The 55917-nt window shown below is 72.3% G+C and carries 52 protein-coding genes, 5 tRNA genes, 1 other RNA gene and 1 pseudogene (1 of these 59 only partly in view); 30 read left to right on the top strand and 29 right to left on the bottom strand.

The window, feature by feature from the left end:
- Window positions 1–177, bottom strand: the 5' portion of a protein-coding gene (locus ADL08_RS00275) for a glycerophosphodiester phosphodiesterase (RefSeq protein ID WP_053639936.1). 645 nt of this gene lie to the left of the window's left edge; 177 of the gene's 822 nt are visible here — the first part of the coding sequence; its start codon is at window positions 175–177; its stop codon lies beyond the left edge, outside the window.
- 392 nt (window positions 178–569) lie between these two features.
- Here ADL08_RS00275 and ADL08_RS00270 point away from each other — a divergent pair, with 392 nt between their 5' ends.
- The 3 genes from ADL08_RS00270 to ADL08_RS00260 all read left to right on the top strand — a co-directional run bounded on the left by ADL08_RS00270 (window position 570) and on the right by ADL08_RS00260 (window position 5142).
- A complete protein-coding gene (locus tag ADL08_RS00270) occupies window positions 570–2024 on the top strand; it encodes a S1C family serine protease (RefSeq protein WP_053639935.1) in 1455 nt (484 codons plus the stop codon).
- Window positions 2025–2365: 341 nt separating this feature from the next.
- Entirely contained in the window at window positions 2366–4885 is a 2520-nt protein-coding gene (locus ADL08_RS00265) for a toll/interleukin-1 receptor domain-containing protein (protein WP_053639934.1), read from the top strand.
- Window positions 4886–5055: 170 nt separating this feature from the next.
- Window positions 5056–5142 (top strand) — tRNA-Ser (locus ADL08_RS00260).
- Window positions 5143–5218: 76 nt separating this feature from the next.
- Here ADL08_RS00260 and ADL08_RS36285 read toward each other — a convergent pair.
- Window positions 5219–6616: a hypothetical protein gene (locus tag ADL08_RS36285; RefSeq protein ID WP_053639933.1), complete on the bottom strand. Its 1398-nt coding sequence runs from the start codon at window positions 6614–6616 to the stop codon at window positions 5219–5221.
- 425 nt (window positions 6617–7041) lie between these two features.
- Between ADL08_RS36285 and ADL08_RS00250 the strand changes: the two genes are divergently transcribed.
- The 5 genes from ADL08_RS00250 to ADL08_RS00235 all read left to right on the top strand — a co-directional run bounded on the left by ADL08_RS00250 (window position 7042) and on the right by ADL08_RS00235 (window position 11835).
- Complete coding sequence (locus ADL08_RS00250) at window positions 7042–7581, top strand: O-acetyl-ADP-ribose deacetylase (protein WP_053639932.1); 540 nt, start codon at window positions 7042–7044, stop codon at window positions 7579–7581.
- 394 nt (window positions 7582–7975) lie between these two features.
- Window positions 7976–8116, top strand: coding sequence for a hypothetical protein (locus tag ADL08_RS36985; RefSeq protein ID WP_159042960.1), 141 nt, complete (start codon window positions 7976–7978; stop codon window positions 8114–8116).
- A gap of 208 nt (window positions 8117–8324) precedes the next feature.
- A complete protein-coding gene (locus ADL08_RS00245) occupies window positions 8325–9362 on the top strand; it encodes a DUF1906 domain-containing protein (protein WP_078967897.1) in 1038 nt (345 codons plus the stop codon).
- A 124-nt stretch (window positions 9363–9486) separates the two neighbouring features.
- Window positions 9487–10032: a SigE family RNA polymerase sigma factor gene (locus ADL08_RS00240; protein ID WP_053639930.1), complete on the top strand. Its 546-nt coding sequence runs from the start codon at window positions 9487–9489 to the stop codon at window positions 10030–10032.
- A gap of 147 nt (window positions 10033–10179) precedes the next feature.
- Window positions 10180–11835, top strand: a complete 1656-nt coding sequence (locus ADL08_RS00235; RefSeq protein ID WP_053639929.1) for a long-chain fatty acid--CoA ligase — start codon at window positions 10180–10182, stop codon at window positions 11833–11835.
- A 61-nt stretch (window positions 11836–11896) separates the two neighbouring features.
- On the opposite strand, the gene ADL08_RS00230 is transcribed toward ADL08_RS00235, so the two are convergent.
- Together ADL08_RS00230 and ADL08_RS00225 are read right to left on the bottom strand one after the other, a co-directional pair.
- Window positions 11897–15709, bottom strand: coding sequence for a PAS domain-containing protein (locus ADL08_RS00230; RefSeq protein WP_053639928.1), 3813 nt, complete (start codon window positions 15707–15709; stop codon window positions 11897–11899).
- Between the two features lie 204 nt (window positions 15710–15913).
- The gene (locus ADL08_RS00225; RefSeq protein ID WP_053639927.1) at window positions 15914–16345 is read right to left on the bottom strand and encodes an SSI family serine proteinase inhibitor; all 432 of its coding nucleotides are present in this window, start codon (window positions 16343–16345) and stop codon (window positions 15914–15916) included.
- Between the two features lie 264 nt (window positions 16346–16609).
- Here ADL08_RS00225 and ADL08_RS00220 point away from each other — a divergent pair.
- The 14 genes from ADL08_RS00220 (at window position 16610) to ADL08_RS00155 (ending at window position 30075) form a co-directional block, all read left to right on the top strand.
- A tRNA-Ser gene (locus tag ADL08_RS00220) sits at window positions 16610–16700 on the top strand.
- A gap of 203 nt (window positions 16701–16903) precedes the next feature.
- Window positions 16904–16976: transfer RNA gene (locus ADL08_RS00215), tRNA-Arg, on the top strand.
- Between the two features lie 108 nt (window positions 16977–17084).
- Window positions 17085–17786 (top strand): hypothetical protein, encoded by a 702-nt coding sequence (locus tag ADL08_RS00210; protein WP_053639926.1) that lies wholly within the window; start codon window positions 17085–17087, stop codon window positions 17784–17786.
- Between the two features lie 162 nt (window positions 17787–17948).
- Window positions 17949–18314 (top strand): PH domain-containing protein, encoded by a 366-nt coding sequence (locus tag ADL08_RS00205; RefSeq protein ID WP_030204774.1) that lies wholly within the window; start codon window positions 17949–17951, stop codon window positions 18312–18314.
- A 127-nt stretch (window positions 18315–18441) separates the two neighbouring features.
- Window positions 18442–19266 carry a BRO family protein gene (locus ADL08_RS00200; protein WP_053639925.1) on the top strand — a complete coding sequence of 275 codons (825 nt, stop codon included), beginning with the start codon at window positions 18442–18444 and terminating at the stop codon, window positions 19264–19266.
- Between the two features lie 103 nt (window positions 19267–19369).
- Complete coding sequence (locus ADL08_RS00195) at window positions 19370–20239, top strand: DUF2797 domain-containing protein (protein WP_053640094.1); 870 nt, start codon at window positions 19370–19372, stop codon at window positions 20237–20239.
- 170 nt (window positions 20240–20409) lie between these two features.
- Window positions 20410–20745, top strand: coding sequence for an antibiotic biosynthesis monooxygenase family protein (locus ADL08_RS00190; protein ID WP_053639924.1), 336 nt, complete (start codon window positions 20410–20412; stop codon window positions 20743–20745).
- Complete coding sequence (locus ADL08_RS00185; protein WP_053639923.1) at window positions 20732–21643, top strand: amidohydrolase family protein; 912 nt, start codon at window positions 20732–20734, stop codon at window positions 21641–21643. The genes ADL08_RS00190 and ADL08_RS00185 overlap by 14 nt, the downstream gene beginning before the upstream one ends.
- Window positions 21644–21764: 121 nt before the next feature.
- Entirely contained in the window at window positions 21765–22520 is a 756-nt protein-coding gene (locus tag ADL08_RS00180; protein WP_053640093.1) for a response regulator transcription factor, read from the top strand.
- 108 nt (window positions 22521–22628) lie between these two features.
- Window positions 22629–24125 carry a HAMP domain-containing sensor histidine kinase gene (locus ADL08_RS00175; RefSeq protein ID WP_324610415.1) on the top strand — a complete coding sequence of 499 codons (1497 nt, stop codon included), beginning with the start codon at window positions 22629–22631 and terminating at the stop codon, window positions 24123–24125.
- 26 nt (window positions 24126–24151) lie between these two features.
- Window positions 24152–25423, top strand: coding sequence for a bifunctional glycosyltransferase family 2/GtrA family protein (locus ADL08_RS00170; RefSeq protein WP_053639922.1), 1272 nt, complete (start codon window positions 24152–24154; stop codon window positions 25421–25423).
- Window positions 25420–27639 (top strand): ArnT family glycosyltransferase, encoded by a 2220-nt coding sequence (locus tag ADL08_RS00165; RefSeq protein ID WP_053639921.1) that lies wholly within the window; start codon window positions 25420–25422, stop codon window positions 27637–27639. Before ADL08_RS00170 ends, ADL08_RS00165 begins: the two co-directional genes overlap by 4 nt.
- Window positions 27640–27745: 106 nt before the next feature.
- Window positions 27746–29275 carry an MFS transporter gene (locus ADL08_RS00160; RefSeq protein WP_053639920.1) on the top strand — a complete coding sequence of 510 codons (1530 nt, stop codon included), beginning with the start codon at window positions 27746–27748 and terminating at the stop codon, window positions 29273–29275.
- A gap of 35 nt (window positions 29276–29310) precedes the next feature.
- Window positions 29311–30075 (top strand): TetR/AcrR family transcriptional regulator, encoded by a 765-nt coding sequence (locus ADL08_RS00155; protein WP_053639919.1) that lies wholly within the window; start codon window positions 29311–29313, stop codon window positions 30073–30075.
- Window positions 30076–30165: 90 nt separating this feature from the next.
- Here the strand turns inward: ADL08_RS00155 and ADL08_RS00150 are convergent, their stop codons facing one another.
- Both ADL08_RS00150 and ADL08_RS00145 read right to left on the bottom strand, forming a co-directional pair.
- Window positions 30166–31800: an MDR family MFS transporter gene (locus tag ADL08_RS00150; RefSeq protein ID WP_053639918.1), complete on the bottom strand. Its 1635-nt coding sequence runs from the start codon at window positions 31798–31800 to the stop codon at window positions 30166–30168.
- A gap of 15 nt (window positions 31801–31815) precedes the next feature.
- Window positions 31816–32259 carry a MarR family winged helix-turn-helix transcriptional regulator gene (locus tag ADL08_RS00145; RefSeq protein WP_053640091.1) on the bottom strand — a complete coding sequence of 148 codons (444 nt, stop codon included), beginning with the start codon at window positions 32257–32259 and terminating at the stop codon, window positions 31816–31818.
- 202 nt (window positions 32260–32461) lie between these two features.
- Between ADL08_RS00145 and ADL08_RS00140 the strand changes: the two genes are divergently transcribed.
- Window positions 32462–32689, top strand: a complete 228-nt coding sequence (locus tag ADL08_RS00140) for a hypothetical protein (protein WP_053639917.1) — start codon at window positions 32462–32464, stop codon at window positions 32687–32689.
- 94 nt (window positions 32690–32783) lie between these two features.
- Here the strand turns inward: ADL08_RS00140 and ADL08_RS00135 are convergent, their stop codons facing one another.
- The gene (locus ADL08_RS00135; protein ID WP_053639916.1) at window positions 32784–33413 is read right to left on the bottom strand and encodes a TetR family transcriptional regulator; all 630 of its coding nucleotides are present in this window, start codon (window positions 33411–33413) and stop codon (window positions 32784–32786) included.
- Between the two features lie 157 nt (window positions 33414–33570).
- Between ADL08_RS00135 and ADL08_RS37810 the strand changes: the two are divergent.
- Window positions 33571–34082 (top strand): annotated as a pseudogene (locus ADL08_RS37810) (short-chain dehydrogenase); the annotation flags it as partial.
- Between the two features lie 78 nt (window positions 34083–34160).
- Here ADL08_RS37810 and ADL08_RS00130 read toward each other — a convergent pair.
- From ADL08_RS00130 to ADL08_RS00100, 8 genes are all read right to left on the bottom strand, one after another.
- Window positions 34161–35075 (bottom strand): RNA polymerase sigma factor SigF, encoded by a 915-nt coding sequence (locus tag ADL08_RS00130; RefSeq protein ID WP_199836917.1) that lies wholly within the window; start codon window positions 35073–35075, stop codon window positions 34161–34163.
- Window positions 35076–35309: 234 nt separating this feature from the next.
- A complete protein-coding gene (locus ADL08_RS00125) occupies window positions 35310–36158 on the bottom strand; it encodes an RNA polymerase sigma factor SigF (RefSeq protein ID WP_053640090.1) in 849 nt (282 codons plus the stop codon).
- Between the two features lie 292 nt (window positions 36159–36450).
- Entirely contained in the window at window positions 36451–36744 is a 294-nt protein-coding gene (locus ADL08_RS00120) for a Dabb family protein (protein ID WP_053639914.1), read from the bottom strand.
- Between the two features lie 9 nt (window positions 36745–36753).
- On the bottom strand, window positions 36754–36918 hold the full coding sequence (locus ADL08_RS37465; RefSeq protein WP_199836916.1) for a hypothetical protein: 165 nt from the start codon (window positions 36916–36918) through the stop codon (window positions 36754–36756).
- Window positions 36919–37345: 427 nt separating this feature from the next.
- Window positions 37346–37430, bottom strand: a tRNA-Ser gene (locus tag ADL08_RS00115).
- Between the two features lie 122 nt (window positions 37431–37552).
- A complete protein-coding gene (tadA, locus tag ADL08_RS00110) occupies window positions 37553–37981 on the bottom strand; it encodes a tRNA adenosine(34) deaminase TadA (protein ID WP_234351950.1) in 429 nt (142 codons plus the stop codon).
- A 113-nt stretch (window positions 37982–38094) separates the two neighbouring features.
- Entirely contained in the window at window positions 38095–38631 is a 537-nt protein-coding gene (locus ADL08_RS00105; protein WP_053639913.1) for a hypothetical protein, read from the bottom strand.
- 355 nt (window positions 38632–38986) lie between these two features.
- Window positions 38987–39196 (bottom strand): hypothetical protein, encoded by a 210-nt coding sequence (locus ADL08_RS00100; protein ID WP_053640088.1) that lies wholly within the window; start codon window positions 39194–39196, stop codon window positions 38987–38989.
- A gap of 92 nt (window positions 39197–39288) precedes the next feature.
- Between ADL08_RS00100 and upp the strand changes: the two genes are divergently transcribed.
- Window positions 39289–39924 (top strand): uracil phosphoribosyltransferase, encoded by a 636-nt coding sequence (gene upp, locus ADL08_RS00095; protein ID WP_053639912.1) that lies wholly within the window; start codon window positions 39289–39291, stop codon window positions 39922–39924.
- A gap of 90 nt (window positions 39925–40014) precedes the next feature.
- On the opposite strand, the gene ADL08_RS00090 is transcribed toward upp, so the two are convergent.
- The 6 genes from ADL08_RS00090 to ADL08_RS00065 form a co-directional block, all read right to left on the bottom strand.
- Window positions 40015–40641 (bottom strand): LytR C-terminal domain-containing protein, encoded by a 627-nt coding sequence (locus ADL08_RS00090; RefSeq protein WP_053639911.1) that lies wholly within the window; start codon window positions 40639–40641, stop codon window positions 40015–40017.
- Between the two features lie 115 nt (window positions 40642–40756).
- Window positions 40757–41053, bottom strand: a complete 297-nt coding sequence (locus ADL08_RS00085; protein WP_030209440.1) for a type II toxin-antitoxin system VapB family antitoxin — start codon at window positions 41051–41053, stop codon at window positions 40757–40759.
- A 339-nt stretch (window positions 41054–41392) separates the two neighbouring features.
- Window positions 41393–42946: a M28 family metallopeptidase gene (locus ADL08_RS00080; RefSeq protein ID WP_053639910.1), complete on the bottom strand. Its 1554-nt coding sequence runs from the start codon at window positions 42944–42946 to the stop codon at window positions 41393–41395.
- A gap of 159 nt (window positions 42947–43105) precedes the next feature.
- Window positions 43106–43711 carry an alpha/beta fold hydrolase gene (locus tag ADL08_RS00075; protein WP_053639909.1) on the bottom strand — a complete coding sequence of 202 codons (606 nt, stop codon included), beginning with the start codon at window positions 43709–43711 and terminating at the stop codon, window positions 43106–43108.
- A 10-nt stretch (window positions 43712–43721) separates the two neighbouring features.
- On the bottom strand, window positions 43722–44324 hold the full coding sequence (locus ADL08_RS00070; RefSeq protein ID WP_053639908.1) for an RBBP9/YdeN family alpha/beta hydrolase: 603 nt from the start codon (window positions 44322–44324) through the stop codon (window positions 43722–43724).
- Window positions 44325–44404: 80 nt separating this feature from the next.
- Window positions 44405–45049, bottom strand: a complete 645-nt coding sequence (locus tag ADL08_RS00065; RefSeq protein WP_053639907.1) for a TetR/AcrR family transcriptional regulator — start codon at window positions 45047–45049, stop codon at window positions 44405–44407.
- A gap of 258 nt (window positions 45050–45307) precedes the next feature.
- Between ADL08_RS00065 and wrbA the strand changes: the two genes are divergently transcribed.
- A complete protein-coding gene (wrbA, locus tag ADL08_RS00060; protein ID WP_053639906.1) occupies window positions 45308–45916 on the top strand; it encodes an NAD(P)H:quinone oxidoreductase in 609 nt (202 codons plus the stop codon).
- Window positions 45917–45925: 9 nt separating this feature from the next.
- On the opposite strand, the gene ADL08_RS00055 is transcribed toward wrbA, so the two are convergent.
- Entirely contained in the window at window positions 45926–46213 is a 288-nt protein-coding gene (locus ADL08_RS00055; RefSeq protein ID WP_053639905.1) for a metal-sensitive transcriptional regulator, read from the bottom strand.
- A gap of 224 nt (window positions 46214–46437) precedes the next feature.
- A complete protein-coding gene (locus ADL08_RS00050; RefSeq protein ID WP_053640087.1) occupies window positions 46438–46854 on the bottom strand; it encodes a YciI family protein in 417 nt (138 codons plus the stop codon).
- Between the two features lie 129 nt (window positions 46855–46983).
- On the opposite strand from ADL08_RS00050, the gene ADL08_RS00045 reads away from it, so the two are divergent.
- Window positions 46984–47643 carry a MarC family protein gene (locus tag ADL08_RS00045; RefSeq protein ID WP_053639904.1) on the top strand — a complete coding sequence of 220 codons (660 nt, stop codon included), beginning with the start codon at window positions 46984–46986 and terminating at the stop codon, window positions 47641–47643.
- Here the strand turns inward: ADL08_RS00045 and ADL08_RS00040 are convergent.
- On the bottom strand, window positions 47622–48602 hold the full coding sequence (locus ADL08_RS00040) for an ArsR/SmtB family transcription factor (RefSeq protein WP_053639903.1): 981 nt from the start codon (window positions 48600–48602) through the stop codon (window positions 47622–47624). The two genes, ADL08_RS00045 and ADL08_RS00040, sit on opposite strands and share 22 nt — an antisense overlap.
- A 181-nt stretch (window positions 48603–48783) precedes the next feature.
- Here ADL08_RS00040 and ADL08_RS00035 point away from each other — a divergent pair, with 181 nt between their 5' ends.
- The gene (locus ADL08_RS00035) at window positions 48784–49974 is read left to right on the top strand and encodes an MFS transporter (protein WP_053639902.1); all 1191 of its coding nucleotides are present in this window, start codon (window positions 48784–48786) and stop codon (window positions 49972–49974) included.
- Between the two features lie 176 nt (window positions 49975–50150).
- Here ADL08_RS00035 and ADL08_RS00030 read toward each other — a convergent pair whose 3' ends face one another.
- The 5 genes from ADL08_RS00030 to ADL08_RS00010 form a co-directional block, all read right to left on the bottom strand.
- Window positions 50151–50366, bottom strand: a complete 216-nt coding sequence (locus ADL08_RS00030; protein WP_053639901.1) for a DUF4287 domain-containing protein — start codon at window positions 50364–50366, stop codon at window positions 50151–50153.
- Between the two features lie 77 nt (window positions 50367–50443).
- Complete coding sequence (locus ADL08_RS00025; protein ID WP_107091945.1) at window positions 50444–52699, bottom strand: ABC transporter permease; 2256 nt, start codon at window positions 52697–52699, stop codon at window positions 50444–50446.
- Window positions 52696–53370, bottom strand: coding sequence for an ABC transporter ATP-binding protein (locus ADL08_RS00020; protein WP_053639900.1), 675 nt, complete (start codon window positions 53368–53370; stop codon window positions 52696–52698). Before ADL08_RS00020 ends, ADL08_RS00025 begins: the two co-directional genes overlap by 4 nt.
- A gap of 62 nt (window positions 53371–53432) precedes the next feature.
- The gene (locus ADL08_RS00015) at window positions 53433–53990 is read right to left on the bottom strand and encodes a hypothetical protein (RefSeq protein ID WP_234351945.1); all 558 of its coding nucleotides are present in this window, start codon (window positions 53988–53990) and stop codon (window positions 53433–53435) included.
- 221 nt (window positions 53991–54211) lie between these two features.
- Window positions 54212–54299, bottom strand: a tRNA-Ser gene (locus ADL08_RS00010).
- A gap of 117 nt (window positions 54300–54416) precedes the next feature.
- Between ADL08_RS00010 and ffs the strand changes: the two genes are divergently transcribed.
- Both ffs and ADL08_RS00005 read left to right on the top strand, forming a co-directional pair.
- Window positions 54417–54515: signal recognition particle sRNA small type (gene ffs / locus ADL08_RS34785), an RNA gene on the top strand.
- A gap of 110 nt (window positions 54516–54625) precedes the next feature.
- The coding region (locus ADL08_RS00005; protein ID WP_159048484.1) for a DNA polymerase III subunit gamma and tau at window positions 54626–55917 on the top strand (1292 nt) is incomplete at its 3' end.

Genomic DNA, 55917 nt, shown 5'->3' with positions numbered 1-55917 from the left:
CACACAGACCAGGTGTCCGTCGGCGGTGAGCCGGACGTCGCACTCCAGGGCGTCGGCGCCGTCCTCGATGGCCTTCACATAGGCGGCCAGGGTGTGTTCCGGTACGTCCTCGGACGCTCCGCGGTGGGCGACGACCTGGACGGGGGCGCGGTTCGGTTGCTGCCGTGCGTGAGTCACCGCGTCATGGTGCCATTGGCGGGGCGTGGCGAGCACACCGAGGCTGTCCGTTCTGTCCTTTATAAAGGATGGAGTGCGAATGCACAGCTCCGCCTTACAGCGGCCTGACGTCCGGTGGGAAAAGCTGGTCGCAGCACCCTGGAGCCGGAGCGACCACAACCTCACGCGGCCGGGAACGGTCATACGCGGGCGCGTGTCGTTCGGATGTCGGGTACCCGCGGGTACCCGCGGCCGAACGCGGGCAGGCGACCGAAGCGGTCCACGCGGTCCGAGCAGCCCGACCGGTCGAGCAGTCGAACAGTCGAGAAGTCCACGCAGTCCACGCCAGTCACGCCAGTCAACGCAGTCAACGCAGTCAACGCAGTTAACGCAGTCAACGAGGAGAGCGAGCTGTGAGCACCGAGAACGAGGGCAAGGCGGTTCCGGGGGATCCGGCTGCTCCGTCCGTCCCTCCGACGCCTCCCGTACCCCCGTCGGCCCCCCCGGCCCCGGCCCCGGTCCCGTCCCCCGAGCCGGCCGCGGCGCACCCGGCGGACACGAGCGCGCGGGAAGCCCCGGCGACCCGGGAAACCCCGACGGTCCAGGCGGCCCACGCGGCTCCCGGCCCGCACCACGCGGCTCACGCCGCCCCCGCGGACCCGGCGGGCGGCTGGCCGCCGCCCCCGCCGACCGTCCCCTCCTGGGGCGCCCCGCACGAGCCCGTGCCCCCCGCTCCCGCCGCGCCGCGCCGGCGGACCGGCGGTCTCGTGGCGGCCGTCCTGGTGGCGGCGCTCGTCGCGGGCGGCGTCGGCGGCGGCATCGGCTACTGGGCGGCCGAGCGGGGCGACGACGGCATCGGGTCGACCACCGTCTCCTCGGGCGATTCCCCGGCCTCCTTCAAGCGCGACCCGGGGACGGTCGCGGCGGTCGCGGCGAAGGCGCTGCCGAGCGTGGGCACCATCCAGGCGAAGTCGGGCGGCTCCCAGGGCGAGGGCGGCACGGGCACGGGCTTCGTGTACGACCAGGAGGGCCACATCGTCACCAACAACCACGTGGTGGCGTCGGCGGCGGACGGCGGCAAGCTCTCCGTGACCTTCTCCGACGGCAAGTCGTACGACGCGGAGGTCGTCGGCCGGGCCGAGGGCTACGACGTGGCGGTACTGAAGCTCAAGAACCCCCCGAAGGGCCTCGAACCGCTCCCGCTGGGCGACTCGGACAAGGTGGCGGTCGGGGACTCCACGATCGCGATCGGAGCCCCGTTCGGCCTGTCGAACACGGTGACGACCGGCATCATCAGCGCCAAGAACCGTCCGGTCGCCTCGGGCGACGGATCCGGCGGCAGCAGCTCGTACATGAGCGCCCTGCAGACGGACGCCTCGATCAACCCGGGCAACTCCGGCGGCCCGCTGCTCGACGCGAGCGGCGCGGTGATCGGCATCAACTCGGCCATCCAGTCCACCAGCGGCGGCTTCGGCCAGTCCCAGGCGGGCTCGATCGGCCTCGGCTTCGCGATCCCGGTCAACCAGGCGAAGAACGTCGCCCAGCAGCTGATCAAGACGGGCAAGCCGGTCTACCCGGTGATCGGCGCGACCGTGAACATGAACGACAAGGGCGAGGGCGCCGAGATCGCCGCGCGGGGCACCGGGGACACCCCCTCGGTCACCCCGAACGGCCCCGCGGCGAAGGCGGGCCTGAAGCCGGGCGACGTGATCACCGGCTTCGGCGGCCACCAGATCGACAGCGGCCCCACCCTCATCAGCGAGATCTGGACCCACAAGCCGGGCGACTCGGTGGAGGTCACCTACGAGCGCGACGGCAGGTCCGTCGAGACCACGGTCGTCCTGGGCGAGCGCACCGGCGACAGCTAGGGCGTGTCGGGCGCCGGACGCGTCCCGGGTCCCTCACGCCCCTGCCGGCCCGCCGGCACCGCGTCCGTGAGAGGGGCTGCCGAGCGGATCGGCAGCCCCTTCGGCATGGGGTGCCGCCCCAGGACGTCCACCCGCCCCCCGTGGCCCCATTCCACCGGAGAGCAAGGGTCTTACTGATCCCGCCCGTGGTCAGTACGATTTCCAGGGTTCACCGCGATGCCGTCACGTGAGGACGAAGGCCGGAGCCGCAAGGCCGAGGCCATGGGGGACGCGGCCGTGGCCGCGGATCCGATCCGTGTTTTCGAGAGCTTTCCTTTTCGGACGAGGGGTGCCGAGGCGGGATGATCAAGGCTTTCTTTTCCTACTCGACTCAGGACGCGGGCTTCGTGCGGGAGGTGGCGAGCCGCATCGGGCGTCCGTTCGTGACCATCGACCACCAGTCCTTCTCCTCCGGGGCGGACATCCTCTCCTCCATAGACGACGCGCTCAGGGAATCCGCGCTCTTCGTCCTCTTCCTCACCAAGGAGTCCCTCGCCTCCCCCTGGGTGACGCACGAGACGCAGGAGGCCCGTTTCCACGCCGCGATGGGACGCCTCAAGAACTCCCTGGTGGTCTGTCTGGACCAGCGGATCACGGCGGACGACTTACCGGAATGGCTGCGCCGCTCCAAGTACATGGCCGCCACCGCGGCCCCGCCCGTGGTCCGGAGGATCAACGGGCTGCTGGACGACCTCGTGCGGCAGAGCCAGAGCACCCTCTTCGTGGGCAGGTCGAACGAGATCGCCGAACTGCAGGACGCCTACACGACGCCCGGACCGTCCTCCTCGGCCCAGGTCGTCTGCGTGACGGGCCTGACGGGAATCGGCAAGAAGTCCGCGCTGACGAAGATGGTCCGTGAGTCACTGGGGCTCGAACGCCTGGTGGTCATCGACATCGAACCGGGAGACACCGTCCAGAACCTGGCCGTGAAGCTCTCCGCCCAGGTCGATCCGCCCGAGACGCCCGAACGGTCGCTGGCCCGTGTGCACGAGATCGCCGCGCTCCACGACCAGGAGGCCCGGAGCCTCGTCCTGGCCAAGTTCGCCGAGATCGCCCGGTACCGGGAGATGCCGGTCCTCAACGACGCCGGAGGGCTCCTGGACAACGACGGCAACATCGCGGCCTATGTGCTCGACGTCATCGAGTCGTTGAGCAAGCACCCGGACATCCTGGCCGCTCTGCTCACCAACCGGCGGCCCGCCCGGGAACCGCTCGTCATCCGCGGCGTGTCCCTGCCCGTCATCCAGCTCCACGAGCTGAGCGACTCCGAGATCAGCCGGCTGGTCGCGCTGATGGCGAAGTCCCGGGGCATGGAGATCCGGAACGACACCGTCCGGAAGGTCACCTCCGCGGTGCGGGGATATCCCCCGTCCGTCACGTACGCCCTCGAACTCGTCAAGGCGTACGGGCCCGACCTCTGGGAACGCAACCGGCTCCTGTCCGACTTCAACGCGGCCCCGTTCGTCCGCTACCTGCGGGACAACCTGGTCAGCGCGGTCGAACGCAAGATCCTGCGCATCGTGGGCGCGAACAGCCCACTGCCCCTCCCCGTCCTGCAGGAGGTGCTCAAGGCTTCGGAGGAGGAGATCGTCACGGCGCTGGTCCACCTCATCGACCTGTCCCTGATCGTCCCGACCGACGCCGGCTGGTACGAGGTGGCGGGTCCCGCGACCGGGGCGATCGGGCGCGAGTACGGCGCCTGCGACACGAGCGAGTACGCCGCGGTCGCCTCGCGGCTCGACAGGTTCCTCTCCACGTCCGAGAACGAGGCCGACTACCTGTCCCTGCAGCGCACGCTCTTCCGGGCGTTCAGCCTGGCGGGCAAGGAGTCGACGCGGCGGGCCTACGCCATAGCCGCGGACTGGGTGAAACTCGCCGAGCAGTACTACCACCAGACCCACGACTACGAGCGCGCCGCCGAGACGGCGCGCGTCGTGGTGAGCAGCCACCCCGACCTCCACCAGGCCCGCACCCTGCTGATCCAGTCCCTGGTGAAGCTGAGCGAGTACGACGAGGCGCAGGAGCACATCGCGGAGTTCAAGCGCCGGAGCCAGGTCCGCGACGCCTTCTACCTGCTCGGGTTCCTCGAGCGCCACCGCGGCGATCACCGCCAGGCGCTGGGCCACTACGACAAGGCCCTGGCCCACGGCCGGGGAGGCATGGCGATCCACCGGGACATGGCCGACTGCTACCTGCGGCTCCGTGACCTGGACAAGGCCAACGAGCACATCTCGATCGCGCAGGAGAAGCAGCCGGACAACAAGTTCCTCGTCGACCTGAAGATCCAGATCGCCTGCCTGCGCCGGGACCGGGAGACGGCCAGGCGGCTGCTGTTCCGGCTCGCCGACATCGAGAGCGACATCTACGTCTGCCATCGCACTTCGCGGGTCGAGTACGCCTTCGGCTCCTACGAGTCCGCCTACGAGTTCGCGAAGATGGCCGTCGAGAAGTCCGCCCACCCCCCGTTCGAGGTCCTGGCGAACTACGCCTGGTGCGCGATCCTCACCTCCCGCCGTGCCGAGGCCGAGGCGACGCTGGACCGGCTGGACCGCAGCTACAAGCAGCAGAAGCACGACATCAGAGCGGGACTCAGGGCACGGCTCGCCATCATGGCGCAGGACTACGAGCGGGCACTCGACTACGCCGGCACGTTCCGCAACCCCGGCCGCCCCGTACACCTGTCGATCAAGCGCGACGCGCTGCGCGGGCTGGTGGAGAGCGTCACGATGTCCGGTTCCCGGCTGGTCGAGCTGGGGGAGGAGGTGAAGCGGCTCGAGGACCGGCTCTCCGGGGAGGAGGCGGATTTCGACCTGGACTCCTAGGGGGGGCCGGAGCCGCGAGCGCCTCCGCACGGCGGCGGCGCATGCGTCGGGGCACCCGCCGCAGACCGGACGCGCCGAGACCGCCGAGGCCGACCTGTGGTCGGACTTCCCTGTCCGGGGCGCTCAGCCGGTAGGCTGTAGCCGCTCCGCAGCAGGTGAGGCGGGGCGAGGGTGGGTTGCCCGAGCGGCCTAAGGGAACGGTCTTGAAAACCGTCGTGGCAGCGATGTCACCGTGGGTTCAAATCCCACACCCACCGCCGATGGCGAAGGTCCCCGACCGGGAGGAACCGGTCGGGGACCTTCGTGCGTCCCGGGGGCCGTGGCGGGGCGGGGTCAGGAGTGGTTGCGGGCCGGGGGGTTGTTGAGGCAGAGCGCGATGTTGCGCACGGCCGCCGTGAGTTCCTCGATGACGCGGGCCGCCTGCTCCGCGTTGTGGAAGGCCGGGCGGTCGGTCAGGGTGCGGCTCAGCTCCTCCGCGGCCCGGACCGCGTGACCCGCGGGACCCGGGTCCGCGGCGGGGGCCGGGTAGGAGTCGGACACCGGATAGGGGTCGGGTGTCGGGTACGGGTCGGACACCGGATAGGGGTCGGGCGTCGGGTACGGGTCGGGCGCCGAGTAGGCGTCGAGTGCCGGGTACGGGTCGGAGTAGGGCTCCGGGTCCGGGCGGTAGCCCTCGAAGGAGGGCGAGAAGGTGCCGGAGCCCGTCGTCCCCGCCGTGAGGGCGGCGTGCGCCTCCTCCCCCGCGCGGGGGGCCGTGGACAGCAGGAGGGCGTGCGAGGCCGGCAGCGGGGCCTGGGGCTGCGGGGCCTGGGCGTGCGGGACGTGCGCGTGCGGGACGTGCGCCTGTACGGGCTGAGGGGACTGCGCGGCGTGCACAGCCTGCGCGGCGTGCACGACCTGCGCCGCTTGTACGGACTGCGGGGGCTGCGGGGCCTGGGGCTGGGCCTGCGGCCCCTGCGGGGGCTGCGGCGGGGACTGGCGGGCCCGGGGGAGCACGAAGTGGTCGAACCCCGGGAAGGCCGACGTGCCGGGGCGTACGGCCGGCGGCTCGTACTCCTGCTGCCACTGCGCGCGGTAGCACTCCACCTGGTCCTCGCAGGAGGAACGCGCGTGGAAGACCGCCGTGTCCTCGCCCAGGTCCGGGTACCAGAGGTTGGGGCCCGGGAAACGGACCGTCCGCATGCGGGGCTTGATCTGTTCGGCGCACCCCATGCAGCAGCCCTTCGGCACCAGGAACGGGATGCCGCCGCTCTGCTCCGGCCGGCGCGGCCCCTCCTCGCGCGGGTACTCCCCGTGGTGGCAGGGCGGCAGTTCGCCGCAGGCGCGGCAGACCGCGTAGTGCTCGGGGAGGACCTGCCAGTCCTGGCTGGCGGGGGCGCACCAGTGCTTCGGCGCGGACCGGGGCAGGTTGTCGTTGCGCAGCACGAGGACCACCGGGCGCTTGTAGAACTCCGCGCGCTCCGGGGCCGGTTTGACCGCCTGGTTGTTGGCCCGCCGCAGCTCGTTGGCGTGCCACCACAGCTCCACGTGGTCGCGCCAGGCCTTCTCGTACGCCTCCGGCCAGTGGTCGCCGGGGTACCCGGTGATCTCCAGGACGCGCCAGGCCTGCCGGTCGAGTACGACGATGGAGCCGGCCCGCAGTCGCAGATGAGTTCCCTCGCCGCCCTCGTCCGGCCAGTCATGGCGGCCGATGCTGGTGGGCTGGTCAGGGAGCCACCTGCGAACCTGCATGACACGCTCCTCGGCAACGAAACTTCGTAGTTTCAACTGGGGCAGTAAGTGACATTCTGAACAATTTAGGCGTCTGCTTGGGGTTAGACACGCGCACGTCGCAGATCCGTGAGAGCCGGAAACACCTTTCCCACCGGCTATTTCACCCGCCGTGACCGACCTCGCCCGGATTCGCGGCCTTCGTCGTCACGGCGGCCCCGTACCCGTTCCGGGGGCTTCCGACGCCCACCCGTACGTGTGACGCCGCCTCGGCCCGTGTCATCCCGTACGTATGCATTGCTCCGCATATCGGGCCGTTCGCCGTCTTCCGGAGGTGGTTCGGGGGTGGAGGGGTGGTAATGGCGGTGCCGTTCCACGAGGGGCGGCGTAGGGTCCGGAGGTCTTCGGGACTCCTCCGGGAGTCCTCCGGAAGACGGGAGTGTGGGATGCGGATCGTGCTCGTCCGGGGGGACATCACCGCCGAGGCGGCGGACGCGGTGGTCAACGCCGCGAACTCCTCGCTGCTCGGGGGCGGCGGGGTCGACGGGGCCGTCCACCGGAAGGGCGGGCCGGAGATCCTCGCCGCCTGCCGGGAACTGCGCCGCTCGCACTACGGCAAGGGGCTGCCGACCGGACGGGCCGTGGCGACCACGGCGGGGCGGCTGCCCGCCCGGTACGTGATCCACACGGTGGGGCCGGTCTGGTCGCGGGACGAGGACCGCTCGGAACTGCTGGCCTCCTGCTACCGCGAATCCCTGCGGGTGGCCGACGAGTTGGGGGCGCGCACGGTCGCCTTCCCGGCCGTCTCCACCGGGATCTACGGCTGGCCGACGGCGGACGGCGCCCGGATCGCCGTGGAGACGGTGCGGGCGGCCCGTACCGAGGTCGAGGAGGTGCGCTTCGTGCTCTTCGACGAGACGGCGCACCAGGCCTTCGAGGCAGCCGTGGGGGACGTGGGGGACGTGGGGGACGTGGGGGACGTGTAGGGCGTGGGTGGCGCAGGGGACGTCTCCCGGGGGGCCGGAGCCGTGTCCGGGCCGAAACGTGAATTCCTCCGCTCCCGCGAGCCGCTTCCTTTCTCGTGCCGACCGGGTTTATCCCGCTGTCCTCACGCTTGCGGGGGAACGTCCGCTCCGAGGCGGTTCGCCGGGGATTCCGTGGGCAACTCTGCATTCGCGACGTCGAGCACGACGACTGGGGCGGCGGGCCAACTGCCCCGGAAACACACACATTTCGGTCCCGCCCCACGCTTCACGTATTCGGCGGAGCTCCCAGGAGCTCCCGGTCCCCATCACCCGGTTCCCCTCTCTCAGCTCTCGACCCTCGACCCTCGGCTCTCGACCCTCGGCTCTCGGTATCCAGGTTCCCGGAGGAACAGACATGGCAAGCATCCCCACCGCCCGTGCGACCGTCGCCCTCGCCGTGCTCTCCCGGCCGAACGGCACGGTCGGTGCGCACGGCGCCGGCTTCACCCACATCGCCCAGTCCGGCCCGGTGCTCGCCTTTCCCCCGTGGCGGTGACCGGGGACAGCGCAGACCGGCCCGGCGGGGGGCTGCACGGCAGTGTGAACGACGGCCCGCACGGCGGTACTTCGATGCCGGCGTGCGGGCCGCCGAGGCACCGGGCGCGGGACCGGGGTTCCCACGTACGGGTCGTTCCCCGGTGCGTACGGCCGAGGCGGCGGCCCCAGCGGTGGCCGGGCGCGGCGGGCGGCCCTTCACTCGCGTCATGAGCACAAGCGCCCCGCCCCGGCCCACCACGACCTCCGCACCGGTACGTTCGCGGTCCGCGTCCCCCTTCACCGGGGTGCGGGCCGTGGTCGCCGTCCTGATGGCGGCGGTGGCCGGGACGGCCCTCCTCGACGCCCCGGCACCGACCGCCGTCCCGCCCCCGACCCCGACCCCGGCCGCCACGACAGCGGCGGCGGCGGAAGCCGTGAGTACCGCAGCCGCCCCCGGCGCCCCCGCCGCCTCCACCCCCGTCCACTTCACCGGCAAGGCCTTCGACACCTGCGAGGCGCCCTCCGTCGAGACGATGAGGGCCTGGCGCGGTTCGCCGTACGGGGCCGTCGGGATCTACTTCGCCGGGCGGGGCCGGGGCTGCCCCGGCCAGCGGGAGCTCGGTCCCGACTGGGTCGCCTCGGTGCAGGCCATGGGCTGGCGGCTGCTCCCCGTCTTCGTCGGCTCCCAGGCGCCGTGCGTCGAGGCCCCCGCCAAGAAGCCCTTCGCCATCGGCTCCGACCCCTGGGGCCAGGGCACCCGGGAGGCGGGCGACGCGGTGCGGGCCGCGCGGGCCCTGGGCCTGGGCACGAGCAGTCCGCTCTACCTCGACATCGAGTCCTACCGGCGCGGTGACGCGCCGTGCGCCGCGACCGCCCTCTCCTTCGTTCGCGCCTGGAACCGCGAGGTACGCCGCCTCGGCTACCTCCCCGGCTTCTACAGCAGCGCGGACACCGGCGTGCGGGACATCGAGGCGCAGCGGAAGGCCGGCACGGCGGACCTGCCGGCCGTGATGTGGTTCGCGCGCTGGCTGGGGAAGCCCGCGCTGGCCACCGAGGCCGCGCTGGCCCCGGCGGCCTGGACGCCGCACGCCCGGATCCACCAGTACGCGGGCAACGTCGCCGAGTCGTACGGCGGCCACCGCCTCGTGATCGACCGCAACGCCGTGGACGCCCCGGTCGCCCGCCTCGCCACCGCGCGCGCGGGCGCCTCCTCCTCCGTCCGCACCCCCTCCCCCGCCGCGACGGGGGCCCCGGCCCGACCCTGACCCGGGTCTCGGGGGCCTCCACCCAGAGGAGGTCCGGGTGTCCCCACCCCTACAACCTGAGGCGGACGGCGGTTCGGGACCTGGGGCCGATCCGCCGGACCCCCGCCGCTCCTAGCGTGGAGCCATGACTCCGCCACCCTCTGGCCCCGTCTGCGCCGGTGCCTCGCAGTACGCGTCGTACACGACCTTCTCCTCGTACGTACGGGCGCGTGGGCCCGTACTCCTGCGCACCGCCCGCTCCCTGACCGCCAACCCCTCGGACGCGGAGGACCTCCTCCAGACCGCGCTCGCCAAGACCTTCGTGGCCTGGGAGCGCATCGAGGACCACCGCGCCCTGGACGGTTACGTCCGCCGGGCGCTGCTGAACACCCGCACGTCGCAGTGGCGCAAGCGCAAGGTCGACGAGTTCGTGTGCGAGGAGCTGCCCGAGCCGGCCGGCCTCCCGTCGCCCGACCCGGCCGAGCGGCAGGCGCTGCACGACGCCATGTGGCGCGCGGTGCTCAAGCTGCCGGAGCGGCAGCGCCAGATGGTGGTCCTGCGGTACTACGAGGACCTCAGCGAGGCCCAGACGGCCGAGGTGCTCGGGGTGTCGGTCGGCACGGTCAAGAGCGCGGTGTCCAGGGCGCTCGGCAAGCTCCGCGAGGACCCGGAGCTGACCCCGGTGAGGTGAGGAACCGCCCCGTACGCGCCCCGCCCTCCTCCCGTCGCCAGCGATCACTGGCAATTTCCGTACTCCCGGGTAGTGACATACCGCGCGGTACGTGCGCAGAATCTGCACACCCTTACTGCCACGTAGCGCCCACCGGGAGGACGCCCCGTGTACAGCACCATGCAGGACGTACAGCTGACCGTGAGCCGCATCCTCGAACACGGGATGAGGATCCACGGAAAGTCCACCATCACCACCTGGACGGGCGAGCCCGAGCCGCAGCGCCGCACGTTCGCTGAGACCGGCGCCCGCGCGCACCAGCTGGCCGGCGCCCTGCGCGACGAACTCGGCGTCACCGGCGACCAGCGGGTCGCCACCCTGATGTGGAACAACGCGGAGCACGTCGAGGCGTACTTCGCGATCCCCTCCATGGGCGCCGTCCTCCACACCCTCAACCTCCGCCTTCCCCCCGAGCAGCTGGTGTGGATCGTCAACCACGCCGCCGACCGGGTCGTGATCGTCAACGGCTCGCTGCTCCCCCTCCTCGCCCCGCTGCTCCCGCACCTGCCGACGATCGAGCACGTCGTCGTCACGGGCCCCGGCGACCGCTCGGTCCTGGCCGGCGCGGCCCCGCGCGTGCACGACTACGAGGAGCTGATCGCCGGCCGCCCGACCACGTACGACTGGCCGGAACTGGACGAGCGCTCGGCCGCGGCCATGTGCTACACCTCCGGCACCACCGGCGACCCGAAGGGCGTCGTCTACTCCCACCGCTCGATCTACCTGCACTCGATGCAGGTGAACATGGCCGAGTCGATGGGCCTCACCGCCAAGGACACGACCCTAGTCGTGGTGCCCCAGTTCCACGTCAACGCGTGGGGCCTGCCGCACGCCACCTTCATGACCGGCATCAACATGCTCATGCCGGACCGCTTCCTCCAGCCGGCCCCGCTCGCCGACATGATCGAGCGCGAGAGGCCGACCCACGCGGCGGCCGTCCCCACCATCTGGCAGGGCCTGCTCGCCGAGGTCACCGCCAACCCGCGCGACCTCTCCTCCATGGCCCAGGTCACCATCGGCGGCGCGGCCTGTCCGCCCTCCCTCATGGAGGCGTACGACAAGCTCGGCGTCCGCCTCTGCCACGCCTGGGGCATGACCGAGACCTCCCCGCTGGGCACGATGGCCCACCCGCCGGCCGGCCTCACCGCCGACGAGGAGTGGCCCTACCGCGTCACCCAGGGACGTTTCCCCGCCGGCGTCGAGGCGCGGCTCGTCGGCCCCGGCGGCGAGCACCTGCCCTGGGACGGCGAGTCGGCCGGCGAGCTGGAGGTGCGCGGCACCTGGATCGCGGGCGCTTACTACAGCGGCACCGACGGCGAACCGCTCCGCCCCGAGGACAAGTTCAGCGAGGACGGCTGGCTCAAGACCGGCGACGTCGGCGTGATCAGCGCCGACGGCTTCCTCACCCTCACCGACCGCGCCAAGGACGTCATCAAGTCCGGCGGCGAGTGGATCTCCAGCGTCGAGCTGGAGAACGCCCTCATGGCGCACCCGGAGGTCGCCGAGGCCGCCGTCGTCGCCGTGCCCGACGACAGGTGGGGCGAGCGCCCGCTCGCTACCGTCGTCCTCAAGGAGGGCTCGACGGCGGACTACGAGACGCTGAAGGCCTTCCTCGCCACGGAGGGCGGCATCGCCAAGTGGCAGCTGCCGGAGCGCTGGGCGGTCGTGCCGGCGGTGCCGAAGACGAGCGTCGGCAAGTTCGACAAGAAGGTCATCCGCAAGCAGTACGCGCAGGGCGAGCTGGACGTGACCCGGCTGTCGTGACCGGGAACCGACGGAGGGGGAGGGCGCCCGGCGCCCTCCCCCTCCGTCGTGCCGGCTCGTACTAGTTGGTGCCGATCTTCGCGAGCAGGTCGACGATCCGGGCCTGGACCTCGGCGCTGTTCGCGCGCTCGGCGAGGAAGAGGACCGTCTCGCCGGAGGACAGCTTCGGCAGCTCCTCCTCGACGAGGTCGGCCGAGGTGTAGACGACGAGCGGGGTGCGGTTGAGCTGCCCGTTCGCCCGCAGCCAGTCGATGATCCCGGCCCGGCGGCGGCGCACCTGCATCAGGTCCATCACCACCAGGTTCGGCTGCGTCTGCGCGGCGAGCGTGACCGCCTCGGAGTCCGTGGCCGCCCGCGCCACCTGCATCCCGCGCCGCTCCAGGGTGGCCGCGAGCGCCTCCGCGATGTCCTCGTTCTCCTCGATCAGCAGGACCCGGGACGGGTGCTGCTCGCTGTCGCGCGGCGCGAGCGCCTTGAGGAGCACCGCCGGATCGGCGCCGTACGCCGCCTCGCGGGTCGCCTGCCCGAGCCCGGCCGCGAGCAGCACCGGCACCTCGGCGGCGACGGCCGCCTGGCGCAGCGACTGGAGCGCGGTGCGGGTGATGGGGCCGGTCAGCGGGTCGACGAAGAGCGCGGCCGGGAAGGCGGCGATCTGCGCGTCGACCTCCTCGCGGGAGTGCACGATCACCGGCCGGTAGCCGCGGTCGCTCAGCGCCTGCTGCGTGGAGACGTCGGGCGCGGGCCAGACGAGCAGCCGGCGCGGGTTGTCGAGGGGCTCCGGGGGCAGCTCGTCGTCGACGGGACGCGGGGCGGGCCGGTTGGCGACCTCAACCGCGCCGCCGGGACCGTCGAGCGGCTCGGGTCCTTCCGCGGAGCCCTCGGCGGGCGCTCCTATGGCGTACGCGCGGCCCTCGGACGCGGGCGGGGCGGGGGCGGCGGGGGGAGCGAGCGGGGCGAGCCCCGGCGCGGCCCCGGCCTCCGTCCGGGTCCGAGCCCGATCCTGTGCCCGCGGGTGCGGCTCGGCCCCGGTCCCGGCCGGTGCGGGGAGCGCCGCCGGGGCCGGCGGATCGACCTCGGGCGGGGTGGCGAGCCTGCGCCGCCGCCCGGAGCCGTTGGAGGGCGCGGTGCCCGCACCGGACGCGGTGGGCACACCGGGGGCGACGGACACACCGGGCGCGGCCGGGGCCGCCGGATGAGCCGGAGCGGCCGGGGCCGGTGCCGGGACGGGGGGAACGAAGGGGACGCCCTGCCCGAGGGTCCGGACGCTGAACGCCCGCCCCTGGGTCGACTCCCGCGACATCGGCAGCTCGGGCGGCAGCGGTACGGAGCCGGTGCCGGTCCCCGCGCCGACGCCGTTGCCGGACTGCGGCCGCGGCGACGGCTGCTGGGACTGCTCCGGCCGCGGAGGCGCGACGGCCCGGCGCCGCCCGGTCGGCTCGACGGCCGGGGGTACGGACGCGGATGCGGCAGCGGGCACGGCCACGTGCACGGAGGCGTCGGGCGCCTCGGCCGGCAGCGGTGCCCGGGCCGGGACGTGGGGGTGGGGCTGCGGCGGCGTGTGGTCCGCGCCCGGGACACCCCGTACGGCCTCGTGCTGTCCCTCGTCGGAGACCGGCGGCGGACCGGCCGCGGGAGCGGCGGGCAGCGGCACTTCGCGGTCGGCGTCGGCGGGCGGCAGCGCGAACGGGGTCCGGGGTCCGGCCTCGGCCGCGGCCGCCCGCTCCTGCGCGGCGGCCAGCGCGCGCCGACGGCGCCCGCTCGGCCGGTCCGGTGCCTCCTCGGAGGCGACGGCCGGCAGGGCCAGGGCGGAGACGGGGGAGGGAGCGGACCCGGGGCCGGGTCCGGGGATGCCCGAGGGGTCGACGGCGACGCCCTGCGGCGGCACGGCCGCGCCGAGCGCGGCACGCCCCTGCGCCCCTTCGGCCGCGGTCACGACGGAACCCTCGGCGGGCCGTCCCCGACGGCGCCCGGTGGGCTCGACGGGCGGGGCGGCCGGGACGGGGATCCCCGGGGAGGCGGGCGCGTTCTGCTGGGCCGGGATCAGGTCGGCCGCGTCGGACCCTCCCGTACGGGCACGGCGCCGTCCGCCGGGACCGGCGCCGACCGAGGCGTCGCCCCCGTCCGCGACCGCGCTCTCCAGGAAGGCGTCCGTCGAGCCGCGCCGGGCCCGCCGCCGCCCCCCGCCGGGAGCCTCCGCGTCCGGCCCCGCGTCCGTGGCGCCCGGGGTCTCGGCGATCGGTGCCGAGGCCTGCGCGGGCAGGGCGAGGGCCTCCCGGCCGTCCGCCCGCCCGGCGTCCCGGGGCGCGGGCGCGGGGACCGTGCCCCGGCCCGTACCGACCGGCACTTCGAGGACGTACGCGCCGCCGCTCGTGCCCGGCACCTCGTGGGTCTGCACGACTCCGCCGTGCGCCGCCACGATCCCGCGCACGACGGGCCCGTGGACCGGGTCGCCGCCCGCGTACGGGCCGCGGACCTCGATCCGCACGACGTCGCCGCGCTGGGCCGCCGCGACGACGATCGTGGAGTCCGCGAGCCCGGCGCCCGCGACGGCGGCCCGGTTCCTGCCGGTCGCGTCGACGCCCGCGACGTCCGCGACGAGGTGCGCGAGGGCGGTCGCGAGCCGGACCGGGTCCACCTCGGCCTCGATGGGCGGGGTGTGCACGGCGAACTGCGCGCGGCCGGGGCCGATGAGCTCGACGGCCCCGTCGATGCCGGCCGACACGACCCCGTCGAGGAGCGTGACGTGCTTGTCGAGCTCCTCCGCGCCCGCGTCGAGGCGCTGGTAGCCCAGGACGTTGTCCACGAGCGCCGTCATCCGGGCGTACCCGGCGGCGAGGTGGTGCAGCACCTGGTTGGCCTCGGGCCACAGCTGCCCGGCGTCGTCGGCGGCGAGGGTGCCCAGCTGGGTGCGCAGCTCCTCCAGGGGGCCGCGCAGCGACTCGGCGAGGACGGCGGTCAGCTGCTCGTGGCGGGCGGCGAGCGAGGCGTAGCGCTCCTGCTGCGCCTCCCGTTCCGCCGCCGCCCGCTCGGCGCGGTCGGCGAGCTCGGCGGCGTGCTGCTCGGCGAGCTGCTCGTACGGCCTGCGGTCGGTGAAGGTCATCACCGCGCCGACGAGCTGGTCCCCGTCCCGCACCGGAGCGGTCGTCAGGTCGACCGGGACGCGGTCGCCCTTCTTCGTCCACAGCACCTGGCCGCGGACGCGGTGCTTGCGGCCCGACTTGAGGGTGTCCGCGAGCGGCGACTCCTCGTACGGGAAGGGCTCGCCGTCGCCCCGCTTGGCGAGGATCAGCGGGTGCAGCTCCCGGCCGCCGAGCTCGCCGGCGCGGTGGCCGAGGATCTGCGCGGCGGCGGGGTTCACGAGGACGACCCGGCCGTCGGTGTCCGTGCCGACGACGCCCTCGGAGGCGGCGCGCAGGATCATCTCGGTCTGCCGCTGCGAGCGGGCGAGTTCGGCCTCGGTGTCGAGGGTGCCGGTGAGGTCCCGCACGACCAGCATGAGCAGCTCGTCGCCGGTGTAGCCGCCGTACGAGTCGTAGGCCTCGCGGCCGTCCTCCAGGCTGGCGCTGGTCACCTCGACGGGGAACTCGCCGCCGTCGGTGCGGCGGGCGACCATCCGGGTCGGCTTGGTGCGGCCGTGCTCGTCGGTGTTGTCCGGGCGGCGCATGGAGCCCGGGATGAGCCGCGAGTCGAAGTCGGGCAGCAGGTCGAGGAGGCCGCGCCCGACGAGGGCGGTGCCGGGCGTCTCGAACATGCCGAGGGCGATGGTGTTGGCGTTGACGACCGTGCCGTTGCAGTTGACGAGCACGAGGCCGTCGGGAAGGGCGTCGAGTATGGCTGCGAGGCGAGCAGCGCCTCGAGATGGCCTGCTGCTCACGACGACGCTTCCTCCCTGACGCACTGCACGCGCTTGGCCTGTCGACCGGCCGGCCCCATCTTGCCCCTCGGGTCGCGGCCTGTCACTGGAGGGAGTCTAAGGGAGCCTCCGGCCGACACTCCCGGACGTCGCCCCCGACCGCCGTCCCCACACGGCATCTCCGCACGTCATCCCCGGACACCGGTCCCGAACGTCACCCCGAGGTCACCGCCGGACAAGGGGAAGGACAGGCTCCAGATTCTCCCAGCGGTCGATCTCGCAGCCGTTCGCGCGGGAGAACCGGGCGTCGACCTCGCGGCCCCGCCAGGTGCCGGTCACCCGGGCGAGGACGGGCCCGCCGTACACCTGTGCGCACGGCCGGCCCTCGGGGACCGGCAGGAACGGGTCCTCGTCCGCCGCCGCGAGCCGCTCCAGGCGCTCGCAGGCGCGCGCGGCGGCCGGGTGGTCGCCGCCGGGCCGGTCGCCGCACGTCAGCTCGAAGGTGCCGTCGGCCTCGGGGTGGCCGCTCCGGGAGATCGCCACGGTCAGGGCGTCGGGCGCCGGCGCGGGGAACAGCGACAGCGGCGGCAGGGGGCCGAGGCCGACGGTCCCGGCGGCGGCGGTGGCGAGGGTCGCGAGGGCGATACGGCGCAGCATGCGGATCTCCAGGAGCGCGGGTGCACGACGGACACGACGGACACGGGCGCACGGCGCGCCCGACCGGTCTAACGCTCCGGACCCGGCGGCGTTGCGCGGCGGCGAGGCGGAGGGGAGTGCGCCGGGCGGGCGCGCGGGCTCGTACGCGCGCCGGCGGGCTTTGCCCTGGACCCCGGAGGGCTAGTACGGTGAGAATCGATTGGTGACAGCCGGTTCGCCTGTGTCATCATCTGCACGCACCACTCGCGCATGCGTGAGGTGCATGGAGGCGTCGCCTAGTCCGGTCTATGGCGCCGCACTGCTAATGCGGTTTGGGTCTTAAAGCCCATCGAGGGTTCAAATCCCTCCGCCTCCGCCCCACACCGAAGCCCCGGCCCCCAGGCCGGGGCTTCGGCCGTTCCCGGGAGTCGCCCCGTACCCCCCTCGTCATGGCGTTTTCGCAGGTCACAAGGGGTGGGGCAATCGGATTTCACATGACGGCGGCAGTCATGTAATGTTCTTCCTGTCGCCGCGAGCGGGTCGAAAGACCGGGGAGCGAAGACAAAAACTGAAAAACAAGCACTCGTAGCTTAACGGATAGAGCATCTGACTACGGATCAGAAGGTTGCAGGTTCGAATCCTGCCGAGTGCACACAGACAAGAGGCCCGGACGAGAGTCCGGGCCTCTTGCGTTGGGCGGAGTGTCCGCCCGTGCTGCCCGGCCGTGGGGAGGGGCGGCGTGTTCGGTCGAGGGGGGCGTGTGAAGTTCAGAGCCGGAGTGGCGGGCCTGGCGGTTGTGGTGCTGGCGGCGTCGGCGGGGTGCGGGGCTCCGAAGGACGGGGCCGCGCAGGACGCGGTGGGGTCGACACCGACGAGCACCGCGTCGGCGAGCACCGCGCCGACGAGTGCCGCATCGAAGGGTGCCGCGCCGACGAGCACCACGACGGCGGCGGAGAGCGCGTCCCTCCCCTCCGCGGAGATGCAGGGGCGGTGGTGGACGTGGGCGGCCACGGAGCCCGAGGCGACCAACCCCGTCGCCGACACGGACGGAAGCGCGTGCGCGCGCAACCAGCCGGACGACGTGTGGTTCCTGGCCGGCACTTTCGGCGGTCGGGCCAAGCGCGCGTGCGAGGTTCCCGGCGGCCGTCCGGTCGTCGTGCCCGTCGTCAACCGGGTCGGGGACGGCCGGACGTGCGCGGACTTCATGAGCACCGCGCGGGGGACCGTGGTCCTCGACGGCGAGCCGGTGGAACCGGAGCGCCACGAGGACGACTCGATCCTGGTGGAAGGCGCCCCGGGCAACCCGGTCACCGGGGAGGAAGGGCGCTTCACGGCTACCGGGTGCGGCCTCTGGGTGCGGCTGCCGTCCCTGGCTCCCGGAGCGCACACCCTGAAGGTCACCGGACGATCGGGCGACTTCTCCACCGGCGTGGACTACGCGTTGACCGTCGTCGCCCCCTAGGGGGTGCCTTGTCGATCGGGCCGGGCCGTCCCGGGGACGTCCCGTGCGTCGAGCTCGCCGGAAGGCCGCCGGAGGTCCGGAAGCGAGCGGTTGGAACCGGTTCCGACGCCGGTGGGGGTTAAGGTCGAGTGATCGTTCTTTCATCGCACAGGGGGTAGGACCATGGCGCTCTTCGGGAACGCGCACGCGATCGATCCGGCGCAGGCGCAGCAGGACTTCGCGCGGCTGCTCGGACCGGGGGAGCAGGTGCACGCCGCGTACCTGCTGATACGGGACACGATCTTCTTCACCGACCGGCGGCTCGTGCTCGTCGACAAGCAGGGCATCACCGGCAAGAAGGTCGAGTACCACTCGATCCCGTACCGGAGCATCACCCACTTCGCCGTCGAGACCGCCGGCACCTTCGACCTCGACGCCGAGCTGAAGATCTGGATCTCGGGCAGTCAGCTGCCCGTGCAGAAGACCTTCACCAAGGGGGTCGACATCTACGAGGTGCAGGCGATCCTCACGCAGTTCGTCGCCAAGTAGTCGGCGCGCAAGGGGAGGGTCCTCGGGAGAAATCCCCGAGGACCCTCCCCTTTTGGGTGAACCCGTCTTATTTGCATGTCAGTTGAATATGCCTTCGGACTAGCTTGCGAGGCGGAGGTGATGATCGATGGACGCGATCGACATCGATGACGTGGTGTACGCCGCCACCGGGGAGCGCCTGCGGAGGCTGACGGCGTCGGACGGGGCCCACTGGTTCCCGGTGGTGGACGTGGCGAAACGGCTGGGGTACGCGGGGACGAGGGAGGCCCTGCGGACGGTGGCGCTGCCGGAGGAGTGCCTGGCGTCCGCGCGGGAGATCGCCGGCGACGAGGAGTTCCTCCGCCGGTGCGGGATCCGCGCGTCGACGCGGATGGTGAGCCTCCAGGGGCTCGTCCAGCTCGTCGGGGCGTGCCGGAGGCCGGAGGCCGGGCCGTTCCGGGCGTGGGTGGCCGAGGTCGTGGCGTCGGTCCAGCGGTACGGCGGGTACGGGCTCGAACCCTCGCCGGTGCACGGCGGGTTCCTCCTGCCGCCGGAGCTCGTCGACGTCCTCGTGCGCCTGGAGGGGCGGTTCGACGAGGGGGCCCTCGCGTCGGTCGAGCGGGTCGAGTACGCGGAACTGCTCCGCGAGACCCGGCAGAGCCTCTCCAGGGTCGCCGACTCCCTCGAACGGCTCGCCGTGCCCCGCCAGCGCACCGGCTCCGCCGTCGCGCTCAGCCCGCAGGAGCTCGTCGAGTCCTGGGCCATCACCGGGGACGTGCGGACGGTCGCCAGCTTCCTGGCCCCCGGGCTCGTCCGGGGCGGGGTGCGCTACCGGCACCAGGACGTCACCCGCCGCACCGGCCTCTCCGGCGAGCGCGTCCGCGACTGCGTACGGCTCCTCCTCGAACGCGGCTGCATGCGGGAGGTCGGAGGGCCCGACCCGGACGGGACCCGGATCTACGTCCTGCCCTGAGTCCCGGGCGGGGCTCTGTTCGGTGCCCCGTTCTCGGGCGGGGCGGTGTCGGGGCCGGGCGTGGCGGAGACTGGACGTCCGAGCGGATCGGGGAGGCGTGGGCGTGGAGTGGCGGTGCCGGGGGATCACCTGGAACGGCGGAGTGCCGGGGCTGCGGTGGCAGGGCGGGAAGGTCAGCGCGCTCGCGTACGGGCAGCCGCTCGCCTTCCGCGCCGTCGGGGTACGGCGCTGCCCGGGGGCCCGGGGCAACCCCTGCCCCCTGACGGCCGCCGTCCCCGGCCGGGCCACCGGAGGGCGGTGCGCGGAGTGCGCCCGGCTCGACCGGGCCCACTCGGTCGCGGCCGACACCGTCGCGGACGACCCCCAGCCGTACCGCGTCTACCTGGCCTGGTTCGGGCCCGGCATGACCAAGGTGGGGATCACCGCCGAGGCCCGGGGCGAGGCCCGGCTCCTGGAACAGGGGGCCGTCGCGTTCAGCTGGCTCGGCCGGGGGCCGCTGATGGCCGCCCGGCGCACCGAGGAGGTCCTGCGGCAGGCGCTCGGCGTGCCCGACCGGGTGGCGTACGAGCGCAAGCGGGCCGCCCGGCACGTCCTGCCGCCCGTCGCCGACCGGGCCCGGGAGGTCGAGGAGCTGTACCGGCGGGCCCGGCGGGTCGGCGGCTGGACCGAGACCCTGGAGCCGCTGGAGTTCGCCCCGCGCGACCACGCCGGGGCCTTCCGCCTCGACGGACTGCCGCCGCTCGCCGGCACGGTCACCGAGCTGACCGACGGCGGCACCGTCACCGGGCGGCTGCTCGCTGCCGCCGGCCCCGACCTGCACCTCCTCGCCCCCGACGGGCGCTGCCTCGCCCTCGACACCCGGCTCATGGGCGGATGGGCCCTTCACAAGGCGGGCGCGGAGGAGGGCTTCACCGTGCCGGTGACGGCGGCGGCTCCCGCGAGCGACCCCGACGAGCAGGGGGAACTCTTCTGAAGCGGCCTTCCCGACGGGTTCCTCCGACCTGCTTCCCCGGCGGGCCCCTCCTGGACCCGGAGGCCCCTCCCGAAGGGCTTTCGCGGTCGCCGGACCCGCTTCGTAAAGTCTTGGATCCCTTTGGACGGGGGCCGTGGACATCCCGGCCCGGCCCCCGCGAGGGTGATCGCATGACCCCGAAACTGGTGGCGGGCATCGAACCGCCCTACTACACCGCTGTCTTCACCTCGGTCCGGCCCGACGAGCCCGAGGGCTACGCCGAGACCGCCTCCCGGATGCGGGAGACCGTCGAGGGGATTCCCGGCTACCTCGGTTACGAGTTCGCCCGGACCCCCGGCGGCATCGGCATCACCATCGCCTACTTCCGCGACCTGGAGTCCCTCGACGCCTGGCGCCTCCACACCGCGCACCAGGAGGCCAAGGCGTACGGGCGGGAGCACTGGTACGACAGTTACAGCGTCCACATCGGCAGGGTCGAGCGGAGTTACAGCTATGAGCGCGCATGACGGGACGGACGAGGCGGTCGGTGTCGCCGACGTTCCCGCGCTCCTCGCGCGGCTCGGGATCCCCGGACTCGTGGACGTGCACACGCACTTCATGCCGCAGAACGTCCTCGACAAGGTCTGGGCCTACTTCGACGCCGTCGGTCCGCTGACCGGTCTGGAGTGGCCCATCACCTACCGCGAGGAGGAGGAGCGCAGGATCGCCCTCCTGCGCGGATTCGGGGCGGTCGCCTTCACCGCGATGCTCTACCCGCACAAGCCCGGCATGGCCCCCTGGCTGAACTCCTGGGCCGCCGACTTCGCCGCCCGCACCCCGGACTGCCTGCACACCGCGACCTTCTTCCCCGAGCCGGGAGTCGACGGGTACGTCCGCGAGGCGCTCGCCGCCGGGGCCCGCGTCTTCAAGGTGCACCTCCAGGTCGGAGGATTCGACCCGAACGACGAACGGATCGACGGCGCCTGGGGGAGCCTCGCGGACAGCGGCACCCCCGTCGTCGTCCACTGCGGTTCCGGGCCCGCTCCGGGGAACTTCACCGGCCCCGGCCCCATGGGACGGCTGCTCGCCCGTCACCCCCGGCTGCGGGTGATCGTCGCGCACATGGGGATGCCCGAGTACGGGGACTTCCTCTCCCTGGCCGAGCGGTACGAGGGCGTCCACCTCGACACCACCATGGCGTTCACCGACTTCAGCGAGCGGCTCGCGCCCTTCCCCGAGCAGGAGCACAAGCGGCTGCTCGACCTCGGCGACCGGATCCTCCTCGGCTCGGACTTCCCCAACATCCCGTATCCGTACGCCCATCAGCTCCACGCCCTCGAACGCCTCGGGCTCGGGGACGACTGGCTCCGGAAGGTGCTGTACGAGAACGGCGCCGCGATGTTTCACGTGAAACCGGCTCGTTGAGCCCCAGGACGTTCCGTTTCACGTGAAACCACCCCCTGTGGTCGACGCCTGCGGTCGTTTCTCAGGGAATTCACAGGAAAGGAAAAGGGGCCTTTCAGCGGCGGCGGTCAGCGTGGGACCCATGACCGTCACCCCGCACCGCACGAGCAACCGCCCCGGCACCCGCGCCGACATGCTCCGCGCCGACGGGACCGCCGTCCGGGTCCTCGTCGTCGACGACGAGGCCTCGCTCACCGAACTGCTCTCCATGGCCCTGCGCTACGAGGGCTGGCAGGTCATGAGCGCCGGGGACGGAGCCGCCGCCCTGCGTTCCGCGCGCGAGTTCCGGCCCGACGCCGTGATCCTCGACATGATGCTGCCCGACGTCGACGGGCTGAGCCTGCTCGGCTCGATCCGGCGCGAGCTGCCCGACGTACCGGTGCTCTTCCTGACGGCGAAGGACGCCGTGGAGGACCGGATCGCCGGGCTCACGGCGGGCGGCGACGACTACGTGACCAAGCCCTTCAGTCTGGAGGAGGTGGTCGCCCGGCTGCGCGGCCTCATCCGCAGGTCCGGAGCCGCGCAGGCCCGCAGCGAATCGCTGCTCGCGGTCGGGGACCTGACCCTGGACGAGGACAGTCATGAGGTCACCCGGGGCGGCGACTCGATCCACCTCACGGCGACCGAGTTCGAGCTGCTGCGCTACCTCATGCGCAATCCGCGCCGGGTGCTCAGCAAGGCGCAGATCCTCGACCGGGTCTGGTCGTACGACTTCGGCGGCCAGGCCAATGTGGTCGAGCTCTACATCTCCTACCTGCGCCGGAAGATCGACGCGGGGCGCTCCCCGATGATCCACACCCGGCGCGGGGCCGGCTATCTGATCAAGCCGGGGGAGTAGCGACCGGTGACCCGAGACGAACGGCCGCCCCGAGACGCACGGCCGTTCCGGGGCCCGTGGCCGTTCCGGGGCGCGCGGCGGCCGTGGTCGCTGCGGACCCGGCTCGTCGTGTCGGCGGTCGCGCTGATCGCGGTCGTCGCGGCCGTCATCGGCACGGTCACGACGATCGCGTTCCGCTCGTACCTGTACGACCAGGCCGACGAGCAGGTCCGGGGGCTCTCCCAGCGGGCCGCCGGGCCGCCGGTCGTCCTGCCCGTGCCCGACCCCGGCCGGGGCAGGGAGCCGTTCGCCTTCCTCGGCGGCCCGGGCGCCCCGATAGGGACCCTCGGCGCGGTCCTGACCGACGGCGAGGTCACCTCCGCCGGGTACTCCACGGAGGTGGCCGGGAGCAGCGGCACGGACGGGCCGAGGTTTCCCGTCAAGGAGCTGGACGCGGGCCAGCGGGCCGCCCTCGCCGCCGTCCCGCGCGACGGCGAGCCGCACACCGTCGAGCTGCCCGGCGGCCTCGGCTCCTACCGGGTCGCGTACGCGGAGGGCAGCCGCGGCACCTTCCTCACCGGCATCCCGCTCACCGAGGTCGACGACGCGCTCTCCACCCTCGTCCTGGTCGAGCTGAGCGTCACCGGTGCCGGGCTCGTCGCGGCCTCGCTCGCCGGGACCGTCCTCGTCGGAGTGGCCCTGCGCCCGCTGCGCCGGGTCGCCGCCACCGCCCGCCAGGTCGCCCGGCTCCCGCTGCACAGCGGCGAGGTGGCGCTCCACCAGCGGGTCCCGGAGACGGAGGCCGATCCGCGCACGGAGGTCGGCCAGGTCGGCGCGGCCCTCAACCGGATGCTCGACCACGTCCACTCGGCCCTCGACGCGCGCCAGCGGAGCGAGACCCGGGTCCGGCGGTTCGTCGCGGACGCCAGCCACGAGCTGCGCACCCCGCTCGCCTCGATCCGGGGGTACGCGGAGCTGACCCGGCGCGGCCACGAGGAGTGCGGGCCCGACACCCGGCACGCGCTCGGCCGGATCGAGTCGGAGGCGACCCGGATGACGGGCCTGGTGGAGGACCTGCTGCTGCTCGCCCGGCTCGACGCCGGACGCCCCCTCGCGGACGAACCCGTCGACCTCGTCGCCCTCGTCCTGGACTCCGTGAGCGACGCCCGCGCCGCCGGACCCGGCCACCACTGGAGCCTCGAACTCCCCGGGGACGGGACGGAGGCGGAGGTCCGGGGGGACGGCGCCCGGCTCCGGCAGGTGCTCCTCAACCTCCTCGCCAACGCCCGTACCCACACCCCGCCCGGCACGAAGGTCACCGCCCGCGTCCGCGCGGAGGGGCCGGACGCGCTCGTGGAGGTCGAGGACGACGGGCCCGGCATCCCGGACGCCCTCCTGCCCTCCGTCTTCGAACGGTTCGCGCGCGGCGACGCCTCCCGCTCCCGCACCGCCGGCTCCACCGGCCTCGGCCTCGCGATCGTCCGCGCGGTCGTCCTCGCCCACGGCGGCGGGGTGACGGTGGCCAGCGCCCCCGGCAGGACCGTCTTCACGGTCCGCCTGCCCACGGGCGCGAACCCGCCGGACGACGACTCACAGGCAGGGCACAGGCGCGGCACACAGCCGTGACAGCCGCCCCGGCGAGTGTCTGGGGCATGCGAACCCCAACGATCGCGCGGCCCGTGCCCGGTGCCCTGCCCGCCCGGGAACACCTGCCCGTGGACGTCGCCGGACGGCCCGTCCTGGACGTGGTGATCCCCGTCTACAACGAGGAGAAGGACCTGGAGCCGTGCGTCCGCCGGCTCCACGAGCACCTCTCCCGGACCTTCCCGTACGGCTTCCGCATCACCGTCGCCGACAACGCCTCCACCGACACGACGCCCGCCGTCGCCGCGGCCCTCGCCGGCGAGGTGCCCGAGGTGCGCTCCGTACGCCTCGAACAGAAGGGGCGCGGGCGGGCGCTGCGCACGGTGTGGTCGGCGTCGGACGCGCCCGTCCTCGCCTACATGGACGTCGACCTGTCCACCGACCTGAACGCGCTGCTCCCGCTGGTCGCGCCGCTCATCTCGGGCCACTCGGACCTGGCGATCGGCTCCCGGCTCTCCCGCTCCTCGCGGGTGGTGCGCGGCCCGAAGCGGGAGTTCGTCTCCCGCGCGTACAACCTGATCCTGCGCTCCTCGCTCGCGGCCCGGTTCTCGGACGCCCAGTGCGGGTTCAAGGCCATACGGCGCGAGGTCGCCGAGCGGCTGCTCCCGATGGTCGAGGACACCGGCTGGTTCTTCGACACCGAGATGCTGGTCCTCGCCGAGCGGGCCGGGCTGCGGATCCACGAGGTGCCGGTCGACTGGATCGACGACCCCGACTCGACCGTGCACATCGTGAAGACGGCGACGGACGACCTGAGGGGCGTCTGGCGGGTGGGGCGGGCCCTCGCGACCGGTTCGCTGCCGCTCGACCGGCTCGCCCGGCCGTTCGGGGACGACCCCCGGGACCGCGAACTCAGCGGCGTGCCGGGCGGTCTCGCCCGCCAGCTGGTCGGCTTCTGCGTGGTCGGGGTCCTGTCCACGCTCTTCTACCTGGCGCTGTACTCGGCCTTCCGGCTCGGCCTGGGCCCGCAGCCCGCCAACGCCGCCGCCCTCCTCGTCTCGGCCGTCGCCAACACGGCGGCCAACCGGCGCCTCACCTTCGGGGTGCGGGGCCGCGACCGGGCCGTCCGCCACCAGGCGCAGGGGCTCGTGGTCTTCGCCATCGGCCTGGCCCTGACCAGCGGTTCGCTCGCCGCCCTCGGCGCGGCGACCGGAGACCCGTCGCACTCCACCGAGCTGGCCGTCCTGATCGTCGCCAACCTCGCCGCGACCGTCCTGCGCTTCCTCCTCTTCCGGCTCTGGGTCTTCCCCGAGCGGGCCACCGCAAGGAACGAACGATGACCGCCCTGAACCCCGCGGCACCCGCCGCCCGGGGGAGCGACCGGCTCGCCCGCCTCCGGCGCGGGCGCGCCGAGGACGCCCCCTGGGTCCGGCCCGCCCTCCTCGGCCTGCTCGTCGTGACCGGCGCGCTCTATTTGTGGAACCTGAGCGCCTCCGGCTACGCCAACTCCTTCTACTCCGCGGCCGTCCAGGCCGGTGGGGAGAGCTGGAAGGCCTTCTTCTTCGGCTCCCTCGACGCGGCCAACGCCATCACCGTCGACAAGCCGCCGGCCGCGCTCTGGCCGATGGCGCTCTCCGTCCGCCTCTTCGGCCTCGGCTCCTGGCAGATCCTCGTGCCCGAGGTGCTCATGGGCGTGGCCACCGTCGGCGTCCTGTACGCGGCCGTCCGGCGCCGGTTCGGCGCGGGCGCCGGCCTGATCGCGGGCGTGGTCCTCGCGCTGACGCCGGTCGCCGCCCTGATGTTCCGCTTCAACAACCCGGACGCGCTGCTCGCCCTGCTCATGACGGTCGCCGTGTACGGGGTGCTGCGCGCCCTGGAGGACGGGCCGGGCGCGGCGAAGTGGCTCGTGTGGGCAGGCGCGGCCTTCGGCTTCGCGTTCCTGGCGAAGACCCTCCAGGCCTTCCTGATCCTGCCGCCGCTCGCCCTCGTGTACGCGGTGTGCGGGCCGGGCGGGATCGGGCGCCGGTTCGGCCGCCTCGCCCTCGCCGGGCTCGCGATGCTGGTCTCGGCGGGCTGGTGGGTGGCCCTGGTCGAGCTGTGGCCGGCGTCCTCCCGCCCGTACGTCGGGGGCTCGCAGAACAACAGCTTCCTGGAGCTGACCTTCGGCTACAACGGCCTCGGCCGGATCAACGGCGACGAGACCGGCAGCGTGGGCGGCGGCGGTCCCGGCGGGGGCGCGGGCGGCGGCCGGTGGGGCGAGACCGGCCTCGGCCGCATGTTCAACGACTCGGTCGGCGGCCAGATCTCCTGGCTGCTCCCGGCCGCGCTGCTCCTGCTCGTCGCGGGGCTCGTCGTCACCCGGCGGGCGCCCCGGACGGACACCGCGCGCTCGGCGTTCCTGGTGTGGGGCGGCGCCCTGCTCATGACCCTCGCGGTGTTCAGCTTCATGGCCGGCATCTTCCACGAGTACTACACGGTGGCCCTGGCCCCGTACGTCGCGGCGCTCGTCGGCATGGGCGCGGCCGTGCTGTGGGAGGAGCGGACCCGGTTCGCGGCCTCGGCGGCGCTCGCGGTGACGGCGGGGGTGACGGCCTGGTGGGCCTGGACGCTGCTCGGCCGTACGCCGGACTGGCTGCCGTGGCTGCGCTGGACGGTCCTGGTGGCGGGCGGCGCGGCGGCCCTCGGGCTGCTGGTCGCGGGCCGGGTCGACCGGCGCCTCGGGCTCGCGGCGGCGGGCCTCGGCCTGGCGGCGGGCCTCGCGGGCCCCTTCGCGTACACCCTGGAGACGGTCGGCACCGGCCACCAGGGCTCCATCGTGACGGCGGGTCCGGCGGGCGGCCGGGGCCCGGGGGGCTTCGGCGGCCGCATGCCGGGCGGCTTCGGTGGCCGGACGGCCGAGGACGGAACGGCGTTCCCCGGCGGCCGGGGAGGCCAAGGGGGCCAGGGCGGTCAGACCGGTCAGACCGGCCAGACCGGTCAGATGCCCGGCGGCCCCGGTGGCCAGGGACAAGGCCAAGGCCAGGGACAAGGCCAGGGCCAGATGCCCGGTGGCACCCCGCCCCAAGGCATGCCCCAGGGAATGCCGCAGGGAATGCCCCAAGGCGCGCCCCAGGGCGGCACCGCCCGCGGTGAGCGCCCCGGCTTCGGCGGTGGCGGTGGCGGCGGCATGGGCGGGCTCCTCAACGGCGCGAACGTCGGCGCGGAGGCCAGGGCGGCGCTCCTGAAGGACGCCGGCTCCTACACCTGGGTCGCGGCCACGGTCGGCGCCCAGAACGCCGCCAGCTACCAGCTCGCCACGGAGAAGCCGGTCATGGCGATCGGCGGCTTCAACGGCAGCGACCCGTCGCCGACCCTCGCGCAGTTCAAGCGGTACGTCGCCGAGGGGAGGATCCACTACTTCATCGGAAGCGGCGGCGAGTCCGGCGGAGAGGGCACCGGCCGCACGGGCGGCGGCGGTCCCGGCGGCGACTCAGAGATCTCCGCCTGGGTCTCGGAGACCTTCGAGAAGGTCACGATCGGCGGCGCCACCTTCTACGACCTGACCGGAAAGAGGTGACCGGAGGCCGCGAACAGGCCCCCCGGACATAATCGCTATACAGCGTAAGAGAGTCCTTGTACGGTGTACGACACCTGGTCCCGTACACCGTACAAGGAGTCCTGCCATGACGGCGACGACCGCCGCGAACGAACCGCCCGCCACCACCGGCGGCCACCCGCAGCGCTGGCTGATCCTCGGCGTCATCTGCCTGGCCCAGCTCACCGTGCTGCTCGACAACACCGTGCTCGGCGTCGCCATCCCCTCGCTGACCTCGGAACTCCACGCCTCCACCGCCGACATCCAGTGGATGATCAACGCGTACTCGCTCGTCCAGTCCGGTCTGCTCCTGACCGCGGGCAACGCCGCCGACCGCTACGGCCGCAAGAAGCTCCTCGCCGCCGGACTCGCGCTCTTCGGCCTCGGCTCGCTCGCCGCCGGGCTCGCGGACTCCACCGCCCAGCTGATCGCCGCCCGCGCGGGCATGGGCGTCGGCGGCGCGCTGCTCATGACCACCACCCTCGCCGTCGTCATGCAGATCTTCGACGACTCCGAGCGGGTCAAGGCCATCGCGCTGTGGGCCACGGTCGGTTCGCTCGGCTTCGCCGCCGGACCGCTGATCGGCGGCGTCCTCCTCGACCACTTCTGGTGGGGCATGATCTTCCTGATCAACATCCCCGTCGCGCTCGTCGGCCTGGTCGCCGTGGTCAAGCTGGTCCCCGAGTCCAAGAACCCCCAGGGCGAGCGGCCCGACCTGGTCGGCGCGCTGCTCTCCACCGTCGGCATGACCGCCGCCGTCTACGCCATCATCACCGGCCCCGAGCACGGCTGGACCTCCGCCGAGGTGCTGGTCCCGGCGGCCCTCGGCGCCGTGGTCCTCACCGCCTTCGCGCTCTGGGAGCTGCGCGTCCCGCACCCGATGCTCGACATGCACTTCTTCCGCGACCAGAAGTTCGTCGGCGCCGTCGCGGGCGCGATCCTGGTCATGTTCGGCCTGGGCGGCTCGCTCTTCCTGCTCACCCAGCACCTGCAGTTCGTCCTCGGCTACGAGCCGCTGGAGGCCGGTCTGCGGATGGCGCCGCTCGCGCTGACCGTGGTCGCGCTCAACCTCACCGGCGTCGGCCCGCGGATCGTGACGAAGCTCGGCACCGCGCCCACCGTGGCCGCCGGCATGACCCTCGTCGCGGCCGGTCTCGCCTCGATCGCCCTGATCGGCGGCGGTGCGCACAGCAGCTACTGGGGGATGCTCCTGGGCCTGGTCCTGATGGGCGTCGGCCTCGCGGTCTCCAACCCGGCCATGGCCAACGCCATCATGAGCGCCATCCCGCCGGAGAAGGCCGGGGTGGGCGCGGGCGTCAACGGCACCCTCGCCGAGTTCGGCAACGGCCTGGGCGTCGCCGTCCTCGGAGCCGTGCTCAACGCGCGCTTCGCCGCCCTCGTCACCGTCACCGCGACCTCGTTGCCCGCCGCCCTCGCGGCGGCCGGGAGCGACGCCGAGCGGACGCAGATTTCCGACGCCTTCGCCTCCGGCCTCCAGACCAGCCAACTGGTCGGCGCGGTCGCCGTCTTCGCGGGCGGCCTGCTCGCCGCGGTCCTGCTGGCGCGGGCCGAACGTGCGGAGAGGGCGGCGGCCCCGAATCCGGCGGTGGCTGCCTAGCATGGTCACGGACCGCTGACAGACGGAGGAACGCGATGGTCAAGGCAGCCGACAGGGCCAAGGACCCGGCGCGTTCCAGCGTCTGGCTGGAGGACCGGGCCCCCCGCCGCGGCAGCGGTCCGGCCGGGCTCGACCGGGACCGGATCGTCACCGCCGCGATCCGGATGCTGGACGAGGAGGGCCTGTCCGGCCTCTCGATGCGCAAGCTCGCGACCGAACTCGGCGTCACCGCCATGTCCCTCTACTGGTACGTGGACACCAAGGACGACATCATCGAGTACGCCGTCGACTCCGTCTACGCGGAGGTCGACCTCGCCGCGGTCGCCGCCGCCGGCGACTGGCGCGACCGGCTCAGGACCCTCGCCCTGGAGTACCGGAGGATGCTGGTCCGCCACCCGTGGATGTCGCCGTGTGCCGGGAAGTACCTGAACATCGGGCCGAACGCGGTCGCCGTCGGCGCCGGGATCCACGAGGCGATCCGGGACACCGGACTGCCGATGCGCCGCCGGCCGAGCGCGATGTCGGCGGTCTTCCAGTTCGTGTACGGCTACGGGACGATCGAGTCGCAGTTCCAGCGGCGGGCGGCGGAGGCCCACATGTCGCAGGACGACTTCTACGGGAAGTCGATCAGGGCCTTCCGCGACGACGCGCGGTTCGAGGAGACGCTCGGACCGATGACGGAGCTCCTCGACGAGCGGGCCTCGCACGGCAGCGTCAGCGAGATCTGGGACCGGGACTTCGCGTACGCCCTCGACGTCCTGGTCGCCGGCATCGAGGTGATGGTGGCGCGGGGCGAGTAGGGACACGACGGAGCGGCGGGCCGTCCCCTGCCCGCCGCTCCGTACCCGACCCGGCCGCGCCTCCGCTCGAAGCGCGGCCGGGAGCTTTTCCTACCTGGCGTCCGCCGTGACCTTCTCGTCCGCGGCCGACTTCTCCGCCGCCTTCACCGGGCCGCTCTTGAGGGCGACCTCCTTGATGAACAGCGTCACCACGAAGGCGAGCAGCGCGAACGGCGCCGAGTAGAGGAAGACGTCCGCGACGCCGTGGCCGTACGCGTCCTCCATGACCGTGCGGATCGGGGTCGGCAGCTTGTCCATGTCGGGGATGCCGCCGCCCGTGCCGCCCTGGCCCATGGCGGCCGCGGCCTTCGGGCCGAGCTCGGCCAGGCCCTCCTTGACGTAGTCCGTGACCCGGTGGGCCATGACCGCGCCGAGCGCCGAGACGCCGATCGCACCGCCCAGGGAGCGGAAGAAGGTGACCACGGAGGAGGCCGCGCCGAGGTCGGCGGGGGCCACCTGGTTCTGGGTGCAGAGCACCAGGTTCTGCATCATCATGCCGAGGCCGAGGCCGAGCAGCGCCATGAAGAGCGCGATGTGCCAGTACTCCGTGTCGTAGCGGATCGTGCCGAGCAGGCCGAGGCCGCCGGCGGCCAGGGCGCCGCCGCTGACCAGCCACGCCTTCCACCGGCCGGTCTTGGTGATGACCAGACCGGAGACGGTCGAGGAGACGAACAGGCCCGCGATCATCGGGATGGTGAGGACGCCGGACATCGTCGGCGACTCGTTGCGCGCCAGCTGGAAGTACTGGCTGAAGAAGACCGTGCCGGCGAACATCGCGACGCCCACGAAGAGCGAGGCGAGCGAGGCGAGGGTGATCGTGCGGTTGCGGAAGAGGCGGAGCGGGATGATCGGCTCGCTCGCCCTCGACTCGACCAGGACGAAGACCGCGCCGAGGACGACGGCGCCGAGGACCATGACGGCCGTCTGCCAGGACATCCAGTCGTACTTGTCGCCCGCGAAGGTGACCCAGATGAGGAGCAGGGAGACGGCGGCGCTGATGAAGAGGGCGCCGGCCCAGTCGACCTTGACCTGCCGCTTCACGACGGGGAGCTTCAGGGTCTTCTGCAGGACGACCAGGGCGATGATCGCGAAGGGCACGCCGACGTAGAAGCACCAGCGCCAGCCGAGCCACTCGGTGTCGGTGATGACGCCGCCGAGCAGCGGGCCGCCGACGGTGGCGACGGCGAAGGTCGCGCCCAGGTAGCCGCTGTACCGGCCGCGCTCGCGCGGGGCGATCATCGCGGCCAGGATGATCTGGGAGAGGGCGGTGAGACCGCCGACGCCGATGCCCTGGACGACGCGGCAGGCGATGAGCATGCCGGTGCTCTGCGAGAGGCCGGCGACGACCGAGCCCGCGACGTAGATGAGCAGGGCTATCTGGACGAGCAGCTTCTTGGAGAAGAGGTCCGCGAGCTTGCCCCAGAGGGGGGTGGTCGCGGTCATCGACAGGAGGGCCGCGGTCACGACCCAGGTGTAGGCGGACTGTCCGCCGCCCAGGTCGGTGATGATCTGCGGCAGGGCGTTGGAGACGATCGTCGAGGACAGGATGGCGACGAACATGCCGAGCAGCAGCCCGGAGAGCGCCTCCATGATCTGCTTGTGCGTCATCGGGGCGCCGCCGGAGGCGAGGTCCCCCTCCTTGGCGCTCCCGCCGCGCACACCGGTCTCTGGTGTGGTGCTAGCCATGGACTTCCTTCGTTCTCAAGCGTGGTGGGCCCGGCAGTCCCCGAAGGAATCGCGGAGGCGGGCGAGCAGGGTGGTGAGCAGTTCGACGTCGTCGTCGGACCACTCCGCGAGGGTGCGGGCGAGCATGTCGGTCAGCCGTCGGTCGAGGACGGCGAGCATGGACTCGCCCGCCGGGGTCAGATGGAGGATGCGGGAGCGCCGGTCGGCGGGGTCGGGCAGGCGCTCGACCCATCCGCGGTCCACCGTGTGGGCCACGTGACGGCTGCTGACCGACACGTCGACGGCCATCAGCTCGGACACGCGGCCCATCCGCATGTCCCCGTGGTGGTTCAGCAGTGCGAGGACGATCGCGGATCCGCCGGGGCACTCGGCGGGCAGGGTCCGCGCGAGTCCGCGCTTCACCGCTCCGATGGCGCTCACCTGGCGGGCGAGGTTCTCGTACCGATTTCCTCTGTCCATCGCGTACTCCACCGCGTGCTCCACATATCTTGTTGCTTAGGGCAACCATAGAGATGGATGGTTGCTCCAGGCAAACTAAATCGGTCAAACGGCGCTAAAGAATCGGCAAAGGGAGCGCCGTGGTCGCCACGGACGGCTCCGCGCGCCGGGCCGGGGGTGCCGGGCTTGGGCCCCCCGGCCGACTTCGCTAGGGTCCTGGCCCATGGCACACAACCCCCAAGCACCGTACGGCCAGGGCCAGGGCCCCGAGGGCTCCTACGACCCCGCCGGAAACACCCAGATGTTCCGCGCCTTCGTCGACGAGGGCGCCCCGCAGCGGCAGCAGCCGCAGGCCGTCGCCGCCTCCTCGGGCCCCCGGGTCGGCCTGATCGCGGGCGTGGTCGCGGCCGTCGTCGTCCTGGCGGCCGTCGCCTGGCTCGCGATCTTCTGACCGCTCCGCACATCCAGGGTGGGCCGGCTCCGCACCACGCGGACCGGCCCACTTCCCTTTTCCGGGGTGTCCCGGCCCCTGCGGTCCTACGGGCTCACGCGCCCGTGGAGTCCAGTGACGGGGCGAGCACCGCGAAGGCCCGCCCGACCAGCGCGCCCGGCTCCTCGGCACCCCCGCCCTCGCTCCACCGGCGCAGTACGGCGTCGAAGGCGGTCAGCGCCATGCCCGCGGCGAGCCGGGGGTAGAGGTCGGTCCCGGGGTCGCGCCCCAGGCGCACGGCCAGCTCCTCCGTCAGTTCTTCGCGCCACCGCGCCTGGTGCTCCAGGAAGCGGGCGAGCAGCGCGGGCGTCCGCAGGATCAGCCGGACCACCGGCAGGGCGCGTTCGGCGTGGTCCCCGCAGGTGGTCAGGGGTACGGAGACGGCGTGCAGCAGCGCCTCGGAAGGGCGCTCGGCCGCGGGCCGGGCGGCGAGCGCCGCGCGGATGTCGGAGCCCATCCCCGCCAGGAACTGGACGACCACGTCCTCCTTGGACGCGAAGTACCGGAAGAAGGTCCGCTTGGAGACTCCGGAGGCGGACGCGATCTCGTCCACCGTGACCGCGTCGAAGCCCTTCAGGGCGAACAGCTTGAGGGACGCCTCGGTGAGCTCGGTCGCGACGAGCTGACGCTTGCGCTGGGCGAGGGTGAAGGGGCCGGTCTCGGTACTGCCGGGGCGGGTGCTCACCCCTGCACGGTAACGCGGTGCCTCCGGTGACATCGAGACGCATGCTTGGCACTTAGTGACACGAGCGGCAACGTGTGTCGCCCGACCGAGGAGCAGCTCTGGACCGCCGACCGCGTTCCGGACCGGACCGGCCGGGTCTCCGTCGTCACCGGGGCCAGCAGCGGCCTCGGCCCCGCCCCGCACGCTCAGCCCCCGGGGCCACGAGCTCCGGTTCGCCGTCGACCACCTCGGCCACTTCGCCCTCGCGGGGCTGTTCCTCGACCTGCTGGCGGCCGGGCGGGAACCCCGGGTGGTCACCGTCAGTTCGGTCGACCACCGCCGGAGGGCCCGGGCTTCGACGACCTGGACGGCGGGCACGGCTACGCGCCCATGGCCTTCTACGCGCGGTCGAAGTTCGCCGACGCCGTCTTCGGGCAGGAGCCGCACCGGCGTCCGACCGGCAGCGGCAGCCCGGTCCGGGGGGTCCTCGCCCACCCCGGCCACACCGCCACGGGCCTCCAGGGCAAGGCGTCCGGCCCGGCGAAGGTGGTCTTCGGGCATCTGGGCGACCCGCTGCTCGCCCAGCGCCCGGAGCACGGCACGCTGCCCCGGCTCTGCGCGGCGACCGGCCCGGAGACGGGCCGCCGGCTGTGGGAGCTCTCGGAGCGCCTGACCGGGGTGCGGTTCCCGGTCGTCGCCGGACAGCGGCCGGCCCCCTCGTCGGCGTACCGCCGTCCGAGGGGGCCGGCCGAGGGCCGTCCGAAGGGGTCAGTCGGAGATGAGGCCGTCCCGCAGCTGGGCCAGGGTGCGGGTGAGCAGGCGCGAGACGTGCATCTGGGAGATGCCGACCTCCTCGCCGATCTGCGACTGGGTCATGTTGGCGAAGAAGCGCAGCATGATGATCTGCCGCTCGCGGGGCGGGAGTTTGGCGAGCAGCGGCTTGAGCGACTCGCGGTACTCGACGCCTTCCAGGGCGGTGTCCTCGTAGCCGAGGCGGTCCGCGAGGGAGCCCTCGCCGCCGTCGTCCTCGGGCGAGGGGGAGTCGAGCGAGGAGGCGGTGTACGCGTTGCCGACGGCGAGGCCGTCGACCACGTCCTCCTCCGACACCCCGAGCACGGCGGCGAGTTCGGGGACGGTGGGGGAGCGGTCGAGCTTCTGGGCGAGCTCGTCGCTGGCCTTGGTGAGGGCGAGGCGCAGCTCCTGGAGCCGGCGCGGGACCCGCACCGACCACGAGGTGTCGCGGAAGAAGCGCTTGATCTCGCCGACGACGGTCGGCATCGCGAACGTCGGGAACTCCACGCCCCGTTCGCAGTCGAAGCGGTCGATCGCCTTGATCAGGCCGATGGTGCCGACCTGGACGATGTCCTCCATGGGCTCGTTGCGGGAGCGGAAGCGGGCGGCCGCGTACCGGACGAGGGGGAGGTTGAGCTCGATGAGGGTGTCGCGGACGTAGGTCCGCTCCGGGCTGTCGGCGGCGGCGCCCTCCGTGTCCAGGGCGCGCAGCCGCAGGAAGAGGGAGCGGGAGAGGGTCCGGGTGTCGAGGGCGCCGGTCGTGACGGGCATCGGCGGCGGCGCGGGCTCCGCGCTCTCGGGCGCCGTCGGCGCCGTCGTCTGCGTGGGCACGGGAACGACGGGAACGGGCGTGAGCGTGAGCACCTTGGAGCTGTCCAGTTCTGTGGACATGCCACCCCCTTGAGGTCGCGGACGGTCGCGGTGCCGCGACCATCTGAGGAACGCAGCCACCACCTGAATACCGGCGGCGGGGCTGCGGCAAACGCGGTTCCAGCAGAATGTCACATGTCGGCAACACGCTGTAGTGACTTGTCGACACAATGCCCGCGCATATCCGCAGGAAACAAGGGGTGTACGGCATTTGGTGCGGTGCGGAACTCCTCCGAACCGGTCTACCCGTTCCGGTTACGCTTCGATCCTGTTTGCGGATCTCAATCGTGCGAAGCTTCGCGCGAGGAGTCTTGACACGTGCATCTGGGAGACGCCGAGTTCCTGGCTGATCTGAGACTGGGTCAAGTTGCTGTAGTAGCGCAGCATCAGGATCCGCTGTTCCCGTTCGGGCAGTTGCACGAGGAGGTGCCGGACCAGGTCCCGGTGCTCGACCCCGGCGAGGGCGGGGTCCTCGTAGCCGAGCCGGTCGAGCAGTCCCGGCAGCCCGTCGCCCTCCTGCGCGGCCTCCAGGGAGGTGGCGTGGTACGACCGCCCGGCCTCGATGCAGGCGAGCACCTCGTCCTCCCCGATCCGCAGCCGCTCGGCGATCTCGGCGGTGGTGGGGGAGCGCCCGTGAGCGGTCGTCAGGTCCTCGGTGGCGCCGTTGACCTGGACCCACAGCTCGTGCAGCCGGCGGGGCACGTGCACGGTCCGCACGTTGTCCCGGAAGTAGCGTTTGATCTCGCCGACGACGGTCGGCATCGCGAACGTCGGGAACTGCACGCCCCGGTCCGGGTCGAAGCGGTCGATGGCGTTGATCAGGCCGATGGTGCCGACCTGGACGACGTCCTCCATCGGCTCGTTGCGGGAGCGGAAGCGGGCGGCCGCGTAGCGGACGAGCGGCAGGTTGGCCTCGATGAGGGCCCCGCGCACCCGGTCGTGCTCGGGAGTGCCCGGTTCGAGGCCCTTGAGCTGGCCGAAGAGGACCTGGGTGAGGGCGCGGGTGTCGGCGCCGCGGGTGCTCTGGGGGCGCGGGCGCGGCGTCTCCGGGCCGCTGCCCGCCTCGTGCTGGGGCGGGACTTGAGGTGCTGTACTGGCCGGCACGTTCACGCCACCCCTTCGGCTGGTCCTGCTGGTCGACTGTTGTCGACTACGGTCAACTCATCCGTCAAAAGCGGTCATAGCATCACAAGACATGTCCACTGTGTGCAAGCACCCCATAACCACGTGTTGAGGGTGCCGAAGGGGGGAAGAGAGGGCCGGATGGGGGCCGCCGAAGAGCCCGCGGGAGACCGCCGGGAGACCGCCGGGGGACCGGTCCTAGGCGCCCGCCGAGGGGCCGGAGACAGCGAGGCCCCCCGCCGTGAGGGCGGGGGGCCTCGGCCGTGACCGGGGGTCAGAACGCGTAGTCGGCGATCACCCAGGTGGCGAACTCCCGCCACTGGGCGACACCCGCCTGGTGGGCGGGGTGCTCCAGATAGCGCTGGAGGGCGTCGGCGTCCTCGACGGCCGAATTGATGGCGAAGTCGTACGCGATCGGCCGGTCCGTGATGTTCCAGTCGCACTCCCAGAACCGCAGCTCCGGAATCTGCCCGCCGAGCGCCCGGAACGCCTCGACGCCCTCGACGACGCGGGGCTCGTCACGGGCGACGCCGTCGTTGAGCTTGAAGAGGACCAGATGGCGGATCACGGAGGGCTCCTAATTGATGAGTTCGGTCATGAACTCGCCGACACCCTGGGCGGCGCTGGAAATGCCCTCGAACCCTACCTGGACCAGATCGGCGGACCTCTTCGGGGACGTGATGATCGTGTACAGCACAAAGACCACGAACGCGTACAGCACGACCTTCTTCGCCTGCGCCATTTCCAGCCCTCCCCTGTTCCCCCGCCGTACGACCGCGCCACTCTAACCGAGCCCTTACGGACCAAGGGCCCGGAGAACGAGGACTTTTGCCGTCCGCGGGAAGGGCGCCGGGCGCGCAGTATGGAGAGCGAGCCCGGAGGATCTGGCAGGAATCCGAGGGCTCCGGAACCGGCCCGCACTGCGGGGGTCCGCGCCGCGAGGCTTCCCCCGACGGCGACGCGGACCCGGAGGACCGGTTCTCACCGGGGGGAGCGGCTTGTCCCCCCGATGCCGCTCCCCCCGACCGACGCCGCCCTGCCGGAAGGCCCCGGACCGTGCCCGAGCGCGGACCGGGGCCTTTCCCGTACGGGACGCCGTACGGGACCCCCTACGGTTTCCGTACACGCCGAAGGGCCCGGCGCATCAGCGCCGGGCCCTTCGATCGAAGCGGTAGCGGAGGGATTTGAACCCTCGGTGAGTTTCCCCACACTCGCTTTCGAGGCGAGCTCCTTCGGCCGCTCGGACACGCTACCGAGAGAGAGCTTAGCCGAAACTGCCGCTGCGATGAAATCCGTATCCCGGCGCAGGTCGGAGCGGGGTCGGGACGGGGTCGGAGCAGGGTCGGAGCACGGTCGGGACGAGGCCTGCGGGCGCGTCAGCGGGTGCGGAAGAAGGCCGTCAGCTGCCGGGCGCACTCCTCGCCGAGCACGCCGTGGACCACCTCGGGACGGTGGTTGAGCCGCCGGTCCCGTACGAGGTCCCAGAGGGACCCCGCGGCGCCCGCCTTCTCGTCCGGGGCCCCGAACACCACCCGCTCCACCCGGGACTGGACCAGGGCGCCCGCGCACATCACGCACGGCTCCAGGGTCACGACCAGCGTGCAGCCCGTCAGGCGCCACTCCCCGGTCACCGCGGCCGCCCGGCGCAGGGCGAGCACCTCGGCGTGCGCGGTGGGGTCGCCGGCCGCCTCCCGCTCGTTGTGCGCCCGCGCGAGCACCTTCCCGTCCGGGCCGAGGACGACCGCGCCGACCGGTACGTCACCGGCCGGCCCGGCCGCGTCCGCCTCGTCGAGGGCGAGCCGCATGGCGTCCCGCCAGGGATCCCGCAGGGGGTCCGGTACGGGATCCGGCAGGGGATCCCGTACGGGGCCGGTCGCGGGGCCGGTCGCGGGGTCGGGAAGAGGTGCCGCGGGGACCACTAGCGGACGGCCTCCAGGACCTCGGCCGCGCCCAGCGCGTCCGCGATCTCCGCGAGCGCGTCGGTCTCCAGGGCGAGCAGCTCGGCCGGCGGCAGACCGAGGTCCGCCAGGATCAGCCGGTCGCCCACCGGGGCGGCCGGAACGGCCTCGGCGGCCACGGAGCCCGCCTCGTCGTCCTCGTCCCCGTCGGCGCCGAGCGGCTCCCCGTCCTCCGTGCCGTCCAGGTCCAGCGACTCCAGCTCGTCGACCAGGTCGTCCAGATCGTCACCGAGGATCTCCCGGGTGAGCATCTCCCCGTACGACGAACGGGCCGCGGCCGCCCCGTCCGAGACGTAGATGCGGGGGTCCTCCTCCCCGTCGATCCGTACGATCCCGAACCACGCGTCCTCCTGCTCGATGAAGACGATCACCGTGTCGTCGTCCGAGGCGTCGCGGGCCAGTTCGACCAGATCCGACAGGGTCTCCACGTCGTCGAGCTCCGTGTCGCCCGCTTCCCACCCGTCTTCGGTGCGCGCGAGCAGTGCGGCGAAGTACACCTGACTCTCTCCCACTGATCAGAGGTGTGACGTTCCGGTGGCGCGGTCCTGAGCCCGCCCCCTCGGCATCGTGACAGAAACGGCGCCCGCAGGAGAGGTCTTCGGCTCTTGCGTCGTGCATCAGTCTGAACGTCCCCGCTATCGGGCGGGCGCGCGACCCCGGCGCACTCGGGGGGCGCGCGGTCGGCCACGGCCGTTCGCCGCTGGTCCGGGCCCGTTTCCGCCGGTCACACCACGTCCGGCGGGGCGTGCGCGTTCCAGCGCGCCCCCGCGGCCGGCCGCACCGCGGCCCAGCCGTACCGCCCGTATCGCCCGTATCGCGGCGTCCGGCGGGCCCCGCCGTGCCCCACCGGCCTCACCAGCGGAAAGTCCGCATCCGCATCGCCTGCCGCATCCGGGCCGCCCGGGCGCGCCGGGGCTGCACGCGCTCGCGCAGCGCCTTCGCCTCGTGCAGCTCGCGCAGGAACTGCGCACGGCGCCTGCGGCGCTCCGTGTCGGTCTCCGCCGCCGGTCCCCGGGCCACCCTCTCGGCGGCCCTTTCGACCGGTCCTTCCAGGTCGGACATCTGCCACACCACCCCATCACCGGGTCCGTGTGCCCCCACCTTCCCCCAGTGGCGCGGATCGACGCCAGTGCGGGGCGGGCTACTGTTGAGGCATGCGTCTCCACGTCGTCGACCACCCCCTGGTCGCCCACAAGCTCACCACCCTGCGCGACAAGCGCACGGACTCCGCGACCTTCCGGCGTCTCGCCGACGAGCTGGTCACCCTGCTCGCCTACGAGGCCACCCGGGACGTGCGGACCGAGCAGGTCGACATCGAGACCCCGGTCACGAAGACGACCGGCGTGAAGCTGTCGTACCCGCGTCCGCTGGTGGTCCCGATCCTGCGGGCCGGTCTCGGCATGCTCGACGGCATGGTCCGGCTGCTCCCGACCGCCGAGGTCGGCTTCCTGGGCATGATCCGCAACGAGGAGACGCTGGAGGCGTCGACCTACGCCACGCGGATGCCGGAGGACCTCTCGGGTCGCCAGGTGTACGTCCTGGACCCGATGCTGGCGACCGGCGGCACGCTGGTCGCGGCGATCCAGGAGCTGATCAAGCGCGGCGCGGACGACGTGACCGCGGTCGTGCTCCTCGCCGCCCCGGAGGGCGTCGAGGTCATGGAGCGCGAGCTCGCGGGCACCCCCGTCACCGTCGTGACGGCCTCGGTCGACGAGCGGCTCAACGAGAACGGCTACATCGTCCCGGGCCTGGGCGACGCGGGCGACCGCATGTACGGCTCGGCCGAATAGGCCCCGAGGCCTGCTCGGCACGGGCCTTCGGGCCGGAGAGGGCCCCCGGCCGGGGCCGACCTCGGAGTCGGCCCGGCCCGTTCGGGGCCTTCAGCACTTCCCGGTCGGAGCGGGCGCGGGCTTGGTCAGGGCGACCAGGGCCGCGTCCGCCGTCGTTTTCGGGGACAGGTTCTTGAAGGCGGTCCCGATGATCAGGTCCACGTCCGCCGTGGCCCGGGTGTCCGTCTTGGTCGTGGCGCCCGCGAGCTGGGTGCCGAGGACCGGGAAGGCGCCCTTGGTGGCGGTGGGCGCGCCGAGGAGCAGTCCGGCGCCCGGGACCTTCTTGTCGTAGGCGGCGGGCGCGTTCCCGACCTTGCCCACCTTGAAGCCGCGCTTCTTGAGTTCGTCGGCCGTCGTCTTGGCGAGTCCGCTGCGCGGGGTCGCGTTGTAGACGTTGACCGTGATCTGCGCGGGCTTGGGCAGGGTGGCGGCCGGCGCGGTCGGGGCGGGGGCGGGCTTGCAGTCGGCCAGTTTCCCGGCCGCCGCCTTCGTGCCCCCGTCACCGGAGAACACGTCGACGAGCTGTAGCGTGCCCCAGCCGGCCGCGCCGAGCACGACCACGGCGGCGGTGGCCGCGAGGACGATCCTGCGCCGGCGGTGGGGGCGGCGCATGCGCGGGTAGACATCCCCCGTGATGCGGTACTTTCCGCCCATGCCGGGGGGAGTGAGCATGCTCATGAACGCAGCGTAATGCCGCCCGTCGGCGATGCCTACTTGATGATCATGTGATCGCGTCCGGATGGGGTGGAACTGACCCCGAAAGGGTCAGCGGCCGTGTCCTCCCGGCCGGTCGTCAGTCCAGTTCGAGGACGCGGGCGTGCAGCACCTGCCGCTGCTGGAGCGCCGCGCGGACCGCGCGGTGCAGCCCGTCCTCGAGGTAGAGGTCGCCCTGCCACTTCACGACGTGCGCGAAGAGGTCGCCGTAGAAGGTGGAGTCCTCCGCGAGCAGGGTCTCCAGGTCCAGCTGGCCCTTGGTGGTGACCAGCTGGTCGAGGCGGACCGGGCGCGGGGCGACGTCCGCCCACTGCCGGGTGCTTTCCCGGCCGTGGTCGGGATACGGCTTTCCGTTTCCGATGCGCTTGAAGATCACACGGAAAGCCTACCGGGCGAGCGGCTCCCGGCGCAGCCACGCGCGCCCGACGGGATCCCGGTGCGAACCCCCGCAAACCGGGACCGGGGTGCCGTCCCGCGCCCGGACGGGCCGCCGCGGCCCGGGGACACGGGGTCCGCGGGCGGGCCCGCGCGCGGCCCGGAGCCCTGCCGCGGGCCGGCACCTTCACCCGTACGCGCCGGTCCGCCGACCGCCGGTCCGCGGGTCCGCCGACCGCCGGTCCGTGGGTCTGCCGACCGCCGGTCCGCAGGTCCGCCGGGAACGGGGCGAGGGCTCCCCGCGGGAGACGGGGAGCCCTCGCCCGCCGGTCCGCGCCGATTACTCGGTGACCTCGTGGTGGTCGTCGTGCAGGCCGCCGCCGCTGCCCGCGTCGCCGGTGGTCGGGACGGAGACGACCGGCTTGCGGAGCGAGGAGATGTCGTGGGCGTAGGTGCCCACGGCGTTGGCGATGACGTCGATGTTGACGTCGAACGCCTTCAGGTTGACGTTGCTGAGGTTGTCGCCCTTGGCGTGGTAGTTCACGTCGTACGCGACGCCCGCCTGGCCGCCGAACTTGGCCGCCTGGGCGGCGGTCTTGATGCCCTCGGCGCCGGTGAAGGTGCCGCCGGAGGGGATGCCGACCTCGATGAACGGGCCGTAGTCGGAGCGGCCGGTGAAGTCGGTGCCCTCGTGCGGGTGGCCGTTCTCGTCGAGGAACTCGTTGATGTCGCGCTCCAGCTGCGCCGAGCCCTCGGGGCCCGCGCCGGCGCCGACGCCGTCCGAGTCGTCACCGTCGTACACGAACAGTCCGTAGTTCGGCGAGGCGATCATGTCGAAGTTGAGGTAGAGCTTGATCTCCTTCTTGTCGAGCGCCGTGAGGTTCTGCACGTAGTGCTCGGAGCCGAGGAGGCCGTTCTCCTCCGCCGACCACCAGGCGAAGCGGACCTTGTTGCGGACCTTGTCCTTCGACTCGGCCAGCTTCAGGGCGGCCTGGAGGAGGCCGGCGGAGCCGGAGCCGTTGTCGTTGATGCCGGGGCCGGCGGTGACGGAGTCGAGGTGGGAGCCGAGCACCACGGTGTTGGCGGCGTTGCCGGCCTTGGTCTCCGCGATGACGTTGTTGGTGGAACGTATCTGCTGGAGCTGGCGGATCTCCAGGGAGAGGGTGACCGGGCCCTTGGCGAGGTCGGCGGCGAGCGCCGTGCCCTCGGCCAGGGTGATGCCGCCGGTGGGGATCTTCCCGGAGGCCGCGTCCCCGAGGGTGCCGGAGAGGACGCCCTCGGCGTTGTTGTAGATGACGGCGGCGACGGCCCCGGCCGCGGCGGCGTTCTGCTGCTTCACCGCGAAGGCGCAGCCGCCGCGCTTGATGAGCGCGATCTTGCCGGTGAAGGCGCCGGCGGCGAAGTCGCCCGGCTCGCAGCCGCTGGTGGCGTCGGCGTCGACGGGCGCGGCCACCAGCTCGGCCCTGACGCCGCCGACCGGGGTGGACTTGGTGTACGTCATGGCCTTGATGTCGAACGCGCGGGGCGCGGGGGTGACGACGGAGGCCTTCTCGGCGAGCGTCTCCGTGTACTCGAAGTCGAACTTCTGGTACCAGACGTTGTAGCCGGCCTTCTTGAGCTGCGTGTACACGTACGCGGCCGAGGCGTCGTGCCCGAGCGAACCGGCCGCGCGGTGACCGCCGGCCGAGTCGGCTATCGCCTGGAACTTCTGCAGGTGCTTGTAGGCGTCCTTGGCGGTGGTGTCGCGGACCAGCTTCTTCGCCAGCTTGGCGGCATCACGGGCGGGTGCGGCCGTGGGGTCCTGTCCCGCGGTGGCGGGGGATGAGAGGACCAGCGGGGCGGCGAGGGCGGCGGCGGCGATGACTGCCGCGGCCCGGCGCTGGGATGCGTTCACAGAAGTCCTTCCCGGTACGGACGAGGTTGAGGGGAAGTTAGCGATCTCGGGGGCGTTCTGTGAACAGATTCGCCACAATTCCTGCCGGGTCGAACAGGATTGAAATCTGGAATTCTCAATTCCCTTACGACTGGGCAGCTTTCGCGGCTTTTGCGAAGGTCAGGTCCGCGCGAAGCGGTCGAGGGCCGCGAGGACCGGCCGGCCGGTCTCCTCGCCGCCCAGGCGCCCGGCGCGCTCGACCACGTGCAGCTCGGCGCCCGGCCAGGCGCGGGCCGGCTCCCGGGCGGTGGCGAGCGGCCCGCCCAGGTCGAGCCGGCCGTAGACCAGGACGCCGGGGACGCCGGCGAGCCGGTGCGCGTCGCGGATCAGGGCGCCCTCGTACAGCAGCCACGTGTCGATCCCGAGGTGCTCGCGCAGCCGCTCCATGTCCGCGACCAGGTGCGCGGTGGTGTTGACGGACAGGTCGGCGGCCGGGTCGCTCGCGTGCGGGACGGAGCGGCCGCAGCCGCGCTGGTCGAAGAGGACGACCCGGTACGCCTCCGGGTCGAAGAGGACGACCCGGTACGCCTCCGGGTCGAAGAGGACGACCCGGTACGCCTCCGGGTCGAAGAGGCGCCGGGAGCGCGGGGAGGAGCCGGAGCCCGGCCCGCCGTGGACGACGAGCGCGGGCTTGCCCTCCGGGTTGCCGGAGACCTCCCAGTGGACGCGGTTGCCGTCGCCCACGTCGAGCAGGCCCTGGCCGTGCGGTGTGGTCTCCGGGCGCATCCGGCCGACCCTACCGACCCTTCACCCGCACCGCCGGGTCCTCGCACCACTCCAGGAGCGAGGGCCAGTCCCCGTACCCGCTGGCGGGGTTGAGGTGTTCGCCGCCCGGTACGCGGTCGAGGTCGAGGCCGAGCGGACGGCCGTAGTGCAGGTCGGCGCCCTCGGGGCAGTACGGGTCGCCGTCCCCGTACACGAGCCGCGCCTCCAGGCCGGTCTCCGTGAGGTCGAGGCCGTCGGCGAAGGCGGCGATCTCGGGGATCGAGGCGGTCACCGGCGGCGAGGGCGGGGCGACGAGCAGCACCCGGTCGGCGTCCGGCCTGCGGGCCCCGGCCCGCAGCCACAGCAGGACGGACAGGCTGTGCGCGAGGACCACGAACTCGCCCCCGGCGGGCCGCCGGCCGTGCTCCTCCAGGGCGTCGAGCCACTCCGCGAGCACGGGCGCGTCCGGCGAGGGAAGCTGCGGATAACGGACCTCGTGCCCGCGCTCCCGCAGCCGTCCGGCGAGCCAGTGCTGCCAGTGGCCGGGCGGCCGGTGGTTCTGGAAGCCGTGCAGGACGAGGAAGGTCCTGGCCCCGGGGGCCGTCCCCGTTTCGGTCTCGGTCTCGGTCGTCATGGCGGGATCGTGCGGCCCCGGGGGCCCGCGGGTCCAGCCGGGTTCCAGGGTGTGGACGGAGCGGGGGGCGGCGCGGGCCGTCAGGCGTCCTGCCGCAGGGTGAGGAGCTCCCGTACGCCCGCCTTGAGGCGCTCGCCCGAGAGTTCCTGCTCGACGGCCAGGTGGTGCATGACGTCGGGGGAGAAGGGCGCGAGCAGCAGGTGCGCGAGGAGCGCGCCGTCCGACCCCGGCCTGAGCCGCCCGACGAGAAGGGCGACGTGGGTGTGCATCACCCGGTACGCGCCGCTGTGGTACCGGGCGCGGGGCGCGGCGGAGTGCGCGGCGAGCAGGATCTCGCGCTGCTCGGCGACCCGGTCGACGAGGGCGTCGAGGAAGGCGTCGAGCCGCTCGGCGGTCGGGGCGCCGGGCCCGAGCGGCGGCGGGCCGCTCATGTACGCCTCCTGGAACTGGCGCTCGCGGTCGTCGAGGAGTGCCCACAGGAGCTGGGAGACGTCGCCGAAGCGGCGGTAGACGGTGCCGACGCCGATGCCGCTGGCGTGGGCGACCTGGTTCATGGTGACGGCGTCGGGGCCCTGCTCGGCGACGATCCGGGCGGCCGCGTCGAGGATCCTGCGCCGGTTGCGGGCCGCGTCGGCGCGCTCGGGGGCGGGGGCGTCGAGGGTGGGGAGCAGGCCGAGCGCGGGCGCCGCCGCCCGCTCTCCGGCCCGCGGGTTCTCGGTGCTCATCTCTGCGGACTCCTGCCCTTGGTCCCTGTCCCCCGGATCGAGCATACCCGCCCCCCTTGCAAAGCGGATAGTGATCCGCTTAACCTCGGAGCAGGGAAGCGGATAACGATCCACTTGTTCGCTTCGGCCGGACCCGGGGCGAGCAGACGACCGGGGCCGGGCGGACGGCCCGGTGCGAGCGGATGGCCCGGGCCGACACCGAGCACACCCCGAGCACACCCCGAACAGACGCTGAGCAGACGCCGAGGAGAGCCCGTCATGTCCGTCAAGGTCGCCGTCATCCACTACTCCGCCACGGGTACCGTCCACCGCCTCGCCCAGGCCGTCGCCGAGGGCGCGGAGAAGGCGGGCGCCGAGGTGCGCCTGCGCCGGGTGCCCGAGCTCGCCCCGGACGCCGCGATCGACGCGAACCCGGCCTGGCGCGCCCACGTGGACGCCACCGGCGACGTGGAGGTCGCCGCGTTGGACGACCTGGAGTGGGCGGACGCGTACGCCCTCGGCTCCCCGACCCGTTTCGGGAACGTGGCCGCGCAGCTCAAGCAGTACATCGACACGACGGGCGGCCTGTGGCAGCGGGGCGTCATGGCGGACAAGCCCGCGACCGCCTTCACCAGCGCCCACAACGTCCACGGCGGCAACGAGTCGACGCTGCTCGCCCTCTACAACACCTTCCACCACTGGGGCTCGGTGATCGTCTCGCCCGGCTTCACGGACCCGTCCGTGTACGCGGCGGGCGGCAACCCCTACGGGACCGCCCACCCCGGCGCCCACGGCGCCCCCGGCGAGGACGTCCTCGCCGCCGCCCGCTACCAGGGCGAACGCCTCACGAGGATCGCGAAGCGCCTGAAGGGCCTCGCGGACGCGTGAGGCGAGGGGTCACGCCAGGGACAGGAAGAGCTTCTCCAGGCGGGCCCGCATGGCGTCGCGGTCCTCGCCGTCCCCGCGACCGCCCTCGACCTCGGCCAGGCACTGCTGGAGCCCCGTCGCGATGATCGCGAAGCCGGCCCGGTCGAGGGCGCGGGAGGCGGCGGCGAGCTGGGTCACGACCTCCTCGCAGTCCCGGCCCTCCTCGATCATCCGGATCACCCCGGAGATCTGGCCCTGCGCCCGGCGCAGCCGGTTCAGCACGGCCTTGAGCTCCGCGCCCGCGAGATCGAGTTCCACCGCGTCTCCTCCACAGATACCCCAGGGGGTGGTCAACTCCCCGGCCCGGGGCTCCGTCGTCCAAGGATGACACCTGGAGCCGACACCCGACGGAACACGCCGCCTGCCGCCGAGGGGCGGGCGGACCGGGCACTCCCGGTTCTCCCCGACCTCCACCGCGCGCGGGTCGCCCCGGCACGGGGCCTCGGTGCCGACGGCCGGGAGCGGAAAGGCCCCCCGGGGGTTCAGTCCAGGCCCGGCCCCGCCTCGTCCACCGGACGGATGACCACCGGGTGCGCCGGGGAACCGGCCGGGACCGGGCAGCGGGCCACCCGGGCGGCGATCTCGGTCACGCGCTCCAGGGAGGCGCACTCCAGGAGCCAGTAGCCGGCGACGACCCCCTCGGCCGCCGCGTACGGATCGTCCGTGACGACCTGGTTCCCGTCCTCGTCGACCGTCACGAAGCGGGTCGTGGACGGGGCGGCGAGGCCCTGGGCGTCGAGCATCTCGCCGTTCGCGGTGAGCTCCTCGTTGACCGCGTTCATGTGGTCGAACATCGCCCGGAGCCCCGCCTCGTCCCAGGCGGGGCTGCCGGCGGAGCCGCGGCCCGTCATCGCCTCGTAGTCGGCCTGCGACCCTTGGACCATCACCAGGTACTTCATGACGCCCTCCTCGTTCGGCACGCGCCTGTCCCCCCGCAGCACAGCCGGAGCCGGGCCGCCGTTGCCGACACCACGCGGGAGGGAACCCGTAGAACGGGATAAATCACCCGGCCGCTTCATGATGCAGACGTGAACGCATTCACCTTCTCCGCCGCCTTCATCACCTTCTTCTCCGTCGTCGGCCCGCCGAAGGTGCTCCTCTCCTTCGCCGGCCTCGCCCAGGTCCACCCCGCCGGCCAACTGCGGACCATCGCCCTCATCTCCTCCGCCGCGGCCGTCCTCGTGGGCATCCTCGCCGGCATCACGGCCCCCTGGCTGCTCGACCTCTTCCACATCAGCACCCCCGCCCTCCAGCTCGCGGGCGGCCTCATCTTCTTCCTCTACGCCGTCGGCCTCGTCCTCGGCATGCACCTCGGCTCCGACAGCGCCCACCAGGACGCCCCGGACCTGGTCAGCGGGGTGCGCGAGCTGCTCATGCCGTACGTGGTGAGTCCGCTCGCCCTGACGGCGGTGCTCATCGAGGCGGCCGCCCGCTCCGGCTTCAGCTGGCGTTCGACGGTCGTCGGGGCGTACGTGGCGGTCATCGCCCTCGACCTGATCTGCGTCCTGCTCCTCACCCGGGTCCTGCTCCACACCCACCACGCCACGATCGAGCTCCTGGGCCGCCTCCTCGGCCTCCTGCTCGCCGCCGTCGGCGTCGACCTGGTCCTCGACGGCCTCTCCGACCTGGGGGTGCCGGGCCTGGAAGCCCGTCACGAGGCCCCCGGTCAGGAGGGATCGAGCAGCTGATCGGCGACGGATGTGCGGGCGTAGAGGACGGAGCGTCCGCTGCGGTGGGCGGTGACGAGCCCGGCGTTCCGCAGGGCGATGAGGTGCTGGGAGACGCCGGCGGCGGAGAGCCCGGAGTGCGTGGCGAGCTGGGTGGTGGAGGCCGGGGTGTCGAGCGCGGCCAGGAGCAGGGTCCGGGAACGGCCGAGGACGGCGGCGACGGCGTCCGTGGCGGCGGTGGTACGGCCCTCCCACACGCTCCCGAACCTGCGCGCCGGATAGGCGAGTTGGGGCGGGTCGGGGTGGACGAAGCGGGTGAGCACCCGGGGCCAGACGAAGACGGAGGGCACGAGCAGCAGCCCGGAACCGGCCTGGTCGCGGGTGAGCGCGCAGTGGCGCCGCACGAGGCGCAGGGTGCCGTCGTCCCACCGTACGGTCTCGTGGAGTTCGCTCAGGACCCGGGCCGAACCGTGCTCGGCGACCTGCCGGGCCCGGTGGAAGACGTCGGCCTCCAGGACCTTCTGGACGCGGGCCCAGTAGGGGGCGAGGGCGAGTTCCCAGTAGGCCTCGATCTCGTCGGCGACCTTCGGCAGGACGGCCTCGGGATCGTCGTGCAGGGACTGGAGCCGCCCTCCGCCCCCTCCCTCCACGGCCAGCTTCCGCAGGTCCTCGCGCACCTGCCCGGCGGGGGTGCGGCGGACGGCGTCGAGCTCGGCGCCGAGGGTGGGGAAGGGCCCGGCGGGAGTGGGGTTGAGGAAGTCCGCGAGGTACCCGTGGGCGGGCACGAGCGCGGCGAGCCGCCCGCGGTCGAGCCCGGCGCGGACGATCCGCGGCCGGACCTGGGCGGCCCAGCGCTGGTGCGGTGCGGGGTCGGACCGCTGGGCGAGGACCCGGAAACTGGTGACGACCTCCCAGAGGGGGGAGACGGCGAAGCGGGTCTGGGCGAGGTCGGCGGCGGAGAAACTGAGCCAGGCTTCCATGCGTACGGTGCCTCCGGGACGTCGAGGGGATGGCTGAGGGGTCGAGTGGCCGGACGGTCGAGTGGTCGAACGGCCGAACGGCCGAACGGTCGAGCGGCCGAGTGGCCAAACGGCCGTCGAATGGATTCGGCCCCTACTTAATCAATGGAGGAGGCGGAGGGGGAAGAAGCAACCTCCCCCCATGCCCTCCTCCTTCCGGGATCTCCCGCCCCTCGTCTGGACCCTCTTCGCCGGCACGATCGTCAACCGCCTCGGCTACCTCGTCACCCCGTTCCTGGTGTTCTTCCTCGCCTCGCGGGGAGTGACCGGCTCCGACACCTCGTACGTCCTCGGAGCCCTGGGCGCGGGCAACCTCCTCGGCCCCGCGGTCGGCGGCGTCCTCGCCGACCGCATCGGCCGCCGTCCCACCATGCTCATCGGCCTGATCGGCACGGCGGCGGCGCAGGGCGCGCTGTTCCTCGCGCCCGGCGTCTGGACGATGGCGGCGGCCGCGCTGCTGATCAGCGCGACGGGCAGCACCGTCTCACCGGCCGCGTACGCGCTCCTCGCGGACGCGGTCGACAGCGAACGGCGCCAGCGCGCGTACGCCCTCTTCGGCTGGGGAGTGAACATCGGGACGGCGGTCGGGGGAGTCCTGGGCGGCTACCTGGCGGCCCACGGCTACTGGCTCCTCTTCGCGGTGGACGCGGGCTCGGTGCTCCTGTACGCCGTGGTGGTGACGTTCCGCCTGAAGGAGCCGAAGCGCCCGGCGAGGGGCGAAAGGGGAGGGAAGGGAATCGGCTACGGCGTGGTCCTCGGGGACCGCCTGGCCTTCCTCACCCTCCCCCTCTTCGGAGTGCAGCTCTTCGTGTACTCGCTCACGGAGGTGGCCCTGCCGCTCGCGATCCACGACAGCGGCCTCTCCCCGGCGGTGTACGGGTCGATGGCGGCGGTCAACGCGGTCCTGGTGGTGGCGCTCCAGCCGTTCGTGACCGTGTGGCTGGCGAAGCTGCCGCAACTGGCGGTGCAGAGCGCGGGCGGCACGCTGATCGCGGTGGGCGTGGCGCTCACCGGGCTCGCGGACGGGATCGTCGGCTACACGGTGTCGGTCGTGGTCTGGTCCCTCGGCGAGGTGATGGTGGCCGGCATCGCGGCGAGCGTCGTCGCCAACCTGGCCCCGGCCCACGCCCGCGGCCGCTACCAGGGCGCCTTCGGCTGGACCTGGGGCGTGGCCCGCTTCGCGGCCCTGACCCTGGGCGTCACCGTCTACACGACCCTCGGCCCGGCGGTGCTGTGGTGGACGGCCCTGGCGGCGGGCACGGCCGCGGCGGCGGCGACCCTCGCCCTGAGGACGAGGATCGAACGCCGCACGACCCACACGCTGGCGGCGTGAGGTTTTAGGGGGGCCGGGCTCACGGCGTCCGTCACCCCCCTCGCCCCGTTCTCGTCACTCGCCGGGGCTCCGCGCCGGGGCTCCGCGCCGAGGCTACGCGCCGAGGCTCCGCGCCGACGTGCGGTGCCGGACGCCGCTCCCTGATCCGGCCGCCCGATCGACAAGCCACCCCACCCCTAGACCCGCGCCTGCTCCGCCCGGACATGGGCCACGAGCGCGTTGGCGTGACCGTGGCCGAGCCCGTGCTCGGCCTTCAGCCAGGAGACCAGCTCCATGTGCTTGACGAGCGGCGAGGAACGCACGATCTCCAGCCACTCGCCGATCGGCCGGCCGTACTTCTTCTCGATGGAGGGGAAGTAACTGGCGGGACCCTTGACGACGTTCTCGGCCACGATGATCTCCTGGGGTGAGGCGGACGGTCACCACTTGGACCCCCGCCCCACCGCGAACTCATCGCTCTCCCCGGGGATCAATCCCGCCGGATGTGCTCGGGATCGACGTGCCGCCGCACCATGGGCACGGAGGCGAGCGCGGCCGCGAGCACCACGCCCAGCGCACAGGCGAACAGCAGCGGCAGCCCCTCCCAGTCCCAGTGCACCGCCCCGCCCCCGGTGATCAGATAACTGGACTCGGCAAGCCACCCGGCCACGATCGCCGCCCCCAGCCCCACCACCAACGGCAACACCACCTGAACCACCTGCACCACCCGCAACGTCCCGGCCCCCGCCCCCAACAACGCGAGCGCGGTCACCTGCCCCCGCCGCTCCATGGCCCGATCCGCCACGGACACGACGAACGCGGCCACCCCGATCACCAGCCCGAGCACCATCCCGACGACGAGCAGACTCCGAATCACGGTCAACTGCGCGAGCGAGTCGATCACGATGCCGACGGGCTCTACGGAGGCGGTGGGGGCGATGGCTCCGATGCCGTCCAGGACGGAGCGGACGGTGGCGGGGTCGGAAGAGCTGACCAGGACGAGATGGGTTCCTTCGATGTGGACCCCTTGAGGGATTAGCGAAGGTGGAACCAGAAGGCTTGGTCCAGCGACTCTTGAGGGGTCATAAAGGTGAGCCGTGATTGCGTCTTCGGGTACAGAAATATCTAGCTTTTTCCCGTTGCTCAAAGGGAAAGAGAAAGCCTTTCCGCTTTGAGCATCCTCGTCAAAAAGGAAAGACGGATCCTTGATCAGGAGAACTCTGTTATCGACGCACCCGTGAATTGACTCGGTGAAAGCAGCCAGCTGGGAACATGTGGCCACTATGGCTTCTACCCGTGGCAGGTCTTCTTCGAGGTTCCCTTTCCATGACTCGACGGACAACCCGTAATCATCCACTCCACTCAACCTGGTCACCTGTGAGCGTTGTTGAGGGTTTAGTTCGGCAAGAGGGATGCTGTACTCCTGAACAGGTGCTGTACGCCGACTTACCTGGTCCAGCTCGATGAGAATGCCCTGGGTAAGTGAGGCGCCGAATACAAGTAGTACGAGCCCTGTAGCCACTCGCAACGAACTTCCTGGGTCGACTTCCGTTCGGCGCATCGCCAACACCAGTATCAGTGATTTAGACTTTTCCGCAAGGAATTTCGAAAGCCATGCGGTGATTGGCGCCAGGCCAAGCACAAGCCCTGCGCCGGTCAGCAGGACGGCACAAGGGACCAGTACGGCGCTGGCAGATCCACCCGATGGATCTCGTCCCATCGCGCTGAGCACGCAATAGCCACCGATGACTCCGAGGCCTGGAACCAGAAACAGCGTCCCGTATTTCTTAGGCGGCTTGCGTTCTCCGGTACGCCGCGCACTGATGGGTGACGAAGCAGCCTGCTGTGCGCCAACTCGGCTCACGATCGCGGCGAGGATCGGACATCCCAACAGGCACGCGATCAATGTGGTCGTCTCGGGTCGTCCGTCTGCCGGATACCAGCGCAGTCCAGGAAGTCCGATGCGTGCCATGGCTTCGTTCACGCCGAGATACCCCAAAATCCCTAGGGCGGCCCCGAGGGACACAGCCGACACACTCTCGCTGGCATTGACTCGCAGCGTGTCCTTCGCGCTGAGGCCGACAAGCCGAAGCGCGGCGAGTCGGCGCGCGCGGGACTCGCCGGACAGGCGTGCGCATACGGAAAGAAAGATGACGAGGGGAAGCAGCACGATGCAACCGAGGGTGAACCGCAGGATGTCGACAGTTGAGGGGTCGATGAGTTCATGCTGCGTGTATGCCGACCCGAAGTGGCCCAGAGGTCTTGCTTCGCTGAGTTCAGCGGGAGGCACGCCGACGTAGGCGTACAGGTCGTCAGGCCCACTCAACCCCGCTGGCGCGATGGTGCCAACCACACGTCCGGGCACAAGGCCTGCGGCGCGAGGGTTGGCTGTCAAAACCTCCGCCAACTTTGGTGAAATGACCACTTCACCCGTGTGAGGAAGTTCTTTCACCCCAGGAGGAGTGGGTACGGGACCGGCCCCCATGCGTCCGATGAAAACCCGATGCAGTCGCTGTGATCCGTAGGGGTCTAGGAATTCCTGGTAGACAGCGGTTTTATTGTTTCCCGGGTAAACCGCTCGGCTTGTCACGCGGGCATCATTGGCAGCAATGATCGTAGGAATGGTGAGGGTGGCGGCAAGACAAGCCACTCCAAGCGCCGACCCCAACGACATCAACAGAAAACGAACCCGCCCCCTGCGCCCACTACCCCACAGCAGGCGCATTCCGAGGAGGAACGGGTTCACGCCGCCACCCGCTGTGCCAGAACGCCGTCCGTCATCGTGTACTGCGTATCAGCCTTCGCGGCGACATCAGCATCATGAGTGACGATGACCACCGCAGTCTTCTGCCTCCGCGCCAGCTGAAGGAACTCATCGAGCACGGCAGCCGCATTGGCGCTGTCGAGCGCCCCGGTCGGCTCATCCGCGAACACCACGTCCGGCCGGTGGACCAGAGCCCGGGCAACCGCCACGCGCTGACTCTGGCCACCCGACAGCTTCGAGGTCCTGCGCCGGACCAGGTCACTCATACCGAGCCGCTTCAACACCTGGCCGGCCATGGCGTGGGCGTGGTCCTTGCTGATCCCGGCGAGCCGAAGAGGAAGCGCCGCGTTCTCCTCGACGGTCAGCTCCGGCAGTAACTCCCCGTACTGGAAGACGAAGCCCAACCGCGTACGCCGCAACGCGCTGAGTTCACCGTCGGGGAGGCAGGACAACCGCTCCCCGTCGAAGGTCACCGCCCCGTTGGTGGGCGGCAGAACGCCGGCGAGGCAGTACAGCAGGGACGACTTGCCCGACCCGCTGCTGCCCATGATGGCGGCGACTTCGCCGCGCTTGAGTGTGAAGTCGACACCGATGACAGCCTGCTGGGTGCCGTAAAAAAGGTCCACGCCTTCGGCGCGAAGGATGAAGTCCATCGTGATGCGTACTCCTATGAGGCGGGAGCCGCTGATGGGCGGCTCCCGTAGGGACGGATGCTCTACCGGCGCCGCTCGAACTGCTTTGTGAACGAGCAGTTATCAGGTCGGAGAGAGCCGCGGTTCTGGCAGACTCGCACCTCGGCAGAATTCGTGTAGCGGGTGGCCCCGTCGTAGACGACCTTGTCGATCCAGACGGTCTTTTTCTGCGTACCGTTGAAACGGTTCCATCCGTAGCCGTGGACCCTCACTTGCAAGTAGACGTTGTGATTGTCGTCGAGGCCGGCATCACGCAGCTTTCCTTTGATGTGGAACGCGCCGTGCGCCTGCCCCGGCTCCTCCCACTTGTACTTACCTTCTTTGAACTCTGCTCCACCTGTTGCGAGGAGCCCTGTGTCGTGCCATGTCGGGTCAGCCATGGCCGCCCCCATCCCGCCGAAGAACAGCCCTGCGGTGAGCACCGCTGCAGTAAACTTCCTCATCAGCAACCCCTGCCAGTCACGTACCAACCGATCGTCACAGAACGTAGCGGTATAACTGCATTGCGAATAGCGCAGGAACGTCCCTTCCGGGTACGACCCCTCGATCCAGTGAATGAAGGCCTCTCGGCCGCCACTCACCCCGTAAGAGTGGTCGCCGGTGTGTTTGGGTAAGGGAGGACTGGAGCCTCGCGGCAAATGGAAAGACCGGGATTGACGGGTGCCGAGTCAACACGAGGGGTGCCCCTAGTGGGCCGGTCGGCGCTTCGAGGGCGCGGACTTGCCGCTTCAGTGGCCCCGGAAACGTCGAAGGGCCCCACCGTGAACGGTGGGGCCCTTCGACATCGTGCCCGGTGAGGCACTGGCGGAGGATACGAGATTCGAACTCGTGAGGGGTTGCCCCCAACACGCTTTCCAAGCGTGCGCCCTAGGCCTCTAGGCGAATCCTCCGACGGGAACATTACATGACCGAGGGGGGTGCTCGCGAACTCGATCCCAGGTGGGGTCGGTGAGGGGGTCCGGGCGGGAGGTGTGGGGTCCGGTGCCGCCGGCATCGGGTAGTCTGGGCGGAGCCCCTCACGCGGCGCTATCTGACTGAACTCCCCCAGGGCCGGAAGGCAGCAAGGGTAGGTCGGCTCTGGCGGGTGCGTGGGGGGCGCTTGCGTTCCCGGGGCCGGACAGGGCCGGACGGCGTGATCCGGCGTCGCCCCCCCCACAGAGGACGGCCCCCGGCCGTTTTTCCCGGGTTGTCGGTGCGCGCCTATAACCTCGTACACGTGTCGTCTCTCGCGCTCTACCGCCGCTATCGCCCCGAGTCCTTCGCCGAGGTCATCGGGCAGGAGCATGTCACCGACCCGTTGCAGCAGGCCCTGCGGAACAACCGGGTCAATCACGCGTACCTGTTCAGCGGGCCCCGCGGCTGCGGCAAGACGACCAGTGCCCGGATCCTCGCGCGGTGCCTGAACTGCGAGCAGGGGCCCACCCCCACCCCCTGCGGGGAGTGCCAGTCCTGCCAGGACCTCGCGCGAAACGGCCCCGGGTCGATCGACGTCATCGAGATCGACGCCGCCTCGCACGGTGGTGTGGACGATGCCCGTGACCTGCGGGAGAAGGCCTTCTTCGGACCCGCCTCCAGCCGGTACAAGATCTACATCATCGACGAGGCCCACATGGTCACCTCGGCGGGCTTCAACGCCCTCCTGAAGGTGGTCGAGGAGCCCCCGGAGCACCTGAAGTTCATCTTCGCCACGACCGAGCCCGAGAAGGTCATCGGGACCATCCGGTCGCGGACCCACCACTACCCGTTCCGGCTCGTGCCGCCCGGCACCCTCCGCGACTACCTCGGCGAGGTCTGCGGGCGCGAGGGCATCCCCGTCGACGACGGCGTGCTGCCCCTCGTCGTGCGCGCCGGCGCCGGGTCCGTGCGTGACTCGATGTCCGTCATGGACCAGCTCCTGGCCGGCGCCGCCGAGGACGGCGTGACCTACGCCATGGCCACCTCCCTCCTCGGCTACACCGACGGCACGCTGCTCGACTCCGTCGTCGACTCCTTCGCCGCCGGGGACGGCGCCGCCGCCTTCGAGGTCGTCGACCGGGTCGTCGAGGGCGGCAACGACCCCCGCCGTTTCGTCGCCGACCTCCTGGAGCGGCTGCGCGACCTGGTGATCCTCGCCGCCGTGCCGGACGCCGCCGAGAAGGGCCTCATCGACGCCCCGGTCGACGTGGTCGAGCGCATGCAGGCGCAGGCGTCCGTCTTCGGCGCCGCCGAGCTCAGCCGGGCCGCCGACCTCGTGAACGCCGGTCTCACCGAGATGCGCGGCGCCACCTCGCCCCGGCTCCAACTGGAGCTGATCTGCGCGCGCGTCCTGCTGCCCGCCGCCTACGACGACGAGCGCTCCGTCCAGGCGCGCCTCGACCGGCTGGAGCGCGGCGCCCCGTCGTCCGCCGCCGCGTCCGCGGCCCCCGCACCCGTCTTCACGCCCGGGCCCCCCGCGCCCGCCATGGGGTACGTCCCCGGGCCCGACGCCCACACCCCCATGGCCCCGCCCCCGCCCGTACAACCGCAGCC

The sequence above is a fragment of the Streptomyces sp. NRRL F-6492 genome (assembly GCF_001280125.1).
Classification (GTDB): Bacteria; Actinomycetota; Actinomycetes; order Streptomycetales; family Streptomycetaceae; genus Streptomyces.
The sequence above is the reverse complement of the archived record's forward strand: the minus strand, read 5'-3'. Positions and strand labels throughout refer to the sequence as shown.

What these genes read in the sequence shown, in the direction of transcription:
- ADL08_RS00185 (WP_053639923.1), top strand. Translation starts at nt 20,732, where the DNA reads ATGAGCGCGCATGACGGGACGGACGAGGCGGTCGGTGTCGCCGACGTT.
- ADL08_RS00245 (WP_078967897.1), top strand. Translation starts at nt 8,325, where the DNA reads ATGAGCACAAGCGCCCCGCCCCGGCCCACCACGACCTCCGCACCGGTA.
- ADL08_RS00155 (WP_053639919.1), top strand. Translation starts at nt 29,311, where the DNA reads ATGGTCAAGGCAGCCGACAGGGCCAAGGACCCGGCGCGTTCCAGCGTC.
- ADL08_RS00180 (WP_053640093.1), top strand. Translation starts at nt 21,765, where the DNA reads ATGACCGTCACCCCGCACCGCACGAGCAACCGCCCCGGCACCCGCGCC.
- ADL08_RS00225 (WP_053639927.1), bottom strand. Translation starts at nt 16,345, where the DNA reads ATGCTGCGCCGTATCGCCCTCGCGACCCTCGCCACCGCCGCCGCCGGG.
- ADL08_RS00090 (WP_053639911.1), bottom strand. Translation starts at nt 40,641, where the DNA reads ATGAGCATGCTCACTCCCCCCGGCATGGGCGGAAAGTACCGCATCACG.
- ADL08_RS00250 (WP_053639932.1), top strand. Translation starts at nt 7,042, where the DNA reads ATGCGGATCGTGCTCGTCCGGGGGGACATCACCGCCGAGGCGGCGGAC.
- ADL08_RS00265 (WP_053639934.1), top strand. Translation starts at nt 2,366, where the DNA reads ATGATCAAGGCTTTCTTTTCCTACTCGACTCAGGACGCGGGCTTCGTG.
- ADL08_RS36985 (WP_159042960.1), top strand. Translation starts at nt 7,976, where the DNA reads ATGGCAAGCATCCCCACCGCCCGTGCGACCGTCGCCCTCGCCGTGCTC.
- ADL08_RS00170 (WP_053639922.1), top strand. Translation starts at nt 24,152, where the DNA reads ATGCGAACCCCAACGATCGCGCGGCCCGTGCCCGGTGCCCTGCCCGCC.
- ADL08_RS00050 (WP_053640087.1), bottom strand. Translation starts at nt 46,854, where the DNA reads ATGAAGTACCTGGTGATGGTCCAAGGGTCGCAGGCCGACTACGAGGCG.
- ADL08_RS36285 (WP_053639933.1), bottom strand. Translation starts at nt 6,616, where the DNA reads ATGCAGGTTCGCAGGTGGCTCCCTGACCAGCCCACCAGCATCGGCCGC.
- ADL08_RS00070 (WP_053639908.1), bottom strand. Translation starts at nt 44,324, where the DNA reads ATGACGACCGAGACCGAGACCGAAACGGGGACGGCCCCCGGGGCCAGG.
- ADL08_RS00020 (WP_053639900.1), bottom strand. Translation starts at nt 53,370, where the DNA reads ATGGACTTCATCCTTCGCGCCGAAGGCGTGGACCTTTTTTACGGCACC.
- ADL08_RS00065 (WP_053639907.1), bottom strand. Translation starts at nt 45,049, where the DNA reads ATGAGCACCGAGAACCCGCGGGCCGGAGAGCGGGCGGCGGCGCCCGCG.
- ADL08_RS00160 (WP_053639920.1), top strand. Translation starts at nt 27,746, where the DNA reads ATGACGGCGACGACCGCCGCGAACGAACCGCCCGCCACCACCGGCGGC.
- tadA (WP_234351950.1), bottom strand. Translation starts at nt 37,981, where the DNA reads ATGCGGCTCGCCCTCGACGAGGCGGACGCGGCCGGGCCGGCCGGTGAC.
- ADL08_RS00130 (WP_199836917.1), bottom strand. Translation starts at nt 35,075, where the DNA reads ATGTCCACAGAACTGGACAGCTCCAAGGTGCTCACGCTCACGCCCGTT.
- ADL08_RS00100 (WP_053640088.1), bottom strand. Translation starts at nt 39,196, where the DNA reads ATGTCCGACCTGGAAGGACCGGTCGAAAGGGCCGCCGAGAGGGTGGCC.
- ADL08_RS00200 (WP_053639925.1), top strand. Translation starts at nt 18,442, where the DNA reads ATGGACGCGATCGACATCGATGACGTGGTGTACGCCGCCACCGGGGAG.
- ADL08_RS00035 (WP_053639902.1), top strand. Translation starts at nt 48,784, where the DNA reads ATGCCCTCCTCCTTCCGGGATCTCCCGCCCCTCGTCTGGACCCTCTTC.
- ADL08_RS00190 (WP_053639924.1), top strand. Translation starts at nt 20,410, where the DNA reads ATGACCCCGAAACTGGTGGCGGGCATCGAACCGCCCTACTACACCGCT.
- ADL08_RS00240 (WP_053639930.1), top strand. Translation starts at nt 9,487, where the DNA reads ATGACTCCGCCACCCTCTGGCCCCGTCTGCGCCGGTGCCTCGCAGTAC.
- upp (WP_053639912.1), top strand. Translation starts at nt 39,289, where the DNA reads ATGCGTCTCCACGTCGTCGACCACCCCCTGGTCGCCCACAAGCTCACC.
- ADL08_RS00040 (WP_053639903.1), bottom strand. Translation starts at nt 48,602, where the DNA reads ATGGAAGCCTGGCTCAGTTTCTCCGCCGCCGACCTCGCCCAGACCCGC.
- ADL08_RS00075 (WP_053639909.1), bottom strand. Translation starts at nt 43,711, where the DNA reads ATGCGCCCGGAGACCACACCGCACGGCCAGGGCCTGCTCGACGTGGGC.
- ADL08_RS00205 (WP_030204774.1), top strand. Translation starts at nt 17,949, where the DNA reads ATGGCGCTCTTCGGGAACGCGCACGCGATCGATCCGGCGCAGGCGCAG.
- ADL08_RS00145 (WP_053640091.1), bottom strand. Translation starts at nt 32,259, where the DNA reads ATGGACAGAGGAAATCGGTACGAGAACCTCGCCCGCCAGGTGAGCGCC.
- wrbA (WP_053639906.1), top strand. Translation starts at nt 45,308, where the DNA reads ATGTCCGTCAAGGTCGCCGTCATCCACTACTCCGCCACGGGTACCGTC.
- ADL08_RS00140 (WP_053639917.1), top strand. Translation starts at nt 32,462, where the DNA reads ATGGCACACAACCCCCAAGCACCGTACGGCCAGGGCCAGGGCCCCGAG.
- ADL08_RS00150 (WP_053639918.1), bottom strand. Translation starts at nt 31,800, where the DNA reads ATGGCTAGCACCACACCAGAGACCGGTGTGCGCGGCGGGAGCGCCAAG.
- ADL08_RS37465 (WP_199836916.1), bottom strand. Translation starts at nt 36,918, where the DNA reads ATGGCGCAGGCGAAGAAGGTCGTGCTGTACGCGTTCGTGGTCTTTGTG.
- ADL08_RS00165 (WP_053639921.1), top strand. Translation starts at nt 25,420, where the DNA reads ATGACCGCCCTGAACCCCGCGGCACCCGCCGCCCGGGGGAGCGACCGG.